This window comes from Bradyrhizobium tropiciagri, assembly GCF_018130505.1.
Lineage (GTDB): Bacteria > Pseudomonadota > Alphaproteobacteria > Rhizobiales > Xanthobacteraceae > Bradyrhizobium > Bradyrhizobium tropiciagri_B.
Map to the genome: position 1 here is coordinate 228,111 of NZ_JAFCKH010000005.1, position 55,404 is coordinate 283,514.

Here is a 55,404-nt window from a genome sequence, read left to right on the forward strand (position 1 = left end):
GGTCGGTGACGTCCTGGATCGCGGCCTTGGCCCACATCTCGTAGGGCCGCCCGTCGTTCGAGAAGCCGGCGAGATGCGGTGATTCCATCGTGATCTTGGTGCCGGACACCACGAGATTGTCCATCTCCAGCGGCACGTTCGGCATCAGGGCGCGGAACGGATTGACGACCGAGACAAACACGATCGCAGCCAGCGACAACACGACCGCCGCCGGCACCGCGATGCGCAGGATCCGGACCATGCGGCTGTGGCGCGCGGCGGCGGCAAAGCGCGCCTCGAGGCCTGCGACATAGGCTGGATTCTGAACCGAACTCACACGTGCTCCAGAGGGGCGAAATAAGCGCCCATTCTACCCGGAGCTGTCCAAATATGCAGCCCGGACCTCGCGTCGCGCCCCAATGCGCTCCCCAAAAGGGAACCTCGGGCGCGACCACGCGTGAACAGTTTGGCCGAAACGGGGCGGAAATGCCCTTCCGCGACCGAAATCGCCCGACGTTATGAATGGGCGAAGATGTCCTCGGCCTCCCAGCCGTCCAGATCCAGCCGGGCGCGGGTCGGCAGGAAGTCGAAGCAGGCCTTCGCCAGCTCGGTGCGGCCCTCGCGCGCCAGCATGGCGTCGAGCCGCTCGCGCAGCGCATGCAGATGCAGCACGTCGGAGGCGGCATAGGCGAGCTGGGCCTCGCTGAGGCCGGAGGAGCCCCAGTCGCTCGACTGCTGCTGCTTGGAGAGCTCGATGTTGAGCACCTCGCGCACCAGGTCCTTCAGGCCGTGGCGGTCGGTATAGGTGCGGCACAGCCGCGAGGCGATCTTGGTGCAGTAGACCTGCGTCGTCATCACACCGAAGGTGTTGTAAAGCACCGCGACGTCGAAGCGCGCGTAATGGAAGATCTTGGTGACCTTGGGGTTGGCCAGCAGCGCCTTCAGGTTCGGCGAATCGGTGTGTCCCTGCGGGATCTGGATCACGTCGGCAGTGCCGTCGCCGTTCGACATCTGCACCACGCAGAGCCGGTCACGATGCGGATTGAGTCCCATGGTCTCGGTGTCGATCGCAACCGATTCGGTGTAGCGGGACAGGTCGGGCAGGTCGCCGCGATGCAGGCGGATGGTCATGAAGTACGGCCTCGGGTCTTCCGGTCGATTCGACGCGGACACTAGCCTCCAAATGCTCCCGATGCGAGCGGATAGGCGGCTTTCGGACCAAGAACTGGGTTTTCGCGGAAGTGTCACTCCACTTCCGGGTAGCCGCAATCGGCACGAATCCGGTCATTTTCAGACGAGTCTCACACATCGGTACATGTTTTTTGCGGCCCGGCGCCGATGACAAGCTGCGCGACCGCCCCTATGTGATGGCGGCAGCCCCACGCCTTCATCCGCGAAACAAGAGTCTCATGTCCGAGCAGACCATCGCCGCGCCGATCGCCGACCAGGAGGAGCGCGGCTTCTCCCGCTACCAGTCAATCCTCGTTGTGCTGCTTTCGCTGACGCAGTTCACGCTGATCATCGACTTCATCATCATGTCGCCGCTCGGCGCCATCCTGATGCCGGCGCTCAACATCACCGCCGGGCAATTCGGCATTGCGGTGTCGGCCTATGCGTTCAGCGCCGGGATCTCGGGCATCCTCGCCGCCGGCTTCGCTGACCGCTTCGACCGCAAGCGGCTGCTGCTGTGCTTCTACGTCGGCTTCACGATCGGCACCGCGCTGTGCGCGCTGGCGCAGAATTTCCATGTGCTGTTGCTTGGGCGGATCGTCACCGGACTGTTCGCCGGCGTGATCGGCTCGGTGGTGCTCGCGATCGTCGCCGACCTGTTTCCGCTGCATCTGCGCGGCCGCGTCATGGGCATGGTGCAGACGGCGTTCGCCGCGAGCCAGGTGCTCGGCGTTCCGGCCGGGCTGTTTCTCGCCAACCACTGGAACTGGCACATCTGCTTCGTCGCCATCGTCGGCCTCTCGATCGCGGTGATGTCGGCCATCGCACTGGTGATGCAGCCGGTCGACGCGCATCTCAAGCTGCAGCACGACAGCAATCCGTTCACTCACCTGATCTCGACCATCAGCCAGCCGCACTACACGCTGGCCTTCATGGTGACGACACTGCTGGCGACCGGCGGCTTCATGCTGATGCCGTTCGGCAGCGCCTTCACGGTGCACAATCTCGGCATCGACATCGTGCATTTGCCGACGATCTATCTGGTCACCGGCCTGTTCAGCATCGCACTCGGCCCGCTGGTCGGGCGCGCCAGCGACGCCTTCGGCAAATATCCGACCTTCGTGTTCGGCAGCACGGTGTCGATCATCATGGTGCTGATCTACACCAACCTCGGGCACGTCTCGCTGGTGACCGCGATCGTGGTCAACGTGCTGATGTTCGTCGGCATCTTTTCGCGCATGATCCCGTCGCAGGCGCTGATGACCGCGATCCCCGATGCCAGCCAGCGCGGCGCGTTCAACTCGGTCTCATCGTCCGTGCAGCAGCTCTCCGGCGGCCTCGGCTCGGTCGCCGCGGCCGCGATCGTCGCCGAGAATGCCGACGGCTCGCTGCTGCACTTCGACCGGATCGGATACGTCGTGATGACGACGTCGATCATGTCGATGATTGCGATGTATTTCGTGCAGAGGCAGGTGGCGCGGCGCAGCGGCCGGCGCATCGTCTGACGACGCGAAAAGAAAGATATCGGGGTTCTGACAGGTCAGCCGTTCAGCAGCGCGGCCATCCGATCGCGACCGACGATGTTGGGGTCCGGCGGCAACGTCTGCCCTTCGAGTTCGGCCATCGCTGCGGCGACGCGCGGCCGGGCAAGGACGTCCTTGGGAAGCGCAAGGCACATTGCGATCTCGATCGCGCCACGCAACACGTCGGCGTCATACGCCGACGCCGCGAAAAACCTGGCCATCGCCGGATTCGGCGCCGGCATCGGCAGCCCCTGCTCCAGCGCATTCATCTCGGCGACGCGCGCGCGGTCGACAGCGATCTGGTTGCGATAGAATGGCGCGACCTGGCGTTCGGTCTCCGCATCATAGTCCTGCGCGAAGGCGAGCGGATCGTTGATGTGCCGGCGCGCGACGTCACGAAGCACCTGGGCCTGCAGCAGGCCGACGCTCAAGCCGCGTCCCGCGGATGGATTGGTGCACGCCCAGGCATCACCCACAACGGCAAAGCCCGTGACGACCGGCCGGCCATCGACCATGAGCCGCCGGTAGCGGTCGAGAACTCCGGCCAACAGCAGGACCGGCGTGATCGGCTCCCCGTCGAGCCAGTGCGCCTGCCGTGGGCATGCCGAGACGACGCGATGGAATGTCTTCGTCTCACGCAACGCCCGCATCGCCTTGCTTTTCGACGAGGTGTACAGCGTGACCGACCATGTGTCGTTGTCACCATCCAGCGTCAGGACCGAGAACAACCCCATCGGCGTCAGCGCGCGCCCCATTCTGCGCGGCCGCTGCGGCCCCGAGAAATAGCGCGTGAAGTAGACGAAGTTGCTGTCCTCGGCTTCCTCGATCGGGCTGCGGCCGCCCGCATTGACGATCCATTCGCAGGCCGGGCTGCGCCGCCCCATCGCATCGATGACCAGGTCGGCACGAATTTCCTCGCCCGACGTCGTGCGTACGCCGGAAACGTGGGGCACCCCGGAGACGGCCGACGCGCCGGTGATCAATTCGCGAACCTTGGTCCCCCGACGGATGGTCACATTGGGCGCGGCTTGCGCCATTGCTGCGACAACCCACTCAACGATCGGCCTCCGGCCGGTGACGAACCGCAGCGCCTCGTCGGTCGGGCGCGGTGCGCGATCCGTCAAGGTGGGAGGCAGGCTCTCGAGAAAGTCCACCCAGACGCAGCCGGCCCGAAGCAGGCTATCGGTCAACCCGGGCAGCTCCTGATCGCTGATCATCCGGAAGCGTGACATGAGATTGTGGGGCTGCCTGAATTGGGCAACGCCGGGGCGCTCCCAGGCGCCCCATCCTTCGACCGAGGTGGCAGGCCGATCAGCGGGGTCGGCCTCCAGCACGGTGACGCTGTGACCGTCGCGACCCAGCATGGCCGCCGCGCACAACCCGATCACGCCGCCACCGCAAATGAGGACCTTGCTCATCGCTTCCCCCTGGTTGTCGAAGCTTGGCAAACGCGGAAATCGTCGTGGAGCCGGAAACGCTCAAGACGTAGGTCGATGCGGTGAGGCGGAGGTTCAGAGCTCGCCGGCGTCACCGGCGGCGACAGACTATCAGCGGGAGCGCGTCGTACCCCGCGGCGCGTGGCGGCATCGCCGCACCCGCCCTACGAAGGCTGAGCGATTTCAATCGCTTGAAAAGGGGGTGGTGCCCAGGAAAGGACTCGAACCTTCACGGCCGTTAAGCCACTGGCACCTGAAGCCAGCGCGTCTACCAATTCCGCCACCTGGGCATGTGGAGCGGCTTAGTAAGGATCGGTGACGCGGTTGTCAAATTCGCGATCGAAAATTCAAATACCCTGTACAGGGTCAGGCCGATGGCGTATCGCCAGCGGGCTAAAACCAGTCAATCGCTCTCGAATCCGGCAGGAATAACCCCATGGCATCGAACCTGGACACGACAGTCACAGTCTTCGGCGGATCGGGTTTTCTGGGACGGAACGTGGTCCGGGCACTGTGCAAGCGCGATTACCGCGTCCGAGTCGCGGTGCGGCGGCCGGAATTGGCCTTCCACCTGCAGCCGCTCGGCCGGGTCGGCCAGATTCACGCCGTCCAGGCCAATGTGCGCTACCCGGCCTCGGTGGAGGCCGCGCTGCGTGATTCTCACGTCGCCATCAATCTTGTGGGTATCCTGGCCTCGAGCGGCGAGCAGACCTTCGATGCCGTGCAGGTGAAGGGCGCCGAGACCATTGCCAAGGCGGCGGCCGCCTCCGGCGCCCGGATGGTCCATGTCTCGGCGATCGGCGCCGACGCGAATTCGGCTTCCAGCTATTTCCGCGCCAAGGCGGCCGGCGAGCAGGCCGTGCTGGCGGCGGCGCCCTCGGCCACCATCATGCGGCCCTCGCTGCTGTTCGGGCACGAGGACCAGTTCACCAACCGCTTTGCCGCCCTGGCGCGGTTCTCGCCGGTGCTGCCGCTGGTCGGCGGCGGGGTCAACACCGTGCAGCCGGCCTATGTCGGCGACGTCGCGCGCGCCGTGGCCGATGCCGTGGACGGCAGGACCAAGGAAGGCGCGGCCTATGAGCTCGGTGGCCCCGAAGTGCTGACCATGCGCGAGGTGATGGAGATCATTCTCAAGATCACCGAGCGCGACCGCATGCTGGCGCCGCTGCCGTTCGGCCTCGCCAGGCTGCAGTCCTATTTGCTGCAATTCGCGCCCGGCGTGTTCAAGCTGACGCCGGACCAGGTCGAGATGCTGCGCACGAACAATGTGGTGTCGGATGCCGCGATCGCGGCCGGGCTCACCTTCGCCGGCCTCAACATCACCCCCGACTCGATGGAAGCCATCGCCCCGCAATATCTCTGGCGTTACCGGGTCGCGGGCCAGTTCCAGAAGAAGAGCGCGTAAGACGCCGCGACGGGACTCCGCTCCCTCGCCCCGTTCTTACGGGGAGAGGGTTGGGGTGAGGGGCTGCCTCCGCAAACTCGAATGCATGTGAATGCGCGGTGAGTCCCCCTCACCCGGATCGCATTCCGCTTCGCTGCATGCGCTCCGGCCTCTCCCCGCAAGCGGGGCGAGGCGAAGAGCCTTACCGCCCCATCGCCAGCGCGATCAGGCCGAGCGTGCCGACGATCACGCGCCACCAGGCAAAGAACGTGAAGCCGCGGCGGGTGACGAAGTTGAGGAAAGCCCGCACCACGATCATCGCGGTGATGAACGAGACCACAAATCCGACCGCGATGACGCTGAGATTGTCGGTCGTGAAGTCGCCGCGGTTCTTGTAGAAATCATAGGCGAAGGCGCCGACCATGGTCGGGATCGCGAGGAAGAACGAGAACTCCGCCGCCGAACGCTTGTCGGCGCCGAGCAGCATCGCAGCGACGATGCTGGCGCCGGAGCGCGACACGCCGGGGATCATCGCGAGGCACTGCGCAACACCGATCCAGAAATACATCAGCAGCGGGAACCGGGTCGCGTCGTCCTCATAGACCTTGAGGTCGAGCTGATCGACCCACAGCAGCACGGCGCCGCCGACGATCAGCGTGAAGCAGACCACCCACGGATTGAACAGGAATTCCTTGATGTATTTGCCGGCGATCAGGCCGATCACGACCGCAGGAAGGAACGCCACCAGCACGCCGATCACGAAGCGGCGGTCATCCGGATTGGTGAACATGCCGAGCGCCACGCGCCACAATTTGACGAAATAGAGCACAAGGATGGCGAGGATCGCGCCGAGCTGAATCAGGATCGCAAAGCTCTTCCAGAAGTCGCCTTCGCCGAGATTGAAGAAGCGCTCCGCAAGCAGCAGGTGGCCCGTCGAAGACACCGGCAGGAACTCGGTGACGCCTTCGACGATGCCGAGAATCACGGCCCGCAGCATATCCGTCATCATGTGGCTTGCCCCTGTGTGTAGACCGCGGCCGTTCTGGCCCATCCAGCCATTTGCTGCAATCGCAAAAAAACGGCAAACAGGTGGTTGCTCGTCGATTTGCTGCGCTATAGCGTTTTTGTGACCCGCGTCCTGCACGTGGGAGGCTACCGGTTCGCGCGCTGACGCGACATAGAGATGATCGGGGCCCACCGGCCAAAGTCACTGGTTCAACGTCACTGGTTCAAGTCACAGGTTCGGACTGCACACGGGTTGATGGTTTCTTAAGCGCGCGAAACTACCAAGGGATTCATGTACACGCTGTATCACCATCCGTTCTGTCCGCATTCGCGATTCATTCGCCTCGTGCTGGGCGAGTATGGTCTCGATCTTCGCCTTGTGGAGGAGCGGGTCTGGGAGCGGCGCGAGGCGTTCCTGGCGCTCAATCCGGCGGCCACCACGCCGGTGCTGATTGCCGAGGGTTTTCCGCCGGTGCCGCAGGCCGCAATCATCGCCGAATATATCGACGAGGCGCACGGCCTCGAGGCCGGCGAGCGGCGGCTGCTGCCGAAATCGACGGCCGAGCGCGTCGAGGTGCGCCGGCTGATGGCGTGGTTCAACGAGAAGTTCTTCGAGGAAGCCTCCAACCCGCTGGTGACCGAGCGGATCTACAAGCGCTTCATGAGCGAGGACAATGGCGGCGGCCCGCCCGCGCCCGACGTGATGCGCGCGGCCAAGGTCAATGTGCGCTATCATCTGAGCTATATCGGCTGGCTGGCGAAGACGCGGAACTATCTCGCCGGCGACCGCCTGACCTATGCGGATCTCGCCGCCGCGGCGCATCTCTCGGCGATCGACTATCTGGGCGACGTGCCATGGGGCGAGGACGACGCGGCAAAGGCGTGGTACGCGCGGGTGAAATCCCGACCGTCGTTCCGCCCGCTGCTCAGCGAATGGCTGGCGGGGGTGCCGGCGTCGCGGACCTATGTGGACCTCGACTTCTGACCGCGGCGGATCGGCTCTCACCCCCTGATCTCAAGACGGCGCTGATCCGCGAGGCGCGAGCGCTCGGCTTCGACAGCATCGGCATCACCTCCCCCGACGCGACGCGCGAGGCCGGAAAATATTTCCGCGCGTTCCTCGAGGGCGGCGGCCATGGCGACATGGACTGGCTGGCGAATAGCCCCGAGCGCCGCGCCGATCCGCGCGTGCTGTGGAGCGGCGTGCGCTCGATCATCATGCTCGGCGTCAATTACGGGCCCGATGAGGACCCGCTCGACGTCCTCGCGCGCCGCACCCGCGCGGCGATCTCGGTCTACGCGCAGGGCGACGACTATCACGACGTCATCAAGAAGCGGCTGAAGATCCTGGCGCGCTGGCTTGCAGCCAGCACCGGCGACGAGGTGAAGGTGTTCGTCGACACCGCCGCGGTGATGGAGAAGCCGCTGGCGCACGCCGCCGGCATCGGCTGGCAGGGCAAGCACACCAACCTCGTCTCCCGCGAATTCGGTTCATGGCTGTTCCTCGGCGCGATCTTTTCCGCCACCGAACTCCCGCCCGATCGAGGCGAGGCCGACCATTGCGGCAGTTGTCGCGCCTGCCAGGACGTCTGCCCAACCGATGCATTTCCGGCGCCGTACAAGCTCGATGCGCGGCGCTGCATCTCGTATCTGACGATCGAGAACAAGGGACCGATCCCGCACGAATTCCGTAAAAGCATCGGCAACCGCATCTATGGCTGCGACGACTGCCTTGCCATCTGCCCGTGGAACAAATTCGCACAGCAAGGTCGCGAGCAGAAGCTCGCCGCGCGCGACGCCCTGCGCGCGCCCGCACTCGCCGATCTCGCCCGGCTCGACGACGCGGCGTTCCGCACACTGTTCACGAAATCGCCGGTCAAGCGCATCGGCCGCGACCGCTTCATCCGCAACGTCCTGATCGCGATCGGCAACTCCGGCGATGCCAGCCTTGCAGCCGAAGCGCGGCGCCTGCTCGACGACGCGAGCCCGCTGGTGCGCGGCGCCGCGGTGTGGGCGCTCTCGCAACTCATGGCGCCCGATGACTTCGCGGCGCTGGCGGCTCGGGCCGGCGGCGAGGATGACGTCAGCGTACAGCAGGAATGGCGCGCCGCCGCCGCCTCTTGATTTCAGTGCGCCGTTCCCCTCATGGTCGCAGGCCATGACAAACCAGCCCTTCTTCACCAGGCACGGCGACGGCTTCATGCCGACACCGGTTGCCAACGGACCGTGGAGTCCGGAATCCCTGCACGGCCGCGTCGTGATCGGCCTGCTGGCCTTCGTCATCGAGGAGCGCCACGGCGCCGACGAGTTCGTCCCGGCGCGGCTGACGGTCGACATGTTCCGCCTGCCCAACATCACGACGCCGATCGAGGTGATGACGAACCTGGTGCGCGACGGCATGCGCATCAAGCTGATCGAGGCGGAGTTCTTTTCGGGCGGCACCAGCATGGCGCGCGCCTCGTGCCAGCTATTGCGCCGGACGGAAAATGCGCCGGGCAATGTTTGGTCGCCGCCGAACTGGGAGGTGCCGGCACCGGCGGAGATTCCGAAGCCGACCGATCCCCGGCTCGGCATGAACGGCAAATGGGAGACCCGGCCGATCGTCGGCCACATGGGCTCGCTGGGCCCGCGCCGGCTCTGGATGAGCGAGGTGCGCGAGCTGGTCGAGGGCACGCCGATGACGCCGTTCGTCCATGTCGCGACCGGCGCAGACTTCGCCAGCCCGTTCGCCAATGCCGGCGACCAGGGGCTCGGCTACATCAACAGCGACGTCACGATCTATCTGCATCGCCTGCCGGTGACGCGCTGGATCGGCTTCGACGTCGTGAACCATCACGCGTCGGACGGCATCGCGATCGGCGAATGCTGGCTTTATGACGAGCAGGGCCCGATCGGCACCTCCACGGTCGCAGCATTGGCCCAGCGCAAGCCGATGACCAATCCGCCGCCGCCGTAGCTCGCTCGGCCGTCATTGCGAGCAAAGCGAAGCAATCCATGCTTCCGCATATGCGGGCCGATGGATTGCTTCGTCGCTTCAGCGCAAAATTGCTTCGCTATTTTGTCGCGAGCTCCTCGCAATGACGCCGCGCTAAACGAGATGCCGCTTCATCTCCGGCCGCGCCTTCAACTCCGCACCCTGCTTGCCGACGATCTTGGCGATCCGCTCGGGCGCAAAATTCAGGTCGACGAACGCCGGCGCGGTGTTAGCGACCTCATGGTACTCCGTGATCCTGCCGTCGCGCAGCCGCATGATCGCGACGCCCTCGAACATCGCGCGAGCGCCCTTCGCCTCCGGCAGGGTCGAGCGATAGCTGAACGTGTAGCGCGCGTAGAGCGTCGTGCCGTCGCTGACGGGATCGTGCATCACCCAGCGGAAATCGGTCGCGGTGCGGTAGAACCAGTCGTCGATCATCTCGGCGATCTTGTCGTGGCCCTTGAACGCACCGTAGAACACGTCGTGATAAACGCCGTCCTCGGTGAAGAGTTCTGCAAAGCCCTTGCCGTCGCGCTGTTCGACCGCGTCGCAGAACGCGCGCAGCATGTTTGTCGTATCCATCGGCACTTCTCCCATCGAGCATGCGGCTCATCCTTCGAGACGCGCTACGCGCTCCTCAGGATGACGTTCTTTTACGTGGCCGTCACCCTGAGGAGGCCGCGAAGCGGCGTCTCGAAGGGCGCCGGCGTGGCTAAATCTCCGCCACCGCGGCGATGATGCGCGCGATGTCCTGCGGGCGCGACAGGCGGTGGTCGCCGTCCTGGATCATGGTCAGCACCACATCCTCGGCCGGCAGGCGATGCACAAGCGCGAACGCATGCTTCCACGGCACGTCGGGGTCCTGCGCGCCCTGCAGGATGCGCACGGGGCAGCCGACATCGATCTTGCTGCCGAGCAGCAGGTGGTTGCGGCCCTCCTCGATCAGCGCGCGGGTGATCGGATAGGGCGAGCCGTCGCCATACTCCGACGGCCGCATCCAGACGCCCTTGGTCTCGATCTCGGCGCGGATCTCCGGCGAGAAGTTCTTCCACATCAGTTCCTCGGTGAAGTCGGGGGCAGGCGCGATCAGCACGAGGCCCGCGAGCGACGCCCGGCCGCTCCCGCCGGCCTTGGCTGACCTGGCGATCTCGCGCGCCAGCAGCAGCGCCATCCAGCCGCCCATCGAGGAACCGATCAGCACCTGCTGCCCGCTGCAGAACTGCGAGAACACCGCAACGCTCTCCTCGAGCCAGCGGCCGATCGTGCCGTCGGCAAAATCACCCGAGGATTCGCCATGGCCGGAATAGTCGAACCGGACCGAGGCGCGGCCGTGCTCGGCGGCCCAGGCATCGAGTGCGACCGCCTTGGTGCCCTGCATGTCGGACTTGAACCCGCCGAGCCACAGCAGTCCCGGGCCCTTGCCGGCACGGGCGCGCACCGCGATCCGGCGCCGATGATCGCCCTCGCCGACCTCGATGAAAGCGGGCGCGATGGCGGGTTCCTGGGCAGATGCGGCGGTTTGGCTCATGGTTCGGTCACTCGCGTGTCAGAGATCCGTTTTCGATCGTCCGGTGGCGTCGGTCAACGGCTGGTAGCCTCGCGCCTTGCAGAGCGCGCGCATCGGCTATATGTGCCGGGCGTGGCGAAAATGCCTCGCATTTGACGGTTTTGCCGCGTAATCAGCGAGTTCGCTTGCCCGTTGCAGCGTCTTGCTACAAAGTATCCGCCTTCCCTTTCACAACTTTGGAGAGCTACCCATTCGCCGTCCCAACAGAGCCCCGCCCACAGTCGCCAAGGATGGGCCGCGCACCAATGATGAGATACGCAACGCGCAGATCCAGCTGATCGATGCAGATGGTGTCAACAAGGGCACCGTCGAAACGATGGTGGCCATCAAGATGGCCATGGAAGCCGGCATGGACCTCGTCGAAATTTCGCCGAATGTCAGTCCGCCGGTCTGCAAGATCATGGACTACGGCAAGTACAAATATTCCGCGCAGAAGAAGGCCGCCGAAGCCCGCAAGAAGCAGAAGGTCGTCGAGATCAAGGAGATCAAGCTCCGTCCGATGATCGACGATCACGACTATGACGTGAAGATGCGCGCCATGCAGCGCTTCTTCGAGGAAGGCGACAAGGTCAAGATCACCCTGCGCTACCGCGGTCGTGAGATGGCGCACCAGGAGATCGGCACCAAGCTTTTGGACAAGGTGAAGGCCGACGTCGCCGAGTTCGCCAAGGTCGAGCAGGACGCGAAGTTCGAGGGCCGCCAGGTCGTGATGGTGCTGGCGCCACGCTAGGTTCGAATTTGTCGGTTTTGAATGAAGCAGCCCGCCAGATCGGCGGGCTGTTTCGTTGGGGTCCCGTAGCCCGCTGCAAAACGTTGCAAAAAGCCCGATCCTCTGTCATAAGCCGGGCCTTCGCCGCCCGGCTGATCAAGGGCTGCCGTGGCGACGTCCAGTGCAGGTTTCTCCAATTCGGGAAAAACTTTAGCACTATCAACGCTCTAACGAGCATTTTAGCCGGCCGAACGCCTCTCGGGGCGATATTCGTGCTGTGCGACAGGAGAGCCAAATGCCCAAGTTGAAGACCAAGTCGGGCGCTAAAAAGCGCTTCAAGGTGACGGCCACCGGCAAAGTGATGCACGCCCAGCGCGGCAAGCGCCACGGCATGATCAAGCGGACCAAGAAGCAGATCCGTCAGCTGCGCGGCACCCGCGTGCTGTTCAAGACCGACGGCGACAACGTCAAGAAGTACTTCTTGCCGAACGCCTGATCGCTATCTGCTTGAACCGGCCCGCATCCGCGCGAGGCCCCGTCTCCACTTCATAGATCAAGGATTTCCGTCATGTCTCGCGTCAAACGCGGTGTGACCGCTCACGCCAAGCACAAGAAAGTCTACAAGGCCGCCAAGGGCTATTACGGCCGCCGCAAGAACACGATCCGCGTCGCCAAGCAGGCGGTCGAAAAGGCCGGCCAGTACGCCTTCCGCGACCGCAAGCGCAAGAAGCGCACCTTCCGCGCGCTCTGGATCCAGCGTCTCAACGCCGCCGTCCGCCCGTTCGGCATGACCTACAGCGTGTTCATCAACGGCCTGTCCAAGTCGGGCATCACCGTCGACCGCAAGGTGCTGTCGGATCTCGCGATCCACGAGCCCGCGGCGTTCCAGGCGATCGCCGAGAAGGCCAAGGCCGCGCTGGCTGCCTAAGCGCTAGCGGGCCTTTGCGCCCGCTTTCAGCGCTTTCTGCGAATAGCGCTGCGACACCTCTGCCCGGCAGAATGCCGTGAATGAGCGGTACATGGTGCCGCTCTCGTTGCGGTATTTACGGTCGCAGCGGCCGAGCTGGCTCGCATAGGCCTTCTTCTGTGCGCCCTTGAGGCCGGACAGGAAGTCCGCCTCGCACTTCTTCTCGACCGCCTCGCCGAGCTGAACGTCGCCGCTGGCGCCGAACGCGCAATCCGTGAACAGCTTCATCGCCGGCGCGCATCCCTTGGTGGCGTCGATGGCCGCGACGATCTCGTCCAGCATCATCGACTTCGCCATGCAGACGGCCGACAGCGCCGGGGACGTTGCGGCCGACATGACGACGAAAAGGCCGGCCAGGCAGGATCGCAGCAGCATCGCGCACATCTCCTTTTCCCCTTGGTCCCACGGCTCCGCGCGGGGTTCAAGGAGGCTGCTCATCGGCCCGAAATGACCGGCTTTTTGCTTGACGTTACGGCCTTCGGGCGGCGACAACCCAGCGGCCTTTCAGAGCATGATCCGGAAAAGTGGGTACCGGTTTCCGAACGGATCATGCGCCGCAGAAGAGCAGGGAATTGACCGTGTCCGACCTCGCAACGCTCGAAAAATCCATCCTCGACCAGATCGCCGCCGCGTCTGACGAAGCCACCCTCGAAGCGGTGCGCGTCGCCGCCCTCGGCAAGAAGGGCTCGATCTCGGCGCTCCTTGCGACCCTCGGAAAAATGTCGCCGGACGAGCGCAAGACCGAGGGCGCCAAGATCAACCTCGCCAAGGATGCGGTGACGCAGGCGCTCGCCGCCCGGCGCGATGTGCTGAAATCCGCCGCGCTCGATGCGCGGCTCGCCGCCGAGACCATCGACGTCACGCTGCCGCTGCGCGATGCGGCGGCCGAGACCGGCCGCATCCACCCGCTCAGCCAGGTGTTCGAGGAAGTCAGCACCATCTTCGCCGACATGGGCTTTGCGATCGCCGAAGGTCCCGACATCGAGACCGACGACTACAACTTCACCAAGCTGAACTTCCCGGTCGGCCATCCCGCCCGCGAGATGCACGACACCTTCTTCTTCAATCCGAAGGAAGACGGCTCGCGCATGCTGCTGCGGACCCACACCTCGCCGGTGCAGGTGCGCACCATGCTCAGCCAAAAGCCGCCGATCCGCATCATCTGCCCCGGTCGCACCTACCGCATCGATTCGGACGCGACGCACACGCCGCAATTCCACCAGGTCGAGGGACTGGTGATCGACAAGCACTCGCATCTCGGCCACCTCAAATGGATCCTGCACGAGTTCTGCAAGGCGTTCTTCGAGGTCGACCACATCAACATGCGCTTCCGTCCGTCCTTCTTCCCGTTCACCGAACCGTCGCTCGAAGTCGATCTGCAGTGCCGCCGCGACAAGAACGAGATTCGCTTCGGCGAGGGCGAGGATTGGATGGAGATTCTCGGCTGCGGCATGGTGCACCCCAACGTGCTGCGCGCCTGCGGCATCGATCCCGACGTCTACCAGGGCTTTGCCTGGGGCATGGGCATGGACCGCATCGCGATGCTCAAATACGGCATCGCCGATTTGCGCCAGCTGTTCGAGAACGACGTCCGCTGGCTCGACCACTACGGCTTCAAGCCGCTGGAGCTCCCGACCATCGCCGGGGGATTGAGCGCGTGAGTCTCACTCTTCTATCCGGACTCTCGAGAATTTCCTCCGTAGTGAACGCCAACCGAATTCGAGGCATGCAGCCATGAAGTTCACCCTCTCCTGGCTGAAGGACCATCTCGACACCGACGAGCCGCTGGAGAAGCTTGCCGACAAGCTCACCATGATCGGGCTCGAGGTCGAGAACATCGAGGACAAGGCCAAGCAGCTTGCGCCGTTCACCATCGCGCGGGTGATCTCGGCCGAGCAGCATCCGAACGCTGATCGCCTCCGCGTCTGCATGGTCGACACCGGCGACGGCGGTGCGCCGGTGCAGGTGGTGTGCGGTGCGCCGAATGCGCGCGCCGGGCTGATCAGCGTGTTCTCAGCCCCCGGCACCTACATCCCCGGCAAGAACATCACGCTCGGCGTCGGCACTATCAGAGGCGTCGAGAGCCGCGGCATGCTGTGCTCGGCGGCCGAACTGCAGATCTCCGAAGATCATGACGGCATCATGGAGCTGCCGGCGGATGCGCCGCTCGGCAAAGGCTATGCCGAGTGGGCGGCGCTCGGCGATCCCGTCATCGAGATCAACCTGACGCCGAACCGGCAGGACTGCGCCGGCGTGCACGGCATCGCGCGCGACCTCTCCGCCGCCGACATGGGCAAGCTGAAGGATCCTGCGATCAGGCCGATCAAGGGCGAATTCCCCTGCCCGGTGCAGGTCAAGGTGGAAGACCCGACGCTCTGCCCGGGCTTCGCGCTGCGCCTGGTGCGCGGGGTGAAGAACGGCCCGTCGCCGGAATGGCTGCAGAAGCGGCTGACCGCGATCGGCCTGCGCCCGATCAACGCGCTGGTCGACATCACCAACTTCATGACCTACGACCGTTCGCGCCCGCTGCACGTGTTTGACGCGAGGAAGGTGACGGGCAACCTCACCGTCCGCCGCGCCAAGGACGGCGAGAGCCTGCTCGCGCTCGACGGCCGCACCTACACGCTGGACGGCAATGTCTGCGTGATCGCGGACGAGCACGGCGTCGAATCGCTCGCCGGCATCATGGGCGGCGAGGCCTCGGGCTGTGACGAGAACACCACCGACGTCTTGATCGAATCGGCGCTGTGGAACGAGATCAACATCGCCCAGACGGGCCGCAAGCTCGGCATCAATTCGGATGCGCGCTATCGCTTCGAGCGCGGCGTCGATCCGGCCTTCATGGTGCCCGGGCTCGAGCTCGCCACCAAGATGGTGCTGGAGCTGTGCGGCGGCACGCCGTCCGAGAATGTCGTGGTCGGCAGGCAGTTCGGCGAGGATCGCGTCATCGACTTCCCGCTCAGCGAGGTGAAACGGCTCGCCGGCATCGAGGTGCCGCTGGTCGAGGTCAAGCTGATCCTCACCCGGCTCGGCTTCATGCTGGCCGGCACTGGCCCGGTGGTGAAGATCGCGATCCCGTCCTGGCGCACCGACGTGCTGGGCAAGGCCGACATCGTCGAGGAGATCGTGCGCATCGTCGGCGTCGACAAGGTGCCGATGACGCCGTTCGAGCGTGGCGAGGAGCCGCGCAAGCCGGTGCTGACGCTGCTGCAGCTGCGCACCCGCCGCGCCAAGCGCGCGCTCGGCGCCCGCGGCATGGTGGAAGCCGTGACCTGGTCGTTCATCACCAATGACGCGGCCAAGCTGTTCGGCGGCGGGCAAGCGGAGCTCGTGCTCGCCAACCCGATCGCGGCCGATCTCTCCGACATGCGGCCGAGCCTGCTGCCCGGCCTCGTCGCGGCTGCTCAGGCCAACATCAACCGCGGCTATTCCGACGTGGCGCTGTTCGAGGTCGGCCAGGTGTTCCGCGGCGATCGTCCGCAGGACCAGCTCGTTGCGGCCTCGGGCGTGCGTCACGGCTATGCCTCCGCGAAGGGGCTCGGCCGGCACTGGACCGGCGCTTCGCTGGCCGACGCGATGGATGCCAAGGCCGACGCCTTCGCCGTGGTGGCCGCCGCCGGCGCGCCGATGCAGGCGCTGCAGATCGTTCCCGGCGGCCCCGCCTGGCTGCATCCGGGCCGATCCGGCACCATCCAGATCGGACCGCAGAACGTGCTCGGTTATTTCGGCGAGTTGCATCCGCGCGCGGCCGAGGCGCTCGGCGCCGACGGCCCGATGATCGTCTTCGAGGTGATCCTCGAACGCATCCCGGAAGGCAAGCAGAAGGCGACCCGCGCCAAGCCCGTGATCGACCTCTCCGCGTTCCAGCCGGTGTCGCGCGACTTCGCCTTCATCGTCGACCGCAACGTCAAGGCGGGCGACATCGTCCGCGCCGCGCAGGGCGTCGACAAGAAGCTGATTTCTGGCGTGACCGTGTTCGACGTCTATGAAGGCAAGGGCATCGATCCCGACAAGAAGTCGATCGCGATCGCGGTGACGATCCAGCCGCGCGAGAAGACGATGACCGACCAGGAAATCGACGCCGTGGCGGCCAAGGTCGTCGCCGAGGTGACAAAGAAGACCGGCGGCACGCTGCGGGGGTGACGTGGGCGCGGATGCGGACCCATCACCGTCACAAGCTTATCACCGTCACCCCCGCGCAAAGGCTTCGCCTTTGTCGCTGGAGGTGGCCGCTTCTTCGGCGGCCCTCGAAGGGTCGGCCCGGCTGGTGGCCGATTCATCCTTCGAGGCTCGCTCCGCTCGCACCTCAGGATGACGGGTCTGATAAGGTTGCGGTCTGAACCACCGTACGAGGACGCGCTGAACAGCAGACCGGGCCCCATCCCACTCTTCCCATGACCTCCCTCACCCTCATCCCCTCCGGCATCTCGACCAGCATCGCGCTCGCGATCTGCGCCATTGCCTTCGTCTCCGGCACCGCGCGCGGCTTTTCCGGGTTCGGCTCGGCGCTGATCTTCATGCCGCTGGCGAGCAGCGTCGCGGCGCCGCGGCTGGTGGCGGCGCTGCTCTTGATCATCGACTTTGTCGCGGCGACGCCGCTGCTGCCGAATGCCTGGAAGCATGCCGACCGCAAGGCGACCGCGGTGATGGTGGCGGGGGCGTTGGTCGGCGTTCCCATCGGCACCTATTTCCTCACGGTGCTCGAGCCCGTCACCACGCGCTGGATCATCTCCTGCTTCGTCGCGGCGCTGCTCGCGCTGCTGCTGTCTGGCTGGCGCTACCACGGCAAGGGCCATGCGGCACTATCGGTCGGCGTCGGCGGCCTCTCCGGCTTCTGCAGCGGCCTCGCGCAGACCGGCGGCCCGCCGATCGTCGCCTACTGGCTGGGACGTCCGATCTCCTCGGTGGTCTCGCGCGCCAACATCGTGCTGTTCTTCGGCGCCTCCGACTTCTTCTCGCTGGTCAGCTATTTCTTCACCGGGCTGATCACGGCGGAGTCGGTCAAGTTCTCGCTGGTCGTCGGTCCGGTCTACGGTATCGGCGTCTGGTTCGGCGCCGCGCTGTTCGGCAAGGCCAGCGAAAAGGTGTTCCGCGCGATCTGCTACGCGCTGATCGCGGCTGCCGTCATCGTCGGGCTGCCGGCGCTTGATGGCATCCTGCGCGGCGGCTAGGGTCACGCTTCAATCGAAGAAATTGCCGGAGGAGCCCATGATCGATCGCCGCAACGCGTTGAAACTGGCGCTCGGCAGCGCCGCCATCCTCGCGGCACCGGGCGTGCGGGCGCAGGACGCCAAGCCGCGCACGCGCGTCGTATTCCTCGGCACCAAGGGTGGCCCGCGGGTCGGCATCGGCGCTTCCAATCCCGCCAATCTCGTCGTCGTCGGCGATACCCCGTTCGTGATCGATTGCGGCATGGGCGTCAGCCGGCAGCTGGTGCGGGCGGGCGTGCCGATCCCCTCCGTGAAGTACATCTTCATCAGCCACCACCATTCCGATCACAATCTCGAATACGGCAATCTGTTCTACAACGCCTGGGCCGCCGGCCTGAAAACGCCGATCCATTCGTTCGGCCCGAAGGGCATCGAGGCGATGACCAAGGCGTATTGGGAGCTCAACAAGTTCGACGTCGAGACCCGGATCGAGGACGAAGGCCGCCCCGACCCGCGTCCGCTGCTGGTCGCGAAGGACATTACTGACGACGGCGTCGTACTGAAGACATCCGATGTCACCGTCACCGCGTTCCGCACCCCGCATCCGCCGATCGTCGACAACTTCGCCTACAAGTTCGAGACGCCGGACGGCGTCATCGTGTTCTCCAGCGACACCGCCTACAATCCGAAGCTCGCCGAATTCGCCAAGGGCGCCGACGTGCTGGTCCACGAGTGCCTCTACGTTCCGGCCGTCGACCGCCTGGTGGCAACCACCAAGAACGGCGCCACGCTGAAGAAGCATCTGCTCGACAGCCACACCTCCACCGAAGACGTCGGCCGCATCGCCGCCGCGGCCGGCGTGAAGATGCTGGTGATGAGCCACTTCGTCCCCGGCGATGATCCGTCGGTCACCGACGACGACTGGACCAGGGATGTGAAGAAGAACTTTTCGGGGAAGATCGTGGTGGCGAAGGATCTGATGGAGCTGCGGCTGCCGGTGTGAGTGGCAGCCGCCTCGCGCGCTCACTGGTCCACGGCCGAAATACCGAAGAACAACCCCATGCAAAGTAGCCGGCGGCTGCCGTGCGTCTTCGCTGCTGGGGCCCACCGGTGGAATGGTACCCGGCCTTTCCTGCCGCCCCACCCGCTGCGTCATCGCCCGGCTCGACCGAGCGATCCAGTACGCCGTGGCCTCTCGGCTCAAGCACCACTGCCTCTGGAATACTGGATCACTCGGTCAAGCCGGGTGATGACACCGGTTGTGTGGCCGGCGATCGTGCAACACATCAATGCGTCGTCTTCCGGCGGCGCGGCTTCGCGGCGGGGGCAGCCGGTTCCGGCGTCGCATCCTTGATCCCGCCGATCCGACGTAGCGCGGCGTCGGCGGCGCGTTCGCCGCTTTCCCAGGCGCCGTCGATGGTGCCCCATAGCGTCTCGTGCGTGGCTTCGCCGGCGAGATACATGCAGCCGATCGGTTCGGTCAGAACCCTGCGCGAAAACTGTCCGCCGGGGGCGGCGGCCGACATCGCGCCGAGCACGAAAGGCGAAGCGTTCCAGCGGGTGGCGCTGGTCTTCTTCACGGCGGCGCCGACCTCGCTGCCGTAGAGCTTGGTCAGCCACTCCACCGCGAACGCTGCCATCGCCTTCTCGCCCTGCGCCGACAGATCGCGCCCGAAAGAGCCCGCGACGTCGATCGTGCACAGCGACGAGCCGCCGATACTGCCGTAGAGCAGCGCAGTTTTCGTCGAATTGCTCTGCTCGACGATGACGTCGTCGCGCGACAACCCGAGCGGATTGCCGGCGAGCTGCAGCGCGATCCGATCGTAGCTGCCGAGGCTGAGCTTCGCGGCGGCATCGAGCGCGCGCTTCGGCAGTTCGGGCGCGAAGCGGATGTTGCCACTCGCCAGCACGTTGCTCGACACGGTGATGATGGCGGCGCGCGCGGTGATCTTGCCGGCCTGGGTCTCGACCATCACGTCGCGATTGCTCCACAGCATCCGCTGCGCCGGCGTCGACAGCGCCAGTGGAAGCTGCTCGCCGAGCTTTGCGATCAGCGTGCCGAGCCCCTGCCGGCAGGCGATCGCAGTGTTGCGGTCCTGCGCGCGCGCCTTGTCGACGGCGGAGACATCCTTGAGATCCTTGCCGCAAAAGGCGGGGCCAAGCAGGAATTCCACGGTGCCGGTCCAATCGCCGAGATCCTTCGGCAACGCCGCGGCGCAGGCGATATCGGCCTTGCGCGAAGCTTCGTCGATGGCGCGGTTGGAACGCACCAGCGCCGCCAGAAACTCCTCGGTCTCGCCGGGACGGGCATAGCGCCGGCCGATGCGGATCTTCTGGCCGGCGGGCGCGGTGACGATGTCGAGCCCGGCCGCGCGGGCCAGCCGGATCATCGGATTGGTCTCGGGATTGTGCATCCAGCGCGCGCCGCGATCGAACGGCGCATCGAAACTCGACGCGTCGGTCTGGCAGCGGCCGCCGATCTGCCCGCTCGCCTCCAGCACGATCACCTTGCGATTCGCGGCGGCGATCCGTCGCGCCGCGGCGATGCCTGCGGCCCCCGCGCCGATCACCACGACATCGGCCTCGCGCGGCAACGGCGCGGCAAGCGCCCGGCCACCCAGCGCGGGCACCAGCGCGAAACCTGCGGACGCCGTCAGGAAATCGCGGCGGGTGATTGTCATGACATGGTTTCCGGAGGCTTGCAGGGAATGAGAACGCTTCGCGAACTGTGCCGCATCTCACGGATCGCAGCAACCATCAGGGTAAATCAATCATGATTGATCGATGGCATGCATGAACTAAATTGCAACGGCTTGCGACGACCATTAGGTGACAACAAGCGGTCGTAGAGCCGCTGGGGGGAATCGATGGGCGTAGTGCTCGATACCGTCGGCCAATGGATCGCGGGCTACCTTCAGAAGGAGGTCCCGGGTTACGAACCGTTCACGCCGAGTGATCCGGAACATCTGCGCGGCATCATCCAGCCGGGCGATGTCCTGCTGGTCGAGGGCAACAACCGGATTTCCGGCATCATCAAGTACCTCACGCAGTCGACCTGGTCGCATGCGGCGCTCTATGTCGGACCGATCGATGGCGCGTTCGAGCCCGACGGCGAACAGCACATGCTGATCGAGGCCAATATCGGCGAGGGCGTGACCTCCGCGCCGCTGTCGAAATACTTCGCTTATCACACCCGGATGTGCCGTCCGGTCGGGCTGTCCTATGAGGACCGCACCACGGTGTGCCGCTATGCGATCAACCGCATCGGCTTCGGCTACGACACCAAGAACATCGTCGATCTTGCGCGCTATCTGTTTCCGCTGCCGATCCCGCAGCGCTTTCGCCGCCGCATGATTGCGTTCGGCTCCGGCGATCCGACCAAGATCATCTGCTCGGCGCTGATCGCGCAGGCGTTCGACGCCGTGCGCTATCCGATCCTGCCCAAGATCACGCGCGCGGCCAGCCGCAAGGCGCGGCGCGAGATCCTGCATATCCGGGATTCCTCGCTGTATATGCCGCGCGATTTCGACATCTCGCCCTATTTCGAAATCGTCAAACCCACCATCGTGCAGGGATTCGACTACACAGCGCTGCACTGGGCCGACAAGCAGAAGCCGCTCCAGGAGGTGGCGGGCGAATTCAGTGTGTTTCCAGAGCGCAAATCGCCGCCGCTTGTTCCTGAAACGGCTGACGAAGAGGCGCCGGTGGCGATTGCAGAAGTAACTGACGCCGGCGGGGAGTCGGCGCTGGCTTGATCGCTAGAATGTCGCCGCCAGCGTCAGGCGCACGGCGAGCGGCTCGGCGGGATGCACATGGCGGTCGGCGACGCCGTCGATCGGTTCGCCCGGCAGCCGCGACAGATAGTAATATTCGATCTGGTTGGTCTGCGCGTTGAACAGATTGAACACGTCCAGCTGCAGCCGCGTCCCGTTTTCGAATCTGTAGCCGGCGCGTGCGTTGACGATGAACGACGATTGCGAGCGGACGCTGTCGTCCTCGATCAGCGGGCGCGGACCGAAATAGCGGGCGCGCAAGCTCCCGAACCAGCCATTCTCGCGGCCGAGGGTGATGCCACCGCTGGCGATCCAGCTGGGTGCGCCCGGAATGAAATTTCCCACCGGATCGACATCCGTGAAGCGAGCCCGGGTATAGGCGAGATCGAAATCAAGCCGCATCCAGGGCAGCAGCTTGTACTGGTTGGTCCACTCGACGCCGACGCGCCGGCTCGGCCGGCTCGGCTCGGTGGTGCCGGCATCGCCGACGAACAGCAGCTCGGAATCGAAATCGAGCACGAACACGGCGAGCGACGAGGTGAGCCCGTCGATCGCGCGGGTGCGGATGCCGAGTTCGGCGCCCTTCGAGCGCACCAGCAGCGGCACGCGCTCGAGCGGCGTCACCTTGTCGTTGGGATCGACCGTGATGGTCGCGCCGCGGATGTCGTTGGAGTGCAGGCCGTAGCCGGTATTGCCGTAGAATTCGGTCTTGAACCAAGGGCCGAGCACGATGCCGGCCTTCGGGCTCGTCATCGCCGCCTCTGCGTTGCCGGAATTCTGCGGCGTGTCGCTCAGCACGTGGCCGGCGAAGTAATCCTCGCGGATGCCGACCGTGGTGCGCAGCCAGTCGGTCCAGCGCGCCGTGGTATCGGCCCACAGCGCGACGCTCCCCTCCTGCACCTGGTCGCTACGCACGGTGGACAGGATCTGCCGCTGCACCGTCTTGAACAGCCCGACATTGATATCGTCGTAGCGGGTCTGCACGCCGACCCGGGTCTGCGTGTCGATCCCGGCCACGCGCCCATCGAAGGCATGGCTGGCGTCGAAGCCGTAGACGGTGCGTCTGTCGGTCTGGCTGAACTGGTCGCCGTTGACGGGATCGTCGAGGAAGTAGGTGAAGTCGTTGTAGAGCTGCAGCGACGAGCGGATCACATAGGCGTTGGCCTTGGTCTGTCCGTAGTCGCTCGACTGCGCCCAGCTGCCGGACAGGCTGAAGCGGCTCGCGGTGCCGCCATCGGTCGGATTGAGCGTACCATAGCGGTCGATCAAGCCCTGATCGATCGCGCGCTGCGCGACCTGGTCGGTTGAATTCCAGCCGTTGGCATAGGCCATCGCGGTCAACGAGAAGCCGTCGGTCGCGGTGCCCTGGCTGTAGCGCAGCACGCCGTTGAGCTTGCGGACGTCGTCCGGCACGTCCCAGGGGCCGTTGTATCTGTTGGCTTCGTAAGCTGCGAGCAGCGTGCCCTCGCCGACCTTGGTCGAGCCCGCGGCGAGCGCGCGCCGATAGCCGAAGCTGCCGGCGGTCAGCTCCACGATGTTCTTCGGCAGGCCGTTGAGATAATTGATGTCGACCGCGCCAGCGGAGGCGAAATCGCCCTTGTCCGCGTAGTAAGGACCCTTGCGGACATCGACCGAGCGGATCAGCTCCGGGATCAGGAAGTTGATGTCGGCATACCCCTGGCCGTGACCGTGGGTCGGCATGTTGACCGGCATGCCGTCGACGGTGATGGCGAGATCGGTGCCGTGATCGAGATTGAAGCCGCGCAGAAAATACTGGTTGGCTTTGCCCTCACCGGAATGCTGGGTGACGATCAGGCCCGGCACCACCTCCAATGCCTCGCCGGGGCGCGAGAACGGGCGTGCATTGACCTCCTCGCCGCTGATCTGTGTCGCGCTGGCCGCGGTCGGCAGCAGGCCGGCCGCCTGCGAGGCTGCGGAGCCGGCGCTGATGCCGCCTGCCACCGCGGCGGCAGGCGATTGATTCACCTGCGGCGCCGCCGGTTTCCATCTGCCAGCCGCATGGCGTGAACGCTGCGAGGGCTTGGCGCGCTTGGGTGGGACGTGATCGGGCGACGTCACTGTCACCGGCGGCAACTGGCCGGCCGGACCGGAGACAGTCTCAGCCTCGGCCACCGGCACGAACATCGCTGCGGCTGCCGCCGCGGGAAATATCCGCCATCCAGTACGACGCACGACCACTCCCGCACGATACTGCTACAGTCGCGCGACGACCGCACAGTCCCACCAACCCCGGCAAGCCACGCCAGCCCGCCGTAGTATGATGTTACAATACAAATGTCATACTGCAACCCGGGCCCACGGATAGGTCCATGCAACGCATCACCATCACCATCGAGGACGATCTGCTCGCGGAGATCGACGCGGCCGCGGAGGCGCGCGGTTATCAGAACCGCTCCGAGATCATCCGCGACCTCGCCCGCGCCGGGCTGCAGCAGAGCGCGGAGGAGGCACCGTCAGGGCAGTGCGTCGCGGCGCTGGTCTATGTCTATGATCATGCCGCGCGCGATCTGTCGAAGCGGCTGGTGCAGAATTTCCACGGCCATCACGATCTGTCGCTGGCGACGCTGCACGTCCATCTCGACGACGACAGCTGCATGGAGGTGACGGCGCTGCAGGGTGACAGCGGCGAGGTGCGGCATCTCGCCGACCACATCATCGCCGAGCGGGGCGTCCGCTACGGCCGCGTCGTGATGATCCCGACGGCGGGGGAGAAGAAGCCGCGCAAGCGCGGGCATCGCCACGATTGAGGAACCGTAGCCCGGATGCAGCGAAGCGAAATCCGGGACCCCGCATCCGCGGATAGACTGCCCCGGATTACGCTTCGCTGCATCCGGGCTACGGATTCGGCTACGCCGCCTTCGCGTTGGTGCCGCGCGGCAGGCCGGCGCGCGCGAGGCCGCCATAGAGCGCTTCGTTCGGCATCTCGGCCTTGAGGATCGCGCGCACCTCGACGAGACGGTCGAGATCGATGCCGGTCGGAAATCCCTTGCTCTCGCAGAGGAACACGAGGTCCTCGAACACCACATTGCCTGTCGCGCCCGGCGCGAACGGGCAGCCGCCGAGGCCGCCGAGCGAGCCGTCGAGCACGCGGGCGCCTTCGTCGAGCGCAGCGGAGGCATTGGCGATGCCCATGCCGCGGGTGTCATGCAGGTGGACACAGACCGGCTTGGCGCCGGCGATCTTCACCGCGCCGCGCGTCAGCTCGCCGACCTGCTTCGGCCCGGCATAGCCGACGGTATCGGCGATCGCGACCATGTCGACGCCGGCCTCGTAGAGCTTCTCGGTGAGGCGCAGCACCTCGGCCGGATCGACGGCGCCGACGATCGAACAGCCCAGCGCCATCGAGATCGCGGCATTGACCACCGGCTTGTGCGCGCTGGCATCGCGCAATTCGCAGAGCCGCCTGACGTTCTCGATCGCGGACTCCCGCGAGCGGTTGGCGTTGGCCTGGCTGTGCTCCTCGGTCGCCGACACCACCGTGGCAACCTCGCCGACGCCGGATGCCAGCGCCTCGTTGACGCCGCGCTCGTTCAGCACCAGCGCGATGCCGTGCGCGCCGGGCAGTGCGGCGATCGTGGCGACGACGTCGCGCACGTCGACGAATTGCGGAAAGGTCTTGGCCGGCAGGAACGAGCCGACCTCGAAATGCCTTACCCCGGCAGCGTATTCATCGCGCACCCAGCGCTGCTTGGCCGATGTCGACGGGAAGGTCTTCACCAATTGCAGGCCGTCGCGCAGGCCGACTTCGCGCAGGGTCACTCTGTCGTTGGGATAGATATCGTGGACGCGGGTCATGGCAGCCTCACGCAGCGTTTCCGGTTGATGAGCGTTTTTGTTGTTCGAGCTCGGCGCGGACATCGTCGGTATCTTCGCCAAGCACCGGCACCTTCAGGCCTTCGCCAATATTTTTTCCGTTCAATTCGACCGGCAGCGCCGGCACGCGGAACGGCTTGCCGTCGGCGTTGACGTTGTTGACGAGGCCGCCGGGGCGCAGCACATGCGGATCCTGCAGCAGATCCTCCGGCCGGTTGATCGGCGAGAAGCAGATGTTGAGCGCGTCGAGCCTGGCCGAGAGGTCCGCCACGTTCCAGCCTTTGATCACCTCGGCGATGCGCGGAATGATCCGGTCGCGCGCCATGATGCGGTCGGTGGTGGTGCGCAAGGTCGGATCGTCGGCGAATTCCTGCAGTCCGAACTCACGGCAGAAACTCTGCCAATGGCCTTCGGTGACGACGCCGATGAAGATGCGGTCGCCGCCGGCGGCATCGAAGATGTCGTAGACCGGCCAGGCGTGCTCACGCTCCGGCATTGAGCGCGGCTTGCGGCCGGTCATCTCGTACTCGACCATGTGCTGGGCGACCAGGAACAGGCAGTTCTCGAACAGGCCGATGCGGATGTCGGCGCCATCGGTCTTGCCGCCGCGCTTCTGGTAGAGCGCGGAGACGATCGCGATCACGCCGAACATGCCGCCCATGATGTCGTTGGCGGAGGAGCCGACGCGCTGCGGCTTGTCGCGGGTGCCGGTCATCGTTGCGAGGCCCGACATCATCTGCACGACCTCGTCCAGCGCCGGGCGATGGTCGTAGGGGCCGGACAGGAAGCCCTTGTGTCCGGCGATGATCAGGTGCGGATATTTTTTGCGCAGCTCCTCGGCGCCGAGGCCCTGCTTGTCGAGCTGGCCGTCGCGAAAATTCTCCAGGAACACGTCGGCGCCGGCGAGCAGCTGGTGCATGGTCTCGCGGTCTTCGGCCTTGGCGAAGTCGAGCACGACGCTGCGCTTGCCGCGGTTGAACAGCGGGAAGAACGAGACGCCCATGCCGCCGAGCGAGCGGGTCTTGTCGCCTGCGGGAGGTTCGACCTTGATCACCTCGGCGCCGAGTTGCGCCAGGATCATGCCGCAGGTCGGCCCCATTACCATGTGGGTCATCTCGATGACCCTGACGCCTTCCAGTGGCAGTCCGCTTCCCGACATCGGTTGCTCCGTGCTCGTTGCGCTCTTGTTTCTGACGCGTTTTCTTCCCGAGAACCGGGTCCGGCCTGGCGCGAAAACGCTTTGGTATCCGCGCAGGCTAGGCTTCCGTACGCTATCTGAAAAATATAATCTGTCGAATAGTGTATTCGTGGTTCTAGAACGCTGGATTTTGATGGATTCGCGCCAGCTTCGCTATTTCATCGCGGTTTACGAGCAGCGCAACCTGTCGCGGGCGGCCGACCAGGCCAATGTCGCGCAGTCCGCGCTGAGCCACCACATCGCCAATCTCGAGGCCGAATTCGCAACGCCGCTGTTCGAGCGCAAGCCGCGCGGCATGGAACCGACCGCGGCGGGCGAGCGGCTCTACGAGCACGCCCGCATCATCCTGCGCGCAATGGCGGCGGCCGAACGCGAGATCAAGGAAGGCGGCAGCGTCATCGCCGGCGACATCTCGATCGGCATGGCCAATTCCGGGATGAAGGCGATCGGCGTGCCGCTGATGCGGACCGTGCTGACGAAGTATCCCAACGTGAAACTGTCGCTGACCGAGAGCCTGTCCGGCGCGACGCTGCTGCATCTGATGCGGTCAGAGATCGACCTCGCGCTGGTCTACAATCCGCCGGCGGAAAAGGACCTGATCGCCGAGCCGGTGCTGGAGGAACAGATGTTCTGCGTCGGCACCGAGAAGCTGGTCGGCAAGTCCAGGGCGCCGATCAGCTTCGAGGAGGTGACGCGGCTGCCGCTGATCCTCTTGCTCTACGGATTGTCGTCGCGCGCGCTGCTCGACGATCCGGTGCTGCTGAAGCGGCTGGAGGCGAACGCGATCATGCGGCTCAACTCGATCACCGGGATGATCGGCGCGCTCACCGACGGGCTCGGCTGCACGATCGCGACCGATCTGTTCGTGAAGGAGCAGTTGAAGGCGAAGACGCTGGTCGCGCGCGAGGTGATAGAACCGAAACTGACCCGCACGCTCTATCTCTGCCGGCTGCGCAACCGCCCGATGACCTATGTGATGGAGGAGATGTGCCGGCTGATCCGCGCCCTCGTCGCCGAGCAGGTCGGCCGCGGCGCCTGGCAGGCCAGCCTTTTGATGTGAGCCGGGATAGCGCCATCGAAAATCTCGAACGATCCCATCGATATGTTCGTCTGGATTTCTGGCTTCCCAGCGCCAAACATTGCGCGACCCGCACGCCTTCCCAAGAAAGGCGGCCCACCATCCGGGGAGGACCAACATGAGCGCCGTCGAACTCGGCTCGGCCGCCGACCTTGCCAGCACGACCAGCGGACCCGACGACATCTCGCGGCGGCTCGAGACGCTGCCGGCCTCCGCGCATATCTGGCGCCTCGTGATCCTGCTCTCGCTCGGCGGCTGCTTCGAGATCTACGATCTGTTCTTCACCGGCTACATCGCGCCGGGCCTCGCCCGCAGCGGGCTGATGACCACGACGACGCAGGCGTTCTTCGGTTTCTCCGGCATCGGCGCCTTCGTCGCTGCCACCTTCGCCGGTCTGTTCGTCGGAACCTTCTTCCTCGGTTTCCTTGCCGACCGCTTCGGGCGCAAGGCGATCTTCACCTGGTCGCTGCTGTTCTACACCGCGGCATCCGTGATCATGGCGTGCCAGACGACGCCGGGCGGCCTCCTGCTGTGGCGCTTCATCGCCGGGATCGGGATCGGCATCGAGGTCGTCACCATCGATGCCTACATCACCGAATTGGTGCCGAGCCGGATCCGCGGCCGCGCCTTTGCGATCAACCAGGCGGTGATGCTGTCGGCGGTGCCGATCGTAGCTGCCTTGTCGTGGTGGCTGGTGCCGCTATCGCCTTACGGCATCGACGGCTGGCGCTGGGTGGTGCTGATCGGCGCCGCCGCCAGCATGGTGATCTGGGTGCTGCGGCTCTACGTGCCGGAGAGCCCGCTCTGGCTGGCCCGCCACGGCCGTGCCCACGAAGCCGACCAGATCATGCGGACGCTCGAGGCCGCCGCCGGCACGGCTGCGACGCGGCCGGCGGCCCCGGTGATGATCGCGACTGCGCGGACACCGGTCACCGTGTCCGGTTATGCCGATCTGTTCCGGCCGCCTTATGCCTCCCTCGTCGTGCTGTTCATGATCTTCAATCTCTGCCAGGCGTTCGGCGTCTACGGTTTCGCCAACTGGGTTCCGGCGCTGCTGGTCGAGAAGGGCATCAACGTCACCAAGAGCCTGCAATATTCCTTCATCATCGCGTTCGCCTATCCGCTGGCGCCGTTGCTCGCATCGACCTTCGCCGATCGCTTCGAGCGCAAATGGATCATCTGCGGCGCCGCTGCGGCGATCGCGCTGTTCGGCATGGGGTTCGCGCAATTCTCGACGCCGGCGCTCTTGATCGCCAGCGGCGTGCTGGTGACCGGCGCCAACATGACGCTGTCCTACGCCTACCACGCCTACCAGACCGAGGTGTTCCCGACCGCGATCCGCGCCCGCGCGGCGGGGCTGGTCTATTCGATGAGCCGGCTCAGCGCGACCTTCTCCGGCTTCATCGTCGCCTTCATGCTGAAGGAGGCCGGCGTCGGCGGCGTGTTCGGCCTGATCACCGCGGCAATGATCATCGTGATCGTCGCCATCGGCGTCTGGGGACCCGCGGTCCGCGGCAAGCCGCTCGACGCCTAGCGCATTCGGTTCGGATCGGGCCGCGACGAAAGCGGCCCTTGCCGAAGCCGTATTGGGTGTCTACCTCTCGCGAGAACTTTTTACAGAGGTAACCCGGTCATGTTGGACGCCGCCGTCAAGGCGCTTTCGCAAATGTTGTCGCCGCCGATGCGCTCGATCCTGTGGCGCTCGATCGGGCTTGCGCTGGTGTTGATCACCGTGCTGGCGATCGGGCTGCAGCGGCTCTTGAGCTGGTTTGCCGACACTGGCGAGGTCTGGGCCGAGGGCATGCTCGGCCCCAACTTCCATTCCACGCTGCATGTGCTGTCCTGGATTATTTCGATCGCAGCCGGCCTCGGCGTCGTGCTCGGCGGCATCTTCCTGATGCCCGCGGTCACCTCGCTGATCGCGAGCCTGTTCGTCGACGACGTCGCCGATCATGTCGAGCGCGAGCACTATCCGGCCGAGCAGCCCGGCGTGGCGCTGCCGGTCACGGTCGCCACCATCGAGGGCGTCAAGACGGCGCTGCTCACTGTTCTGGTCTACCTGGTCGCCCTGCCCTTCGTGCTGTTCGCGGGCGCCGGCTTCATCATCTTCTTCCTCGCCACCGCATGGCTGTTGGGGCGCGAATATTTCGAGCTGGCGGCGATGCGGTTCCGCTCGCCGGCGGAAGCCAAGGCGATGCGCAAGGAGCATGCGGCGACCGTATTCACGGCCGGCCTGTTCATCGCGGCGTTCGTCTCGATCCCGGTCGTCAATCTCGCGACGCCGGTGTTCGGCATGGCCTTCATGGTCCACATGCACAAGCGGCTGTCCGGCCCGCGGCCGGAGCTGATCGAACCGGCGCGGCGTCAGGAAGTCTCGATGCGGTAGCCTGCGCCGTCAGGCAGGGACATCGCGCTTCCTGAACAAGCGCTTCGGCAAATTGAACGGCACCGGCGACAACGGGCCTTGCGGCGCGCGCTTGATCAACGCCACCAGGAACAGCGCCAGCATCGCGATCCAGAAGCACAGCCAGAAGCCGTCGATATAGGCGAGCGTGTTGGCCTCGCGCTGCACGAGCGCCGCGAGCGTTCCGACCGCGCGCGCCATCGCGGTGCCGGCACCGTGGGCGGCGAAGCTCTCCTCCATCCGCCGCAACAGGCGCAGCACGTCGGAAGCGCCATGCTGCACATACTGGCCGAGATAGTTGGAATGGATCTGCTCGCGGACCCGCAGCCAGGTCCCCATCAGCGAGATCCCGATCTCGGCGCCGCCTAGCCGGCTGATCTGGATGTAGGCCGCGAATGCCGTCGATCGCGCCGGGTCGGCATTGGACAGCGCCATGATGATGATCGGCAGCAAGGTGAGCGCCTGACCGACCGACATCAGCAACACGATGCCGACAAAATCCTCGCGGGCCCAGACATGGCTCAGCTGCGTGCCCCAGAGATTGGCCGCGGCGAACGCCGAGAAGCCGAGCACGACGACAATGCGCGGATCGAGATGACGGAGCAGGAAGATCGAGACCGGCACCAGCACGACCATCGGCAGTGCGCCATAGGTGAACAGCAGCACGCCGGACTGTTCCGGCCGCAGCGCCGTGATGGTGCCGAGGAAGTTCGGGACCAGCGACGAGTTCGACAGGCTGGTCAGCGTGTAGAGCAGGATGACGATCAGCGCGAGCCCGACATTGCGCGAGAACAGCACGTTGAAATGCGCCCAGGGCCGGCGCACCAGCGTCTCGTTGATCATGAAGCCGACGAACAGCACCGCGCCCCCGATCAGGAGCGCCATCACGGTGCCCGATTCCAGCCAGTCCAGCCGATTGCCCTGGTCGAGCCCGGCATAGATCATCGACACGCCGGCGCCGAGCAGCAGCATGCCGCCCCAATCGGCGTGGCGCAGCAGGTCGCGATTGACCGGCTCGTTCGGCGTGCCGAGATAGACCATCAGCCCCATCAGCGGCGCGATCAGCGCGCCCTGCCAGTACAGCCAGGGCCAGCCGAGATGTTCGACATAGAAGCCGACCAGCGAGCTCGAGGAGTCCAGCGAGAAGCCGACGCGGATCGAGTAGATCGAGATCGCCGGCAGCCACCAGTGGGTCGGCAGGTTGCGCAGGATGATCATCAGCGTCGCCGGCACGAAGGTGCCGAGCAGCATGCCGTGGGCGATGCTGAGCGCGATCAGCGTGGTGTAGTCGCGCACGAACGGGATAGTCAGCGAGACCAAGGCGTAAACGAGGCTCGGAATCCCCAGCACTCGGCGCAGGCCGAACACGGTGGCGAGCCAGGCGACCGCAGGCGCGATGAAGATCTGCGAGCCGATCGCGGCCGTCGAGAGCCAGGCGCCCTCGTCGAAGCCGAGCCCGAAGGCGCCGCGCAGGTCGGGCAGGCCGACCGTGGTCAGGCGGCTGTCGAAATTCGCCAGGAAGGCGCCGAGCAGCACGGCGCCGACCGCGAACAGCGGATATTGCGCGACGCCGCCCTGCGAGATCGGGCTGCTGTTGCGGTCGTCACTTTCCGCCATTGGCGACCGCCTCGCCGGTGTTGATGCGCGTCACGACCGACATGCCCGGCAGCAGGCGTTCGAGCAAGGGCTGGTCCTTGTCGAACCGGATGCGGACCGGGATGCGCTGCACCACCTTGGTGAAATTGCCGGTGGCGTTGTCGGGCGGCAGCAGCGCGAATTGCGAGCCGCTCGCCGGCGCGATGCGCTCGACCACGCCGCGCAGCTTCTGGCCGGAGAACGTATCCACGGTGACCTCGACCGGCTGGCCCGGCTTGACGTTGGTCAGCTGGGTCTCCTTGTAGTTGGCGATCACATAGACGTTCGGCAGCGGCACGACGTTGACCAGATTGGTGCCGATATTGACGTAGTCGCCCGGCTGCACCTGGCGCTCGCCGGTGACGCCGTCGAACGGCGCGACGATCCTGGTATAGCCGAGCTTGAGCTTGGCCTGCGCGAGCTGTGCCTTGGCGCCGTCGAGATCGGCCGCGCGCTGCTTCTTGGTGCCCTGCAGGACATCGAGCTGGTGGCGTTGCGCGGCGACCACCGCGCGGCTGGCGCGCACGTCGGCCTGTGCCTTGGCATAGGCCGCGGTCGCCTGTTCGAGGCGCTGGCGCGTGCCGGCGTCGGTTTGCGACAGCGATTGCTGGCGCTCGTCCTCCTGCCGCGCCAGCGTCTCCTGCGCCTCGGCGGACAGCCGCGAGGCTTCGCCCTGCGCGATCGTCGCGTATTGCAGCTCGACCTGATTATTGAGGTTGTCGAGCACCGCCTGCGCGCCGACCACACCGGCCTCGGCCTGCGCGACCTGCGCCTGGTAGTCGGCGGGATCGATCTGCACCAGCAGATCGCCGGCCTTGACGCGCTGGAAATCGGAGATGGCAACGGTGAGCACTTCGCCGGACACGCGGCTCGCGAGCTGGGTCAGCTCGGCCCGCACATAGGCATCATCGGTGGTCTGGATCGTCGCGCTGCCGACCCACGCGTTCCAATGCGTGGTCGCGACCGCGATGAACACCAGCGCAACAAGAACCGCGAACAGCGGAATCGCGAAACGGCCCCAGAAGCCGCCTGCCGCCGGTTGCGGCTGAGCCGGCACCGCGGCCGGAGCAGGCGCCGGACTGGCGGCTGGCGGACTGCTTTGAACCTGTTCTGTCACGACAAACTCCCTCGACCACACTCCGGATTGCCGGGCGAGGCTAACGACACATGTTGCGGACCATGCCTTAGACGGTCTTCTCCGGCCACCGGCAAAGATCGTTGATCAGGCATACCTCGCAACGCGGTCCGCGCGCGAGGCAGGTGTAGCGGCCATGCAGGATCAGCCAGTGATGCGCATGCAGCATGAATTCGGTCGGGATCACCTTCTCCAGCCCGAGCTCGACCTCGAGCGGCGTCTTGCCCGGCGCAAGCCCGGTGCGATTGCCGACGCGAAAGACATGGGTATCGACCGCCATGGTGTGCTCGCCGAACGCCATGTTGAGCACGACGTTCGCGGTCTTGCGCCCCGCACCGGGCAATGACTCGATCTCGGCGCGCGTGCGCGGCACCTCACCGCCGAACTCGGCGATCAGCTTCTCGGAGAGCGCGATGACGTTCCTGGCCTTGTTGCGATAGAGCCCGATCGTCTTGATGTAGTCGCGTACGCTGTCCTCGCCGAGCGCGATCATCTTCTCCGGCGTATCGGCGACCGCGAACAGCGACCGCGTCGCCTTGTTGACGCCGGCGTCGGTCGCCTGCGCCGACAGCACCACCGCGACCAGCAGCGTGTAGGGATTGAGATGCTCGAGCTCGCCCTTGGGCTCCGGGTTGGCCTTGCGGAACCGGCTGAAGGCTTCAAAGACCTCCTCCGCGGTCCAGGGCTTCGGCTTGACCACTTTCTTTGCCGATTCCTTGGCGACTTTCTTTGCCGCAACTTTGGGCAGCGACTTTGCCGTTTTCGCGGGCTTCTTCTTAGGCGCTGACCGAACGCTGGACGTTTTGGCGCGTTGGGATTTGGCGCGTTGAGCGCGGATGATTTTGGCCATGAACGGGATATACTGACACGTCATGACCGCAGGCAACGACTTTCCAGAGCAGGATGTTGAAGCGAATGCCGCCGCGGCCGAGCCGGCGCTGTTCTCGGCGTTGCTGACGCCGCATCGTTCGCTCAACCGCACCGGCTTCATCGTCCTGATGTCGTTCGTCACCGTCGTCAGCTTCGTCGCCGGCGCGGTGTTCTGGTGGCTGGGCGCCTGGCCGATCTTCGGTTTCTTCGGCCTCGACGTGCTGGTGATCTACTGGGCGTTCAAGGTCAATTTCCGCACCGCCAAAGCGAGCGAGGAGATCACCGTGACCGCCTCCGAGTTGCGGGTGCGCCGGGTCAGCCACCGCGGCCACGTCGCGGAATGGGTGCTCAATCCGCTCTGGGTGCGGTTCGAGCAGATCGAGCATGAGGAGTTCGGCATCGAGCGGCTTTACCTGGTCTCCCGGGGCCGCCGGGTCAGCATCGGCAGTTTCCTCGGCCCCGAGGAAAAGGCCAGCTTTTCCAAAGCCTTGACTGCTGCCTTGAATACCGCGAAACGCGGCCCGACCTACAATCCAATTGCTTGAACGAGCTTGTCAGAAATCGGGTGGTTCCGGCGCGCCATGGCTCCTAAATCAGACACCATGATGACCCTCGCCATACATGATCAGCGCCTGGCCAAGCCGGGCCCCCAGAACGCCGCGTTGCGCGACTACGACTCGGTGCGGCGCGCGATCGCTTTCATCTCCGAGCACTGGCGCACGCAGCCGACCATCGAGGCGATGGCCGATGCGGCCGCCGTCACGCCGGATGAATTGCACCATCTGTTCCGCCGCTGGGCCGGGCTGACGCCGAAGGCCTTCATGCAGGCGCTGACGCTGGACCACGCCAAGAACCTGCTGCGCGATTCCGCCAGCGTGCTCGACGCGGCGCTCGACTCCGGCCTGTCGGGCCCGGGCCGGCTGCATGACCTGTTCGTCACCCATGAGGCGATGTCGCCGGGCGAATGGAAGAACGGCGGCGCCGGCATGACGCTGCGCTACGGCTTCCATGCCTCGCCGTTCGGCACCGCGATCGTGATCGCGAGCGGCCGCGGACTCGCCGGCCTCGCCTTCGCCGATCACGGCGACGAGCAGGCCGCGTTCGCCGACATGAAGCGGCGCTGGCCGAACGCGACCTATGTCGAGGACACCAACGGCACCGTGGGACTGGCGCAGCGCATCTTCGACACCAGGCTGTGGCGCGCCGACCAGCCGCTGCGCGTCGTGCTGATCGGCACCGACTTCGAGGTGCGGGTGTGGGAGACCCTGCTCAAGATTCCGATGGGCCGCGCGGTCAGCTATTCCGACATCGCCTGCAAGATCGATAATCCAAAGGCCTCGCGCGCCGTCGGCGCCGCGGTCGGCCGCAACCCGGTGTCATTCGTGGTGCCCTGCCATCGCGCCCTCGGCAAGAGCGGCGCGCTGACCGGCTACCACTGGGGCGTCACCCGCAAGCAGGCGATGCTGGGCTGGGAAGCCGGGCAGGTCGGGCTGCATTAGACTGGATCAAGTAACGCAAACGCGTCACCAAACATTCGGTGTCGTCCCGGCTTTCGCCGGGACGACACGTGGAGAGAACTACCCGGCCAGATCCACCTTCGACGCCACCGTCGAATCGGCATTGAGCCGGTAGACCACCGGCACGCCGGTGCCGAGTTCGCGCTTGAGGATCTGCTCGGGCGTCAGCTTCTCCAGCACCATGATCAGCGCGCGCAGCGAATTGCCGTGGGCGGCGATCAGCGTGCGCTGGCCGCGCAGCACGCCGGGCAGGATCTCCTGCACGTAATAGGGCAGCGTGCGCGCCAGCGTGTCCTTCAGGCTTTCGCCGCCGGGCGGCGGCACGTCGTAGGAACGGCGCCAGATCAGCACCTGGTCCTCGCCCCATTTCTTGCGGGCGTCATCCTTGTTGAGGCCGGAGAGATCGCCGTAGTCGCGTTCGTTGAGCGCAAGGTTCTTCGTGGTCGGCAGTCCGGTCTGGCCAATCTCGGCCAGCATCAGCTTCAGCGTGTGCTGGGCGCGCGTGAGGTCGGAGGTGAAGGCGACGTCAAACGACAAGTCTCGCGCCTTCAGCTTGCGGCCGGCATCCTTCGCCTCGGCAATGCCCTGCTCGGTGAGATCGGGGTCTTTCCACCCGGTGAACAGGTTCTTCAGATTCCATTCGCTCTGACCGTGACGAACGAGCACAAGAAGACGATCACTCATTTCAGGATTCCGTTTCGCTTAGGCTGGATTTGATCTGGTCGCGCGCTTGCTTTTCGTTCAAGCATGATTGTCTCGGAAAACCGCTTCGCACATTTCCGGATCATGCTCAGTCGCCGAGCCCCAGCACGTCGGCCATCGAGTACATGCCGGGCTTCTGGCCGTGCGCCCACAGCGCCGCCTTCAGCGCGCCCTGCGCGAACAGCGTGCGGTCCTCGGCATGATGCGACAACGTCAGACGCTCATACGGGCCGGCAAAGATCACGCTGTGATCGCCCGCCGCAGTGCCGCCGCGCAGCGAGGCAAAACCGATATCGCCGGGACGCCGCGCGCCGGTGAGACCGTCGCGGCCGCGCGCCGAATGCTGCGCCAGTGCGATCTTGCGGCCGGACGCGGCGGCTTCGCCGAGCATCAGCGCGGTGCCCGACGGCGCGTCGATCTTGGACTTGTGGTGCATCTCGAGGATCTCGATGTCGAAGCTCTGGTCGAGCGACTGTGCGACGCGCTTGACCAGCGCGGCGAGCAGGTTGACGCCGAGGCTCATATTGCCCGACTTCACCACGATGGCGCGGTTGGTGACGCTGCGGATCACCGCATCGTCCGACGGCGACATGCCGGTGGTGCCGATGACGTGGACGAGGCCGCGCTCAGCCGCGATCGCGACATTGGCGATGGTGGCGGCCGGCACGGTGAAATCCAGGATGCCGTCGGCATTGGCTGTCATCGACCACAGGTCGGCCGACAGCGCGACGCCGTTGGCCGGCAGGCCCGCGAGCACGCCGGCGTCCTTGCCGAGCAGCTCGGAACCGGGCGCCTCCAGCGCGCCGACCAGCTCCGCTCCCGCCGTTTCAGAAATCACCCGCGTCAGCGTGCGGCCCATCCGGCCGCCGGCTCCCGCAACAATCAGACGCATGTCAGCCATGGCTCACCTCTCCATGCGGTATAGCGAGCCATGGCTGTTCCGGCAACCAAACGGAGCCTGCCGCAGCGCTCAGGGCTGCGGGCCGTCATAGCCCTCGATGACGATCAGATCGGCGATCGAATGGGGTTGCCGCACCTTGATGTTGTCCTGGTATTCCGGCGAGTTGTAGCAGGCCATCGCCGCCGCATAGTCGGGGAATTCGATCACGACATTGCGCGCGCGGCTCTGGCCCTCGACGCCGGTGAACTGGCCGCCACGCACCACGTAGCGCCCGCCGAACTTCTTGAAGATCGCAAGATTGGCCGCCGCGTAGGGCTTGTAGCCCTCGTCATTGTGCACGTCGACGCGCCCGATCCAGTATCCCTTCGCCATCTCTGTTCTCCCTTGTTGTTGTTCATAGAGGCTTTTGTTTCGAGCATGACCTTTTCGGGAAGCCGCTTCGCAGTTTTCCGGATCATGCTCCGAGTGCTTGAGAAATCTCGGCGTGAATGGCTTCAGCCGCAGCCTTCGGATCGGCTGCCTCCACGACGGGACGTCCGACCACCAGATAATCGGCGCCGGCGGCGATTGCGCGCGCCGGCGTCATGATGCGCTTCTGGTCGCCGGTGGCGGATCCCGCGGGGCGGATACCCGGCGTCACCAGATGGATCTGATCGCCGACGATCCTGCGCAGCGCCGCGGCCTCCTCGGGTGAGCTGACGATGCCGTCGATGCCGAGCGCCTGCGCCTGCCGGGCGCGCGCTTCGACGAGATCGGAGACGTTGAGGCGATAGCCCGCCGCGTGAAGGTCGCTGTCGTCGTACGACGTCAGCACGGTGACCGCGAGGATCTTGAGCGAGGTGCCGGCGCGCGCCTCGACCGCGGCCTTCATGGTCTGCGGATAGGCATGCACGGTGAGGAAGGTTGCGCCGAGCGCCGCGACGCTCTCGACGCCGCGCGCGACCGTGTTGCCGATGTCGTGCATCTTGAGATCGAGGAAGATCTTCTTGCCGCGGCTTGCCAGTTGCTTCGCCAGCGGCAGGCCGCCGGCATAACCGAGCTGATAGCCGATCTTGTAGAAGCTCACGCTGTCGCCGAGCGTCTCGATCATCGCCTCGGCGGCCGCCACGGAGGGCAGATCGAGCGCCACAATCAACCGGTCTCTCGGAGCGATCTTCGCAGGCTGCATGTCACCTCACATCATGCGTTGGGAATGGTCGATCAGCTGTCCCACCAGTGCGCGCATCGCATCGATGTCGGCCTGATGCTTCAGACGATCCATGTCGTCATAGGCCTGCTCGGCAAAGGACAGCGCGAGCTGGTTCGGGATCACGGTGGCGCGGCACGCCGACAGGATCAGCCGCAAGGCGGCCAGCGCGCGGGTGCCGCCGAGCCGGTTGCCCGAGGCCGCCGCGATCGCGAACACGCGGTCGTGGAACACCTGGCCGCGAACCTCGTGCGTATCCTGCACGCGGCTGATCCAGTCGATGGTGTTCTTCACCAGCGCCGGCACCGAGGAATTGTATTCCGGCGTCACGATCAACACGCCGTGGTGCGCGCCGATCATCCGCTTGAGATTGACGGCATGCTGCGGCACGCCGGATCTGGCCTGCAGATCGCCGTCATAGATCGGCAGCGGAAAATCGCCGAGCGAGATGCGGGTGACGTCGGCGCCGAGCTTGGCCAGTTCCTGCGCCAGCACGACCGCCAGCTTCGCATTGAGCGAGCCGGATCGAAGCGATCCCGGGATGACGAGGATTTTCAGCGCTGACATTCAGGACATCGCGGTTGGGACCGGCCCAGCGCGATGGCGCAAGGCGCGTTTCAGCCCTTGCGATACACCCAGACCCGGGCCGGCGGAAGGTTCATCCAGATCCGCTCCGAGGCCTCTGTGGACACGCCGGGCAGCGACTTCGGAATCGGCGGCACCACCGAATAGGTGAACTGGACGAAGGGCGCGCCGGGGGCGAGCGCCAGGAAGGAATCGCGGACCAGCCGCAGGCGGGTCAGCATCGGCTTGGTGACCAGCGGCAGGCCGGAGACCACGGCCGAGGCCGGAGACTTCAGGACCTCCCACAGCGTATCGCGAAGCCGGTAGGCGTCACCCTGGACCACCCTGGCATGCGGGTAGCGCTCGCGCAGCAGCGCGCAGAAGCCGGGATTGTATTCCACCAGGACGAGCCGCTTCTGATCGACGCCGTGCTCGATCAGGGCGTTGGTGATCGCCCCGGTCCCGGGTCCAAGTTCGATGACCGGCCCTTCCGCGTTCGCGTCGACATATTGCGCCATGGTGCGCGCGAGCAGCCGTCCGGACGGCATTACCGCGCCCATATGCAGCGGCTTTTCAATCCATGAACGGAGAAAGCGAACCTCATCGTCGAGACGGAGAGGCTTCTTCGACGCACGCACGGACGATTGCAAGGGCATGTCGCTACCAGGCGGGACCGCACAACCGAGCGGTTGTCAGAAAACAGTCACAAAGACGTATAGATCGAAACCGCCATGGTCAAGCATGACGACAACTACTGGGGAGTGCGGTTGCCGAAGAAGTCCTTGACCTTAGAGAAGAAACCCGCGGCCTCCGGCTGGGTTGCGCCGGACGACAGCTTTTCGAACTCACGCAGCAATTCCTGTTGTTTCTTGGTCAGATTCTGCGGCGTTTCGACCATGACCTGGACATACATGTCACCGGTCTGGCGCGAGCGGAGCACCGGCATACCCTTTGATGCGATGCGGAATCGCCGGCCGGACTGGGTGCCGGACGGCACTTTCACCTTGGTGTGGCCCTTGTCGATGGTCGGCACTTCGAATTCGCCGCCGAGCGCAGCGGTCACCATCGAGATCGGCACGCGGCAATGCAGGTCGGCGCCATCGCGCTGGAACAGCTGGTGCGTGGTCAGCGACAGGAAGATGTAGAGGTCGCCGGGCGGACCGCCGCGGACACCGGCCTCGCCTTCGCCGGCAAGACGAATCCGGGTGCCGTCCTCGACACCGGGCGGAATGTTGACCGACAGCGTGCGATCGCGCGTCACCCGGCCGGAGCCGGCGCAGGAGGTGCAGGCGTCCTCGATCATCTGGCCGCGGCCCTGACAGCCATGGCAGGTGCGCTCCAGCGTGAAGAAGCCTTGGGCCTGGCGGATGCGGCCGGCGCCGCCGCACAGCGAGCAGGTCTTCGGCTTGGTGCCGGCCTTGGCGCCGGTGCCTGAGCAGGATTCGCAGGTGACGGAGACCGGAATCTCGATCTGCGCGGTCTTGCCCAGGAACGCGTCCTCGAGCGTGATTTCCATGTTGTAGCGCAAATCGGCGCCGCGCTCGCGGCCGCCGCTGCGGCGCTGCCCGGCCATGCCGAACAGGTCCTCGAAAATGTCGGAGAAGGACGAGGCGAAGCCGGCGCCGAAACCGGGACCACCGCCGCCCATGCCCTGCTCGAAAGCGGCGTGGCCGAAGCGGTCATAGGCGGCGCGCTTGTCGCCGTCCTTCAGCACCTCATAGGCTTCGTTGATTTCCTTGAAGCGGACCTCGCTGCTGGCGTCGCCCGGATTCTTGTCCGGATGCCACTTCATCGCGAGCTTGCGGAAGGCCGCCTTCAGCTTGGTCTCGTCCGCGTTTCGCTCGACTTCGAGGGTCTCGTAGTAGCAGCGCTTGGTGGACATCCGTCAATTCCGTCCGAAGTTCGTGGCGATCGCGGAGGATGGCGCCTGTCTAAAAGATGTAGCGATCGCTTTAACGAAAAATGACCCCCACTCCATCGAGACGCTTGGCGTGCTCTTTGGTGTGAGGGCCATGTTCCAATCCGCGTTTAAGCAGACTTCTTGTTGTTCTTGTCGTCGTCGACCTCGGTGAACTCCGCGTCGACGACGTCATCCTTTGCAGCGTCCTTGGCCGCATCGGCCTCGGCCTGCTGCTTGTACATGGCCTCGCCGAGCTTCATCGAGGCCTGCGCCAGCGTGTTGGTCTTGGCCTTGATCGCCTCGGCGTCGTCGCCCTTCAGCGCTTCCTTGAGGTCGCTGACGGCGTCCTCGATGGCACGACGCTCGGTGTCGGCGATCTTCGAACCGTGTTCGGCCAGCGCCTTCTCGGTCGAATGAACCAGGCCGTCGGCATGGTTCTTGGCGTCCACCGCCTCGCGGCGCTTCTTGTCCTCGGCCGCATTGGCCTCGGCGTCCTTGACCATCTTCTCGATGTCGGCTTCGGACAGACCGCCGGATGCCTGGATCCGGATCTGCTGTTCCTTGCCGGTCGCCTTGTCCTTGGCCGAGACGTTGACGATGCCGTTGGCGTCGATGTCGAAGGTAACCTCGATCTGCGGCATGCCGCGCGGAGCCGGCGGAATGCCCATCAGGTCGAACTGGCCGAGCATCTTGTTGTCGGCCGCCATTTCACGCTCGCCCTGGAAGACGCGGATGGTGACGGCGCCCTGATTGTCTTCGGCCGTCGAGAACACCTGGCTCTTCTTGGTCGGGATCGTGGTGTTGCGGTCGATGATGCGGGTGAACACGCCGCCCAGCGTCTCGATGCCCAGCGAAAGCGGGGTCACGTCGAGCAGCAGCACGTCCTTGACGTCGCCCTGCAGCACGCCGGCCTGGATCGCCGCACCGATCGCGACAACCTCATCCGGGTTGACGCCCTTGTGCGGCTCCTTGCCGAAGAACTGCTTCACGACTTCCTGGATCTTCGGCATGCGGGTCATGCCGCCGACCAGCACCACTTCGCCGATCTCGCCGGCGGTAAGGCCGGCATCCTTCAGCGCCTTGCGGCACGGCTCGATGGTCTTCTCGACGAGGTCGGCCACCAGCGCCTCGAACTTGGCGCGGGTCAGCTTCATCGTCAGATGCTTCGGACCGGTCTGGTCGGCCGTGATGAACGGCAGGTTGATCTCGGTCTGCGTGGTCGACGACAGCTCGATCTTGGCCTTCTCCGCGGCTTCCTTCAGGCGCTGCAGCGCCAGCTTGTCGTTGCGCAGGTTGATGCCCTGCTCCTTCTGGAACTCGTCGGCGAGATAGCCGACCAGCCGCATGTCGAAGTCTTCACCGCCGAGGAAGGTGTCGCCGTTGGTCGACTTCACCTCGAACACGCCATCGCCGATCTCGAGGATCGAGATGTCGAAGGTGCCGCCGCCGAGGTCGTACACCGCGATCGTGCCGGTCTTGGTCTTGTCGAGACCGTAGGCGAGCGCAGCCGCAGTCGGCTCGTTGATGATGCGCAGCACTTCGAGACCGGCGATCTTGCCGGCGTCCTTGGTGGCCTGACGCTGCGCGTCGTTGAAATAAGCGGGAACGGTGATGACGGCCTGATCGACCTTCTGGCCGAGATGCGCCTCAGCGGTCTCCTTCATCTTCTGCAGGATGAAGGCCGAGACCTGCGAGGGCGAGTAGGTCTTGCCATCGGCTTCGACCCAGGCGTCGCCGTTCGATGCCTTGACGATCTTGTAGGGAACGAGCTTCTTGTCCTTCTCGACCATCGGGTCGTCGTAGCGGCGGCCGATCAGGCGCTTCACCGCAAAGAACGTACGCTCGGGATTGGTCACCGCCTGGCGCTTCGCCGGCTGGCCGACGAGGCGCTCGCCATCGTCGGTGAAGGCAACGATCGACGGCGTCGTCCGCATGCCCTCGGCATTCTCGATCACCCTGGCGTTCTTGCCATCCATAACGGCGACGCACGAATTCGTGGTGCCGAGGTCGATCCCAATGACCTTACCCATGGTTTTCATATCCTCTTTGCTACGGCAGGTTGGTTGGGCCCTGACGGCGCTCCGTACCGAACCCCCAGACGTTCACATACTCGCGATATTGCGACGGTGAGCCTGATATAGGAGAGAGGGTCGTGCCCGCAAGGACTGGACGTTACGTTGAGGCCTGAAAAGACTGACGTTTGAAAGATTGTGTCAGTCCCGGCCCGGCGCCAGTTCAACCTCTAAACATGTTAACAAATGGCAATGACGGAGCGCCGGATCAACCCGGTCTTGCGCCACGAAATCGGGCCGCGCTGTTGAGTGAACACTCACAATCCAACCGCGCGCCCGCGATGTGCCAGAGCCGCCGGGCGCGCTGTTTGGCCGCTGGCTATCGCCGCGCTCCCGGCTTCGCTCTCCCCCGGAAATCCCGGGAAACATCCGGAAAGGGCGGCGCCACCTGCTCTTAACGCCGGGGAATCCGGGCGGCCGGCAGGAACGGTGGCCCGGTCGACCCTGTTGCCGGGCCATCAAAACCGCTAAAAGCGGGCCGACTGATGAGGCCCGCCCAGCCCCCCGCACCGGCCCCGTCTAGCAGGGCCTCCAAGCAAACCCGGTAGATTCCTCCATGACGCCAATTCGAGTTCTCGCTGCGGTTGCCTTGCTGATTGCTGCGACCTGTTCTGCCCTAGCGGCCGACGCGGTGTTTCCGCCGGGCGCGCATGTCGGCATGAAGCCGCTGGTCGGGCTGGTCCGCGCCAAGAACTTCATCGGCTTCGAGACCGAGGACCAGGGCGTGAAGGTCTTGATCGCCGATCTGCCGGCGGACGCCTACAACGAGGTCGTAAACGCCTTCAAGGCCAACCCCGGCGGCACCGGCGGCATCAAGCCGGAGAGCCTCGAGACGGCGGCCGGCCTTGCCTATTACACCGTGGAGAGCGCGCGCGACGGCACCACCAATGTGCGGCGCTACTCCATGATCCTGCCGGGCCCGACCTTCTCCGCCTATGTCGCGGTGCAAGTCCCCGAGAACGCCTCCAGGATCTACACCGACGACGCCATCCGGCAGATGTTCGCCACCGCCGTGATCCGCAACGAAGTCCCGGTCGACGAGCAGCTCGGTATGATGCCGTTCAAGGTCACGCAGCTCAGCGACTTCAGGAATGTCCGCATGCTGGCGCCGGGCGCGGCGCTGCTGATGGCGGACGGCGACGAGAAGGCCGGGCTTGAGACCAAGCCGTTCATGCTGCTCGGCATCATCGCCTCGGCGCCGGCCACCCCCGACGATCGCGGCCGCTTCGCCCAGCAGATCGCCACCACGATCCCCGGCGTGCGCGACGGGCGCATCACGATGTCCGAGCCGATTCGGATCGACGGCCAGCCCGGCTTCGAGACGCGGATCGACGCCACCAGCGGCAAGGACAATACGCCGGTGACCATCGTGCAGTGGCTGCGGTTCGGCGCGCAAACCTCGATGCGCATCATCGGCAGCTCGCCGCGCACCGAGTGGGAGAAGGCCTTCCCGCGCTTCCGCGCTGTGCGCGACGGCATCCAGCCGCGCGGCTGACCGGCGGCCGAAAAATCGGGCTTTCGCGCTCTCTCGAACGGAACTAGCCTCCTCGCGCGGTTTCACGCGAACAGCGAGGAGGGGCGCGATGTTGGATCGACGACAGATCGTTGCGGGTCTTGGTGCGGCGGCGCTGGCGGGCCTGCTTCCGGACGAGCTTTTGGCGGCCGCGATCAAGCCCGACGATGCCTCGGCGCTGTTGGTGATCGATGTCCAGAACTGCTTCCTGCCCGGCGGCAGCCTCGCCGTGAAGGACGGCGAGCAGGTGGTGCCGGTCATCAACAAGATCGCCAAGAGTTTTGCCAATGTGGTGATGACGCAGGACTGGCACACGCCCGGCCACGTCTCCTTCGCCTCGGTCCATTCCGGCAAGAAGCCGTTCGAGACGATCGACCTCGCCTATGGCAAGCAGGTGCTGTGGCCCGACCACTGCGTGCAGGGCACTGATGGCGCCTCGCTGTCGAAGGATCTCGCGATCCCGCAGGCCGAGCTGATCATCCGCAAGGGCTTCCACAAGGACGTCGACAGCTATTCCGCCTTCACCGAGGCCGACGGCAAGACCACCACGGGCCTCGCCGCCTATCTCAAGGCGCGCAAGGTCAAGCGCGTGTTCGTGGCGGGGCTCGCGACCGACTTCTGCGTCGCCTGGACCGCGCTCGACGCCCGCAAGGCCGGCTTCGAAACCTATGTGGTTGAAGACGCCTGCCGCGGCATCGACACCCAGGGTTCGCTCGCCAAGGCCTGGACGGACATGGCCAAGGCTGGCGTCAAGCGCATCCAGTCGTCGGATATTGCCTAGCCGACGCGCCGATCCATATGTCCGAATTCGCGGCTCCCTTGGCCTTCGACTTCGTGCAGCGCGCGCCGTCGCCGCGCATGGCGGGGCTGATCGTCGCCATGACGGGCTATCACGAGACGGCCAGCGGCCGGTACGCGCAGCGGCAGACCGCGCCGCTGATCGTCCCGTTGATCATCAGCTTCGGCACACCATTTCTGATCGCGCTCGGGCGCGAGCCGGATGCGTCCGATCGCCAGCTCAGCTTCGCCGCCGGCCTGTTCGCGGGACCGGTCTACGTCGAGTCCGATGGCCGGGCCGCCTGCGTGCAGGTCGATTTCACGCCACTCGGCGCCTACAGCTTCTTCGGCGGCACCGTCACCGAGCTCGCCGGGCGCATGGTCGAGATCGACGACGTGCTCGGCCATGACGGCCACCGGCTGCGCGAGCGGCTCGGCGCCGCGGCGTGTTGGCAGCACCGCTTCGATCTGATCGAGGCATTCATCCTCGGTCGCCTCGGGCGCGCGCCGTCACCGGAGATCGTGTTCGCCTATCGCAAGCTGGCGCGGTCCGCCGGCGCCGCACGGATCACGGCGCTGGCCGGAGAGATCGGCTGGAGCCGCAAGCATCTGGTCGACCGGTTTCGATCCGAACTCGGGCTCGCTCCGAAATCGCTGGCGCGCATGATGCGCTTTCACCGTGCCAGCCGGCTCGCGCAAAGCGGAACGACCCGCGGCTGGGCGGCAATCGCAGCCGAGAGCGGCCACGCCGACCAGGCCCATCTCGCCCGCGAATTCGTCGAGTTCGCCGGGGAACCGCCGACCGCCTGGGCGCGCCGCCTGGCGCTGACCGATGGCCGGCTGGTTCGCGTCGACGCGGACCGGTAACAAACCTTCAAGCCAGTGCCGCGTTGCCTCACGCATAGTGCCGCCATCATCAGGCGAACAGCCAAAGGAGGCCGTGTGACATGACTCAAACTATCGAAGCGCCGCGCATCTATCCGACCCTGCGCTGCAAGGATGCCGAGGCGATGATCGAGTGGTTCAAGAAGGTGTTCGGCTTCACCGAGCGCGTCGTCTACCGCGACGGCGGCGTGATCCACCACGCCGAGCTCGCCTTCGGTTCCTCGTTGCTGATGCTCGGCCAGGTCCGTGACGATGCGTACGGCAAGCTCGTCGGCAACAGCGATGGCCGCCGCACCGATTCCATCTATGTCGCGGTCGACGATCCCGACGCGCTGTACGCACGGGCAAAGGCGGCGGGAGCGACGATCGAGAGGGAACTGTACAATACCGACTACGGCAGCCGCGATTTCGCCTGCCGCGATCCGGAGGGCAATCTCTGGAGCTTCGGCACTTACTGGCCGAAGGTCCATGAGAAGCCGCTATGAGGGAAGCCGCTGCGACCTATGCGATCAGGCCGTGAAGTCGGTCGCCGGGGCGGCCTTGGCGCCGCCCTTGGAAACGCCGACCAGCGCCGGACGCAGGATGCGTTCACCGATCATGTAGCCGGCCTGCACCACCTGCACCACGGTGCCCGACGGCACCGACGCATCGGGCACCTCGAACATCGCCTGCTGGAAGTTCGGATCGAACTTCTCGCCGATCGGATCGAACTTCTTGACGCCGTTCTTCTCCAGCGTGTTGAGCAGCGAGCGCTCGGTCAGTTCGACGCCTTCAAGCAGCGCCTTCAGGCCGGGATCGGCAGCTTCCTTGGTTTCGGCCGGGACCGCGTCCAGCGCGCGCTGCAGATTGTCGGCGATGTCGAGCACGTCGCGGGCGAAGCCGGTGATGCCGTAGGTCTTGGCGTCGGCGACCTCGCGGCGGGTGCGCTGACGGAGGTTTTCCATCTCGGCCAGCGTGCGCAGCATCTTGTCGCGCGTCTCGCCGAGTTCCTTGTTCAGCGCCTCGGCCGAGCCCACCTCGGGATCGTCGGGCATGATGTAGGGCTTGGAGACCACCGGCTCGCCGGTCTGCGCCGAGTTCTCGGTGTTGTCGTTGGCCCGGTTCGGATCGGTCATGGCATGCCTTCTCGAAAACTCGCGTCGGTTCACATCTTGGGGATTGCTGGCCGGGATATCGTGCTTTGGGCGGCGAAAATCAAGCGTTACCTGACATTTCCGGGTCGGGCGGCGCGCGGTTCACATGACGAAATTGCGTCATATGAGAGTTAATTCCGTGCCGGTCAGCCGCCCAATATCCTGCTGACGATGCGGGCGGCGTAATCGACGGTCGGGATCACCCTTGCGTAGTTCAGCCGCGTCGGCCCGATCACGCCGAGGACGCCGACGATCCGGCCCTGGGCATCGCTGTAGGGCGCGACGATGGTCGAGGAACCCGACAGCGAGAACAGCTTGTTCTCCGAGCCGATGAAGATCCGCACACCCTCGCCCTGTTCGGCACGGCCGAGCAGGTCGATCACGCCGCGCTTGGTCTCGAGATCGTCGAACAGCGACTTGATGCGCTCGAGATCGTCGAGCGCGTGCAGGTCCTCCAGCAGATTGGCGTGGCCGCGCACGATCAGCTGCCGGGCCTCGCTCTCGCCGCCGGACCAGCTGGCGATGCCGGCCGATATGACCTTTTGCGTGAGCTGATCGAGCTCGGCGCGGCTTTGCGTCAGCGCCGTCTCGAGCTCGAGCCGCGCTTCCGCCAGTGTCCGGCCGCGGATCCGCGCATTGAGGAAGTTGGTCGCCTCGGTCAGCACCGAGGAGGGAACGCCCGGGGGCAGCGTCAGCACGCGGTTTTCGACCTGGCCGTCTTCGCCGACCAGCACGACCAGCGCCCGCTCCGGCTCCAGCCGCACGAACTCGATGTGCTTCAGCCGCGCGTTCGATTTCGGCGTCAGCACCACCGCGGCAGCCCGCGTCAGGCCCGACAGCCGGGTCAGCGCCTCGCCGAGCGCCGCCTCGACGGTCTGGGCGCGCCCGACCGCGGCGAGCTGGGTCTGGATCGACTGCCGCTCGGCTTCAGTGAGATCGCCGAGCTGCATCAGGGCGTCGACGAAGAAGCGCAGGCCGAGCTCGGTCGGCAGCCGGCCCGCCGAGGTATGCGGCGCGTAGATCAGCCCGAGCTGCTCGAGGTCCGACATCACATTGCGGACCGAGGCCGGCGACAGCGGTAACGCGATCAGGCGCGAGATGTTGCGCGAGCCGACCGGTTCGCCGGTCGCAAGGTAGCTTTCGACGATTTGACGAAAAATGTCGCGCGAGCGCTCGTTGAGCTGGGCCAGCCCCGCATAGGGCGTGATCAGGCTAATCGGATCGTGCTGAGCCAACACTCCTCTCCACTGCAATTGCCCCTAATGTGTCGATCCGGCAGGCCGGTGACAAGCATGCATTCGGTGCCCGGATAGCGGGCCGAAAACCCTTGCCGCTGCCCGTTCCCCCTCCTACAAGCACGGCCAGCCATCTCGCTGATTTTTGGAGGATTCCCATGCGGCCAAGCCGCCGTGCACCCGATGAACTGCGTCCCGTCACACTGGAACGCGGCGTCGTCAAATATGCCGAGGGTTCCTGCATGGTGAGATTCGGCGACACCCATGTGCTGGTGACCGCGACGCTGGAGGAACGGCTGCCGCCGTGGCTGAAGGGCCAAGGCCGCGGCTGGGTCACCGCCGAATACGGCATGCTGCCGCGCGCCACCCTGGAACGCACCCGCCGCGAGGCCTCGGCCGGCAAGCAGGGCGGACGTACCGTCGAGATCCAGCGGCTGATCGGCCGTTCGCTGCGCGCGGCGATCGATCTGGAAGCGCTCGGCGAGCGCCAGATCACCATCGATTGCGACGTGATCCAGGCCGATGGCGGCACCCGCACGGCCTCGATCACCGGCGCCTGGGTCGCGCTCGCCGACTGCATCACCTGGATGAAGACCCGCAACATGCTGAAGACCAACGTATTGCGCGACAATGTGGCGGCGATCTCCTGCGGCATCTACCAGGGCACGCCGGTGCTCGATCTCGATTATGCCGAGGACTCCGAGGCCGACACCGACGCCAATTTCGTGATGACCGGCGACGGCCGCATCATCGAGGTGCAGGGCACCGCCGAGAAGACGCCGTTCACGCAGGACCAATTCCTGGAGCTGATGGCGCTGGCGCGCAAAGGTGTCGCGCGTCTGGTCGACTTGCAAAAGATCGCGGTGGCGTAGACACATTGGACATGCATCGCCGAATCACCGGAAGGCTGATCATCGCCACCCATAATCCCGGCAAGCTCGCCGAGATGCGGGAACTGCTGGCGCCGCACGGCGTGGAGGCGGTGTCGGCCGGCGAGCTCGATCTTCCCGAGCCCGAGGAGACCGGCGAGACCTTTCGCGCCAACGCCGCGATCAAGGCGATCGCGGCCGCCAAGGCCGCGGGATTGCCGGCCTTTGCCGACGATTCCGGCCTCGTGGTCGATGCGCTCGACGGCGCGCCCGGCATCTATTCGGCGCGCTGGGCCGGCGACAGCAAGGACTTCCTGGCGGCGATGACGCGGATCGAGCGCCTGCTGCAGGAGCGCGGCGCCACCACCCCCGACAAGCGCAAGGCGCATTTCGTCTCCGCGCTGTGCGTGGCATGGCCGGACGGTCACCTCGAAGAGGTCGAAGCCAAGGTCGATGGAACCCTGGTGTGGCCGCCGCGCGGCACCGCCGGCTTCGGTTACGATCCAGCCTTCCTGCCCGACGGACACACGCGGACCTTCGGCGAGATGACAAGCATCGAGAAGCACGGCCTGCCGCCGCTCGGGCTCGGCCTGTCGCATCGCGCCCGCGCCTTCGTGAAGCTCGCGGAGATCTGCCTTGAGCCGCGCTGAACGAGAAGCCTTCGGCGTCTACGTGCACTGGCCGTTCTGCCTGTCGAAATGCCCGTATTGCGACTTCAACAGCCATGTGCGGCATGCGCCGATCGACGAGGCGCGGTTCGTGCGCGCCTTCACCCGCGAGATCGAGACCACCGCGGCGCGCGTGCCGGGGCGCGAGGTCTCCTCGATCTTCCTCGGCGGCGGCACGCCCTCGCTGATGCAGCCGCAGACCGTCGGCGCGGTGCTGGATGCGATCGGCAAGTATTGGTCGGTCGCGCCTGACGTCGAGGTCACGCTCGAGGCCAATCCGACCAGCGTCGAGGCGACACGGTTCCGCGGCTATCGCACTGCCGGCGTCAACCGCGTCTCGCTCGGCGTGCAGGCGCTGGACGATGCCTCGCTGAAGGCGCTCGGGCGGCTGCACACGGCGCGCGAGGCGATGGAGGCGGTTGCGATCGCGCGCGGCGCATTCGACCGCTACTCGTTCGACCTGATCTATGCGCGCCCCGACCAGACGCCGCAGATGTGGGCCGCTGAGTTGAAGCAGGCGATCTCGGAAGCAGCCGAGCATCTGTCGCTCTATCAGCTCACGATCGAGGAAGGCACGCCGTTCTTCGGGCTGCACGCCGCCGGCAAGCTGCAGACGCCGGATGAAGCGACCGCGCGCGCACTCTACGACGTGACGCAGGAAGTCTGCGCCCGCGAAGGCTTGCCCGCGTACGAGATCTCCAACCACGCCCGCGCCGGCGCCGAGTGCCGGCACAATCTGGTCTACTGGCGCGGCCAAGAATATGCCGGCATCGGCCCGGGCGCGCATGGCCGGCTCGACATCGACGGCGTCAGGCATGCGACCGCGACCGAGCGGCGGCCAGAGGCGTGGCTGCTGAACGTCGAGGAGCGCGGTCACGGTGTCGTCACCGATGACAACCTCAACAGCGAGGAGCGCGCCGACGAATTCCTGCTGATGGGGCTGCGGCTCGCCGAGGGCATCGATCCCGCCCGCTATGCGAAGCTTGCCGGACGCAAGCTTGATCCGCACCGCATCGCCACGCTGCGCGAGGAAGGCGCGATCACGGTCGACGTCGACGGGAGGCTGCGCGTGACCAAGTCGGGCTTCCCGGTGCTCGACGCCGTGGTGGCGGACCTCGCCGCGTAAATCGATTGGTAAGCCAACCGGCGGTGAGTTCGCTCTCTGCGTACGGTTCTATGGTATCGGTTCTCGTTCGCTTGCGTCCCGCATGCACCGAGTGACGATCATGAACGACCGGCCCGTCATCCCACCGATCCATGATCCCGCGCTTGACCGCCGCGTCAAGGACGCCGGCGCAAGCAAGACCGTCTATGCGCTGGTCACGCCCGAGACCGAAGCGGCCAAGCACGCCATTCTCGGCAACGCGATCAACGGGCCGGACGCCGCGCGCCGCCATCATCTCGAGCAATTCCGCGACGCCTGGACCGGCAAGCAGTTCGCCTCGCATGAGGCGTTCATCGAACGCTGGACCGCGTGGGCCGCACCTGTCATCGCGATCGACACGGTCGGCTATCGATGGCGCTACCCGACTGCCGGCGGCAGCGAAGCGCTGTTTCACGTCATCGCCGCCTACGGCAATCGCGCGCGCAGCGAGACATTCGAACCTGAAGTCCATGTCTTCGCCGGCGAGTATGAAGGCTACAAGGCCTATGCCGAAGCCTGCGGCATCGCCGTGATCGAGCACGCGCGCGCCGACTGGCAGGCGGTTGGCCGCGCGCTGCCTGCGAACGCGCTGTTCTGCCTGAGCCAGCCGTCGGCGATCGACGGTAATGTCTGGCCGCACGCTAACGATTTCCTCGCCCTGCTCGCGGCAGCAAGCGAGCGGCCGCGCATGCTGCTCGACGTCACCTATGTCGGCTCCATCGCCGAGCCCCCGCCCGCGCGCATCGCGGCCAACAGTCCGGCCGTGCTGGCGCTCGCCTTCAGCCTGTCAAAACCGTTCGGCGTCTATTACGACCGCATCGGCGGGCTGTTGTGCCGCAAGGCGATGCCGACGCTGTTCGGCAATCAATGGTTCAAGAACCTGACCTCGCTGCAGCTCGGCACGGCGCTGCTCGAACGCCACGACGTGTTCGATCTGCCGCGGCGCTACAGGCCTATCCAACGCGAGGCCGCGATGCAGATCGGCCGCCGCCTCGGTCTCGCACTGGTGCCGAGCGACGTCAGCGTGCTGGCACTGGCGAAGCAAGATGCGACGACCGATCGTGACCTCGCCGACTTCCTGCGCCGGCCGGCCGGCGACACCGATGCCCCGCTGCGGCTGTGCCTGACGCCGGCGATGGCCGAAATGATCGGGACCGCCGGACCGATCGCGGCAACGGGAGACGCTTGATTGAAGAACCCGGTTATCCTGACCAGCGCGCAGGACGTTCATCGCCACGTGCTCGGCCTCTGGCGCAGCGCCCCGATCCGCGCCTCGCATGCCGATGGCGGCTTCATTCACGACATCGTCGAGCAGTTCGCCGGCCTGCCGCGGCTGTTTTGCGACAGCACCGACGACCGGCTCGAACGCGCGCATTTCTGCTCGTGGTGGGGCGTCACGATGAACCGGACCTATGACAATCCGGCGATCGAGGACCTCTACCGCCTGCACGAGATGTTCCACGCGGCCTTCATGCCGTATTTCCCGGGCATTGGCTTCGACGCCTTCCATCGCAAGATGGAGGACAACGAGCTGAAGGCCAGCGTGTGCTCGGAGATCCGCGTCTATTTCGAGCTGCCGCATCTGCGCGAGATCGCCTTCCCGCATCCGATCTACGCCGACCGTTACCTTGATGATCCCGCGATGCAGACACTGTGGCGCAAGAACAAGCCGGTTGCGATCGAGACGCTGCAGGAAGCCCGGCGCGACGTGATGTTCTCGAAGCCCGAGCACGAGATGGACCTGACCGAGCGCTGGATTCGGCGCTTCGCCCTGCAGAACCGGCAATGGTCGACCTGCTGGTACGATCGCTATCCCGAGATCGAGCGCCACATGTTCGATTTCCAGATTCGCGCGCTGCAAGGCGATCGCTCCGACGCCATCAAGGAACACGCCGAATGGATCGAGGCGCAGGCCCTGCAGGATGGCGACGACCACATCCCGTGGCGTCAGGAAGCCGCGCTGTTCGCCAACATTTACTGGAGCAACCGGCGCCGCTACGAGGCCGAGTTCGCCTCGGCAACGAAGGCTGAATAGCTACGCGCCAAAGCTCTTCGGCGAGCCGGCCACCGCGGTGGCGCCGCCGGTCGCTACCTTCATCACCGCGAGCCCGCGCTCGTTGGTGCCGTCGGCGCGGAAGCGGAACAGGCCGTCGATGCCGGCAAAGCCGGATGGATTGGTCAGCGTCTCCGCCGTGAAGCGTTGCGCGCCTTGCGTGCGCGCCAGCGCCGCCATCAGCGCGACCGCATCATAGGCGAGCGTTGCGGTACGCACCGGCTCGCCGCCGAACTTGGTGCGGTAGCGGCCGGCGAAAGCGCGGAAGCCGGCCGGATCGGGCGCCGCATAGAGGCCGCCCTGCAGAACCGGGCTCGCGAGCACGCGCGGATTGTCCCACAGCCCGGTGCCGAGCAGCTGGATGTTGCGCAAATTGGAGCCGGCGGCGGTCAGCGCATCCGCGGTCGCCACCACCGAATCGCCGTCATCGGCCAACAGCAGCGCGTCGGCCTGGCCGAGCGCCTGCGCCACCGTGCGCGCGGGCGTCGCGCGATCGGCGCCGTATTTCTCGAACGCGACGATGCGGCCGTTCTTGCGGCCGACTGCCTGCTTGAACGCGGCCTCGACCACGTTGCCATAGGCATTGTCAGGCACCAGCGCCGCGAACGAGCGCTTTCCGATGCTCGACGAGTAATCGACGATCCGGTTGATGTCGGATTCCGGCAGGAAGCTCAGCAGATAGACCCCGCGTCCGGCGACGCTGGAATCGGTGGAGAACGCGATCACCGAGGTTCCGCGCGGCCGCGTCAGTTGCGCGGCAGCCGGCACCGAGCCGGCGAACAACGGCCCGAGGATGATTTCCGCGCCTTCGGCCAGCGCCTGCTGGGTTCCCTGCCCGGCACCCTGCGCGCTGCCGCTGTCGTCCTTGATCAGGAGCTGGATGTTCGGGTTCTGGAACTCGGCCAGCGCCATTTCGGCGGCGTTGCGCATCGACTGCGCGGCGAGGCCGGCGTTGCCGGCCGCCGACAGCGGCAGGATCAGCCCGACCTTGACCTGTCCGGTGCCGACCGATTGCGGCTGCTGCTGCGGACCGGCGGGTCCCGCCTCCTTTTCACCGAACGGGCTGGAAAACTGGCTCAGGCTCTGCTGGACGCCGGAGCACGCCGACAGCAGCGGCGCGCCCACGATCAAGCCGAGCGCGGTCCGCCGGGTGGTGCCCGACGTTAGGGGCTTGCGATGATGCGGGCCTTCCATCGTCTCTCTTCTCGTGACCGACCGTGATCGGCCAGGATTCCATTCCGGCCTGATCAGGCGGGTGGATTTGGGCATATTGTCGGCGAATAGTTAACCAAAACAAAAGGATTATGGCCACGCGGCGCCCGTCGCCGGGCTGACATTTCCACTGCCGGCAATCCCGTACCGACCCATTTGCCGGTGTGGCGCTGGCACTGCCGTCCCTCTAGATTGGCATCATGCGCCCAAAAGCTAGCTCCCTGCCATCGGCCGAAGCCACCGCGGATTCTTCCAGCCGAACCTTTTCGATCGGCGGCCAGGTACTGGCGGCGCCAAAGGCGTCACGGGGACTGCATCTGGTGGCGACCCCGATCGGCAATCTCGGCGACATCACGCTGCGCGCGCTGGAGACATTGGCCGGGGTCGATGTGATCGCCTGCGAGGACACCAGGATCACGCGCCGGCTGACCGAGCGTTACGCCATCGCCGCCGAGCTGGTGCCCTATCATGAGCACAACGCTGCGCAGGCCCGGCCGAAGCTGCTGGAGCGGCTGGCGCATGGCGCGTCGATCGCGCTGGTGTCGGACGCCGGCACGCCGCTGATCTCGGATCCCGGCTTCAAGCTGGTGCGCGAGGTCTGTGCCGCCGGCCACCGGGTGATCGCGGTGCCCGGGGCGTCATCGGTGCTGACCGCGCTGTCGGTCGCGGCGCTGCCGACCGACCGGTTCTTCTTCGAAGGGTTTTTGCCGGCCAAGGAGCACGCGCGCCGCGCGCGGCTCGGCGAACTCGCCAGGAACGATGCGACGCTGGTGATGTTCGAATCCGGCAATCGCGTGCAGGAGAGCTTGCGCGATCTCGCCGCGACCATGGGCGGACGCCATGCCGCGATCTGCCGCGAGCTGACCAAGCTGCACGAGGACATCAAGCGCGCGCCGCTCGCCGAGCTGGCCGCCGCCGCCGATTCGCTCGAAACGCGCGGCGAGTTCGTGCTCGTCGTCGGACCGCCGCCGGACGATGCCGGCGTGATGGATCAGGACACGCTGGACGATCTGTTGCGCGCTCAGCTGGCGCGCGGCAGCGTCAAGGACGCCGTGGCGCATGCGGTCGAGCTGTCGGGCCGGCCGCGCCGCGAGGTCTATGCCCGCGCGCTCGAACTCGCCAAAGGCATTGGGGACGGCGATGGCGAAGACTGACAGCGCCTCTCCGGAACGGGTCGCCGCCTTCCGCACCGGCATCTCGGCCGAGAGCCGCGCCGCAGCGCTCTTGATCGCCAAGGGCTATCGCATCCTCGCCAAGCGCTTCCGCACGCCCTATGGCGAGA

The 55,404-nt window shown here is 65.8% G+C and carries 55 protein-coding genes and 1 tRNA gene (2 of these 56 running past the window's edge); 30 read left to right on the forward strand and 26 right to left on the reverse strand.

Annotated elements, in window-relative coordinates; genetic code table 11:
• Window positions 1–316 carry the beginning of an LPS export ABC transporter periplasmic protein LptC gene (gene lptC / locus JQ633_RS14700; RefSeq protein WP_211985754.1) on the reverse strand. 416 nt of this gene lie to the left of the window's left edge, so 316 of the gene's 732 nt are visible here — the first part of the coding sequence; it begins with the start codon at window positions 314–316; its stop codon lies off the left edge, out of view.
• Window positions 317–495: 179 nt separating this feature from the next.
• Window positions 496–1,110 carry a ribonuclease H-like domain-containing protein gene (locus JQ633_RS14705; protein ID WP_211985755.1) on the reverse strand — a complete coding sequence of 205 codons (615 nt, stop codon included), beginning with the start codon at window positions 1,108–1,110 and terminating at the stop codon, window positions 496–498.
• Window positions 1,111–1,388: 278 nt separating this feature from the next.
• On the opposite strand from JQ633_RS14705, the gene JQ633_RS14710 reads away from it, so the two are divergent.
• Complete coding sequence (locus JQ633_RS14710; protein ID WP_211985756.1) at window positions 1,389–2,654, forward strand: MFS transporter; 1,266 nt, start codon at window positions 1,389–1,391, stop codon at window positions 2,652–2,654.
• A 35-nt stretch (window positions 2,655–2,689) separates the two neighbouring features.
• On the opposite strand, the gene JQ633_RS14715 is transcribed toward JQ633_RS14710, so the two are convergent.
• Together JQ633_RS14715 and JQ633_RS14720 are read right to left on the reverse strand one after the other, a co-directional pair.
• Complete coding sequence (locus tag JQ633_RS14715) at window positions 2,690–4,090, reverse strand: FAD-dependent oxidoreductase (protein ID WP_211985757.1); 1,401 nt, start codon at window positions 4,088–4,090, stop codon at window positions 2,690–2,692.
• A 221-nt stretch (window positions 4,091–4,311) separates the two neighbouring features.
• Window positions 4,312–4,398, reverse strand: a tRNA-Leu gene (locus JQ633_RS14720).
• 146 nt (window positions 4,399–4,544) lie between these two features.
• On the opposite strand from JQ633_RS14720, the gene JQ633_RS14725 reads away from it, so the two are divergent.
• The gene (locus JQ633_RS14725; RefSeq protein WP_211985758.1) at window positions 4,545–5,513 is read left to right on the forward strand and encodes a complex I NDUFA9 subunit family protein; all 969 of its coding nucleotides are present in this window, start codon (window positions 4,545–4,547) and stop codon (window positions 5,511–5,513) included.
• 181 nt (window positions 5,514–5,694) lie between these two features.
• Here JQ633_RS14725 and JQ633_RS14730 read toward each other — a convergent pair whose 3' ends face one another.
• Window positions 5,695–6,501: an undecaprenyl-diphosphate phosphatase gene (locus JQ633_RS14730; protein WP_211985759.1), complete on the reverse strand. Its 807-nt coding sequence runs from the start codon at window positions 6,499–6,501 to the stop codon at window positions 5,695–5,697.
• A 288-nt stretch (window positions 6,502–6,789) separates the two neighbouring features.
• On the opposite strand from JQ633_RS14730, the gene JQ633_RS14735 reads away from it, so the two are divergent.
• The 3 genes from JQ633_RS14735 to JQ633_RS14745 are packed head-to-tail and all read left to right on the forward strand — an operon-like array spanning window position 6,790 to window position 9,453.
• Window positions 6,790–7,482, forward strand: coding sequence for a glutathione S-transferase family protein (locus tag JQ633_RS14735; protein WP_211985760.1), 693 nt, complete (start codon window positions 6,790–6,792; stop codon window positions 7,480–7,482).
• Entirely contained in the window at window positions 7,431–8,621 is a 1,191-nt protein-coding gene (queG, locus tag JQ633_RS14740; protein ID WP_211985761.1) for a tRNA epoxyqueuosine(34) reductase QueG, read from the forward strand. Before JQ633_RS14735 ends, queG begins: the two co-directional genes overlap by 52 nt.
• Before the next feature lie 34 nt (window positions 8,622–8,655).
• On the forward strand, window positions 8,656–9,453 hold the full coding sequence (locus JQ633_RS14745) for an acyl-CoA thioesterase domain-containing protein (protein ID WP_211985762.1): 798 nt from the start codon (window positions 8,656–8,658) through the stop codon (window positions 9,451–9,453).
• Window positions 9,454–9,585: 132 nt separating this feature from the next.
• On the opposite strand, the gene JQ633_RS14750 is transcribed toward JQ633_RS14745, so the two are convergent.
• Window positions 9,586–10,053 (reverse strand): nuclear transport factor 2 family protein, encoded by a 468-nt coding sequence (locus JQ633_RS14750; protein WP_211985763.1) that lies wholly within the window; start codon window positions 10,051–10,053, stop codon window positions 9,586–9,588.
• A gap of 130 nt (window positions 10,054–10,183) precedes the next feature.
• The gene (locus JQ633_RS14755) at window positions 10,184–10,999 is read right to left on the reverse strand and encodes an alpha/beta hydrolase (protein WP_211985764.1); all 816 of its coding nucleotides are present in this window, start codon (window positions 10,997–10,999) and stop codon (window positions 10,184–10,186) included.
• Window positions 11,000–11,228: 229 nt separating this feature from the next.
• Here JQ633_RS14755 and infC point away from each other — a divergent pair, with 229 nt between their 5' ends.
• The 3 genes from infC to rplT all read left to right on the forward strand — a co-directional run bounded on the left by infC (window position 11,229) and on the right by rplT (window position 12,675).
• On the forward strand, window positions 11,229–11,768 hold the full coding sequence (gene infC / locus JQ633_RS14760) for a translation initiation factor IF-3 (RefSeq protein WP_024584293.1): 540 nt from the start codon (window positions 11,229–11,231) through the stop codon (window positions 11,766–11,768).
• 274 nt (window positions 11,769–12,042) lie between these two features.
• Entirely contained in the window at window positions 12,043–12,243 is a 201-nt protein-coding gene (gene rpmI / locus JQ633_RS14765; RefSeq protein ID WP_008539890.1) for a 50S ribosomal protein L35, read from the forward strand.
• Between the two features lie 72 nt (window positions 12,244–12,315).
• The gene (rplT, locus tag JQ633_RS14770; protein WP_139479640.1) at window positions 12,316–12,675 is read left to right on the forward strand and encodes a 50S ribosomal protein L20; all 360 of its coding nucleotides are present in this window, start codon (window positions 12,316–12,318) and stop codon (window positions 12,673–12,675) included.
• A gap of 3 nt (window positions 12,676–12,678) precedes the next feature.
• Here the strand turns inward: rplT and JQ633_RS14775 are convergent, their stop codons facing one another.
• The gene (locus JQ633_RS14775) at window positions 12,679–13,089 is read right to left on the reverse strand and encodes a hypothetical protein (protein WP_211985765.1); all 411 of its coding nucleotides are present in this window, start codon (window positions 13,087–13,089) and stop codon (window positions 12,679–12,681) included.
• Between the two features lie 203 nt (window positions 13,090–13,292).
• Here JQ633_RS14775 and pheS point away from each other — a divergent pair, with 203 nt between their 5' ends.
• The 4 genes from pheS (at window position 13,293) to JQ633_RS14795 (ending at window position 18,867) form a co-directional block, all read left to right on the forward strand.
• Window positions 13,293–14,375, forward strand: a complete 1,083-nt coding sequence (pheS, locus tag JQ633_RS14780) for a phenylalanine--tRNA ligase subunit alpha (protein ID WP_211985766.1) — start codon at window positions 13,293–13,295, stop codon at window positions 14,373–14,375.
• Window positions 14,376–14,448: 73 nt separating this feature from the next.
• On the forward strand, window positions 14,449–16,857 hold the full coding sequence (gene pheT, locus JQ633_RS14785) for a phenylalanine--tRNA ligase subunit beta (RefSeq protein ID WP_211985767.1): 2,409 nt from the start codon (window positions 14,449–14,451) through the stop codon (window positions 16,855–16,857).
• 251 nt (window positions 16,858–17,108) lie between these two features.
• A complete protein-coding gene (locus tag JQ633_RS14790; RefSeq protein WP_211985768.1) occupies window positions 17,109–17,885 on the forward strand; it encodes a sulfite exporter TauE/SafE family protein in 777 nt (258 codons plus the stop codon).
• A 37-nt stretch (window positions 17,886–17,922) separates the two neighbouring features.
• Window positions 17,923–18,867, forward strand: coding sequence for an MBL fold metallo-hydrolase (locus JQ633_RS14795; protein WP_211985769.1), 945 nt, complete (start codon window positions 17,923–17,925; stop codon window positions 18,865–18,867).
• A gap of 283 nt (window positions 18,868–19,150) precedes the next feature.
• Here the strand turns inward: JQ633_RS14795 and JQ633_RS14800 are convergent, their stop codons facing one another.
• Window positions 19,151–20,545, reverse strand: a complete 1,395-nt coding sequence (locus JQ633_RS14800) for a flavin monoamine oxidase family protein (RefSeq protein WP_211985770.1) — start codon at window positions 20,543–20,545, stop codon at window positions 19,151–19,153.
• Between the two features lie 186 nt (window positions 20,546–20,731).
• On the opposite strand from JQ633_RS14800, the gene JQ633_RS14805 reads away from it, so the two are divergent.
• Complete coding sequence (locus JQ633_RS14805; RefSeq protein WP_249159330.1) at window positions 20,732–21,619, forward strand: YiiX/YebB-like N1pC/P60 family cysteine hydrolase; 888 nt, start codon at window positions 20,732–20,734, stop codon at window positions 21,617–21,619.
• Between the two features lie 3 nt (window positions 21,620–21,622).
• Here JQ633_RS14805 and JQ633_RS14810 read toward each other — a convergent pair whose 3' ends face one another.
• Window positions 21,623–23,782, reverse strand: a complete 2,160-nt coding sequence (locus JQ633_RS14810; RefSeq protein ID WP_249159371.1) for a TonB-dependent receptor — start codon at window positions 23,780–23,782, stop codon at window positions 21,623–21,625.
• Between the two features lie 185 nt (window positions 23,783–23,967).
• Between JQ633_RS14810 and nikR the strand changes: the two genes are divergently transcribed.
• Window positions 23,968–24,405 (forward strand): nickel-responsive transcriptional regulator NikR, encoded by a 438-nt coding sequence (gene nikR, locus JQ633_RS14815; RefSeq protein WP_211985771.1) that lies wholly within the window; start codon window positions 23,968–23,970, stop codon window positions 24,403–24,405.
• 100 nt (window positions 24,406–24,505) lie between these two features.
• Here the strand turns inward: nikR and JQ633_RS14820 are convergent, their stop codons facing one another.
• Window positions 24,506–25,453 carry a hydroxymethylglutaryl-CoA lyase gene (locus tag JQ633_RS14820; protein ID WP_211985772.1) on the reverse strand — a complete coding sequence of 316 codons (948 nt, stop codon included), beginning with the start codon at window positions 25,451–25,453 and terminating at the stop codon, window positions 24,506–24,508.
• A gap of 7 nt (window positions 25,454–25,460) precedes the next feature.
• Window positions 25,461–26,630: a CaiB/BaiF CoA transferase family protein gene (locus JQ633_RS14825; protein WP_211985773.1), complete on the reverse strand. Its 1,170-nt coding sequence runs from the start codon at window positions 26,628–26,630 to the stop codon at window positions 25,461–25,463.
• 172 nt (window positions 26,631–26,802) lie between these two features.
• Here JQ633_RS14825 and JQ633_RS14830 point away from each other — a divergent pair, with 172 nt between their 5' ends.
• From JQ633_RS14830 to JQ633_RS14840, 3 genes are all read left to right on the forward strand, one after another.
• Entirely contained in the window at window positions 26,803–27,729 is a 927-nt protein-coding gene (locus tag JQ633_RS14830; RefSeq protein ID WP_211985774.1) for a LysR family transcriptional regulator, read from the forward strand.
• A gap of 136 nt (window positions 27,730–27,865) precedes the next feature.
• On the forward strand, window positions 27,866–29,281 hold the full coding sequence (locus JQ633_RS14835) for an MFS transporter (RefSeq protein ID WP_211985775.1): 1,416 nt from the start codon (window positions 27,866–27,868) through the stop codon (window positions 29,279–29,281).
• A 99-nt stretch (window positions 29,282–29,380) separates the two neighbouring features.
• A complete protein-coding gene (locus JQ633_RS14840) occupies window positions 29,381–30,133 on the forward strand; it encodes a sulfate transporter family protein (protein ID WP_211985776.1) in 753 nt (250 codons plus the stop codon).
• A gap of 9 nt (window positions 30,134–30,142) precedes the next feature.
• On the opposite strand, the gene JQ633_RS14845 is transcribed toward JQ633_RS14840, so the two are convergent.
• The 3 genes from JQ633_RS14845 to nth all read right to left on the reverse strand — a co-directional run bounded on the left by JQ633_RS14845 (window position 30,143) and on the right by nth (window position 33,771).
• Entirely contained in the window at window positions 30,143–31,768 is a 1,626-nt protein-coding gene (locus tag JQ633_RS14845) for an MFS transporter (protein ID WP_211985777.1), read from the reverse strand.
• Window positions 31,755–32,843: an HlyD family secretion protein gene (locus JQ633_RS14850; RefSeq protein ID WP_349631566.1), complete on the reverse strand. Its 1,089-nt coding sequence runs from the start codon at window positions 32,841–32,843 to the stop codon at window positions 31,755–31,757. Before JQ633_RS14850 ends, JQ633_RS14845 begins: the two co-directional genes overlap by 14 nt.
• Before the next feature lie 127 nt (window positions 32,844–32,970).
• Window positions 32,971–33,771, reverse strand: a complete 801-nt coding sequence (gene nth / locus JQ633_RS14855) for an endonuclease III (protein WP_211985779.1) — start codon at window positions 33,769–33,771, stop codon at window positions 32,971–32,973.
• Between the two features lie 22 nt (window positions 33,772–33,793).
• Here nth and JQ633_RS14860 point away from each other — a divergent pair, with 22 nt between their 5' ends.
• Window positions 33,794–34,336, forward strand: coding sequence for a DUF2244 domain-containing protein (locus JQ633_RS14860; protein WP_211985780.1), 543 nt, complete (start codon window positions 33,794–33,796; stop codon window positions 34,334–34,336).
• A gap of 57 nt (window positions 34,337–34,393) precedes the next feature.
• Window positions 34,394–35,290, forward strand: a complete 897-nt coding sequence (locus tag JQ633_RS14865) for a methylated-DNA--[protein]-cysteine S-methyltransferase (protein WP_211985781.1) — start codon at window positions 34,394–34,396, stop codon at window positions 35,288–35,290.
• Between the two features lie 78 nt (window positions 35,291–35,368).
• On the opposite strand, the gene JQ633_RS14870 is transcribed toward JQ633_RS14865, so the two are convergent.
• The 8 genes from JQ633_RS14870 to dnaK all read right to left on the reverse strand — a co-directional run bounded on the left by JQ633_RS14870 (window position 35,369) and on the right by dnaK (window position 42,591).
• Entirely contained in the window at window positions 35,369–35,992 is a 624-nt protein-coding gene (locus JQ633_RS14870) for a 2,3-bisphosphoglycerate-dependent phosphoglycerate mutase (protein ID WP_211985782.1), read from the reverse strand.
• Between the two features lie 106 nt (window positions 35,993–36,098).
• Window positions 36,099–36,911 carry a 4-hydroxy-tetrahydrodipicolinate reductase gene (gene dapB / locus JQ633_RS14875; protein WP_211985783.1) on the reverse strand — a complete coding sequence of 271 codons (813 nt, stop codon included), beginning with the start codon at window positions 36,909–36,911 and terminating at the stop codon, window positions 36,099–36,101.
• A 69-nt stretch (window positions 36,912–36,980) separates the two neighbouring features.
• Window positions 36,981–37,283 carry a DUF1330 domain-containing protein gene (locus JQ633_RS14880; protein ID WP_211985784.1) on the reverse strand — a complete coding sequence of 101 codons (303 nt, stop codon included), beginning with the start codon at window positions 37,281–37,283 and terminating at the stop codon, window positions 36,981–36,983.
• An 82-nt stretch (window positions 37,284–37,365) separates the two neighbouring features.
• Entirely contained in the window at window positions 37,366–38,079 is a 714-nt protein-coding gene (pyrF, locus tag JQ633_RS14885) for an orotidine-5'-phosphate decarboxylase (protein WP_211985785.1), read from the reverse strand.
• A gap of 6 nt (window positions 38,080–38,085) precedes the next feature.
• Window positions 38,086–38,664, reverse strand: coding sequence for an NADPH-dependent FMN reductase (locus JQ633_RS14890; RefSeq protein WP_211985786.1), 579 nt, complete (start codon window positions 38,662–38,664; stop codon window positions 38,086–38,088).
• Window positions 38,665–38,714: 50 nt separating this feature from the next.
• Window positions 38,715–39,317 (reverse strand): class I SAM-dependent methyltransferase, encoded by a 603-nt coding sequence (locus JQ633_RS14895; RefSeq protein WP_211985787.1) that lies wholly within the window; start codon window positions 39,315–39,317, stop codon window positions 38,715–38,717.
• Window positions 39,318–39,412: 95 nt separating this feature from the next.
• Window positions 39,413–40,543, reverse strand: a complete 1,131-nt coding sequence (gene dnaJ, locus JQ633_RS14900) for a molecular chaperone DnaJ (protein WP_211985788.1) — start codon at window positions 40,541–40,543, stop codon at window positions 39,413–39,415.
• Between the two features lie 146 nt (window positions 40,544–40,689).
• Window positions 40,690–42,591 carry a molecular chaperone DnaK gene (gene dnaK, locus JQ633_RS14905; protein WP_211985789.1) on the reverse strand — a complete coding sequence of 634 codons (1,902 nt, stop codon included), beginning with the start codon at window positions 42,589–42,591 and terminating at the stop codon, window positions 40,690–40,692.
• A gap of 598 nt (window positions 42,592–43,189) precedes the next feature.
• Here dnaK and JQ633_RS14910 point away from each other — a divergent pair.
• From JQ633_RS14910 to JQ633_RS14925, 4 genes are all read left to right on the forward strand, one after another.
• Window positions 43,190–44,128: a hypothetical protein gene (locus JQ633_RS14910; RefSeq protein WP_211985790.1), complete on the forward strand. Its 939-nt coding sequence runs from the start codon at window positions 43,190–43,192 to the stop codon at window positions 44,126–44,128.
• 88 nt (window positions 44,129–44,216) lie between these two features.
• The gene (gene pncA / locus JQ633_RS14915) at window positions 44,217–44,927 is read left to right on the forward strand and encodes a bifunctional nicotinamidase/pyrazinamidase (RefSeq protein WP_211985791.1); all 711 of its coding nucleotides are present in this window, start codon (window positions 44,217–44,219) and stop codon (window positions 44,925–44,927) included.
• A gap of 17 nt (window positions 44,928–44,944) precedes the next feature.
• On the forward strand, window positions 44,945–45,790 hold the full coding sequence (locus JQ633_RS14920) for an AraC family transcriptional regulator (RefSeq protein ID WP_211985792.1): 846 nt from the start codon (window positions 44,945–44,947) through the stop codon (window positions 45,788–45,790).
• A gap of 80 nt (window positions 45,791–45,870) precedes the next feature.
• The gene (locus JQ633_RS14925; protein WP_211985793.1) at window positions 45,871–46,293 is read left to right on the forward strand and encodes a VOC family protein; all 423 of its coding nucleotides are present in this window, start codon (window positions 45,871–45,873) and stop codon (window positions 46,291–46,293) included.
• 24 nt (window positions 46,294–46,317) lie between these two features.
• Here JQ633_RS14925 and grpE read toward each other — a convergent pair whose 3' ends face one another.
• Window positions 46,318–46,923, reverse strand: coding sequence for a nucleotide exchange factor GrpE (grpE, locus tag JQ633_RS14930; protein ID WP_211985794.1), 606 nt, complete (start codon window positions 46,921–46,923; stop codon window positions 46,318–46,320).
• A gap of 164 nt (window positions 46,924–47,087) precedes the next feature.
• The gene (hrcA, locus tag JQ633_RS14935) at window positions 47,088–48,176 is read right to left on the reverse strand and encodes a heat-inducible transcriptional repressor HrcA (protein WP_211985795.1); all 1,089 of its coding nucleotides are present in this window, start codon (window positions 48,174–48,176) and stop codon (window positions 47,088–47,090) included.
• Between the two features lie 158 nt (window positions 48,177–48,334).
• Between hrcA and rph the strand changes: the two genes are divergently transcribed.
• The 5 genes from rph (at window position 48,335) to JQ633_RS14960 (ending at window position 52,892) form a co-directional block, all read left to right on the forward strand.
• Window positions 48,335–49,048 carry a ribonuclease PH gene (gene rph, locus JQ633_RS14940; RefSeq protein WP_211985796.1) on the forward strand — a complete coding sequence of 238 codons (714 nt, stop codon included), beginning with the start codon at window positions 48,335–48,337 and terminating at the stop codon, window positions 49,046–49,048.
• A gap of 11 nt (window positions 49,049–49,059) precedes the next feature.
• Complete coding sequence (rdgB, locus tag JQ633_RS14945) at window positions 49,060–49,695, forward strand: RdgB/HAM1 family non-canonical purine NTP pyrophosphatase (protein ID WP_211985797.1); 636 nt, start codon at window positions 49,060–49,062, stop codon at window positions 49,693–49,695.
• A complete protein-coding gene (gene hemW / locus JQ633_RS14950; protein WP_211985798.1) occupies window positions 49,682–50,839 on the forward strand; it encodes a radical SAM family heme chaperone HemW in 1,158 nt (385 codons plus the stop codon). The genes rdgB and hemW overlap by 14 nt, the downstream gene beginning before the upstream one ends.
• 100 nt (window positions 50,840–50,939) lie before the next feature.
• Entirely contained in the window at window positions 50,940–52,046 is a 1,107-nt protein-coding gene (locus JQ633_RS14955) for an aminotransferase class I/II-fold pyridoxal phosphate-dependent enzyme (protein ID WP_211985799.1), read from the forward strand.
• The gene (locus JQ633_RS14960) at window positions 52,047–52,892 is read left to right on the forward strand and encodes a hypothetical protein (protein ID WP_211985800.1); all 846 of its coding nucleotides are present in this window, start codon (window positions 52,047–52,049) and stop codon (window positions 52,890–52,892) included.
• On the opposite strand, the gene JQ633_RS14965 is transcribed toward JQ633_RS14960, so the two are convergent.
• Window positions 52,893–54,104 carry a penicillin-binding protein activator gene (locus tag JQ633_RS14965; RefSeq protein ID WP_211985801.1) on the reverse strand — a complete coding sequence of 404 codons (1,212 nt, stop codon included), beginning with the start codon at window positions 54,102–54,104 and terminating at the stop codon, window positions 52,893–52,895. It abuts the gene before it with no gap.
• 218 nt (window positions 54,105–54,322) lie between these two features.
• Between JQ633_RS14965 and rsmI the strand changes: the two genes are divergently transcribed.
• Window positions 54,323–55,276, forward strand: coding sequence for a 16S rRNA (cytidine(1402)-2'-O)-methyltransferase (gene rsmI / locus JQ633_RS14970; protein ID WP_211985802.1), 954 nt, complete (start codon window positions 54,323–54,325; stop codon window positions 55,274–55,276).
• Window positions 55,221–55,404 carry the 5' portion of a YraN family protein gene (locus tag JQ633_RS14975; protein ID WP_433995653.1) on the forward strand. Its footprint extends 242 nt past the window's final position, so 184 of the gene's 426 nt are visible here — the first part of the coding sequence; its start codon is at window positions 55,221–55,223; its stop codon lies off the right edge, out of view. The genes rsmI and JQ633_RS14975 overlap by 56 nt, the downstream gene beginning before the upstream one ends.

What these genes read in the sequence shown, in the direction of transcription:
- JQ633_RS14705 (WP_211985755.1), bottom strand. Translation starts at nt 1,110, where the DNA reads ATGACCATCCGCCTGCATCGCGGCGACCTGCCCGACCTGTCCCGCTAC.
- JQ633_RS14710 (WP_211985756.1), top strand. Translation starts at nt 1,389, where the DNA reads ATGTCCGAGCAGACCATCGCCGCGCCGATCGCCGACCAGGAGGAGCGC.
- JQ633_RS14715 (WP_211985757.1), bottom strand. Translation starts at nt 4,090, where the DNA reads ATGAGCAAGGTCCTCATTTGCGGTGGCGGCGTGATCGGGTTGTGCGCG.
- JQ633_RS14725 (WP_211985758.1), top strand. Translation starts at nt 4,545, where the DNA reads ATGGCATCGAACCTGGACACGACAGTCACAGTCTTCGGCGGATCGGGT.
- JQ633_RS14730 (WP_211985759.1), bottom strand. Translation starts at nt 6,501, where the DNA reads ATGATGACGGATATGCTGCGGGCCGTGATTCTCGGCATCGTCGAAGGC.
- JQ633_RS14735 (WP_211985760.1), top strand. Translation starts at nt 6,790, where the DNA reads ATGTACACGCTGTATCACCATCCGTTCTGTCCGCATTCGCGATTCATT.
- queG (WP_211985761.1), top strand. Translation starts at nt 7,431, where the DNA reads ATGGCTGGCGGGGGTGCCGGCGTCGCGGACCTATGTGGACCTCGACTT.
- JQ633_RS14745 (WP_211985762.1), top strand. Translation starts at nt 8,656, where the DNA reads ATGACAAACCAGCCCTTCTTCACCAGGCACGGCGACGGCTTCATGCCG.
- JQ633_RS14750 (WP_211985763.1), bottom strand. Translation starts at nt 10,053, where the DNA reads ATGGATACGACAAACATGCTGCGCGCGTTCTGCGACGCGGTCGAACAG.
- JQ633_RS14755 (WP_211985764.1), bottom strand. Translation starts at nt 10,999, where the DNA reads ATGAGCCAAACCGCCGCATCTGCCCAGGAACCCGCCATCGCGCCCGCT.
- rpmI (WP_008539890.1), top strand. Translation starts at nt 12,043, where the DNA reads ATGCCCAAGTTGAAGACCAAGTCGGGCGCTAAAAAGCGCTTCAAGGTG.
- rplT (WP_139479640.1), top strand. Translation starts at nt 12,316, where the DNA reads ATGTCTCGCGTCAAACGCGGTGTGACCGCTCACGCCAAGCACAAGAAA.
- JQ633_RS14775 (WP_211985765.1), bottom strand. Translation starts at nt 13,089, where the DNA reads ATGCTGCTGCGATCCTGCCTGGCCGGCCTTTTCGTCGTCATGTCGGCC.
- pheT (WP_211985767.1), top strand. Translation starts at nt 14,449, where the DNA reads ATGAAGTTCACCCTCTCCTGGCTGAAGGACCATCTCGACACCGACGAG.
- JQ633_RS14790 (WP_211985768.1), top strand. Translation starts at nt 17,109, where the DNA reads ATGACCTCCCTCACCCTCATCCCCTCCGGCATCTCGACCAGCATCGCG.
- JQ633_RS14795 (WP_211985769.1), top strand. Translation starts at nt 17,923, where the DNA reads ATGATCGATCGCCGCAACGCGTTGAAACTGGCGCTCGGCAGCGCCGCC.
- JQ633_RS14800 (WP_211985770.1), bottom strand. Translation starts at nt 20,545, where the DNA reads ATGACAATCACCCGCCGCGATTTCCTGACGGCGTCCGCAGGTTTCGCG.
- JQ633_RS14805 (WP_249159330.1), top strand. Translation starts at nt 20,732, where the DNA reads ATGGGCGTAGTGCTCGATACCGTCGGCCAATGGATCGCGGGCTACCTT.
- JQ633_RS14810 (WP_249159371.1), bottom strand. Translation starts at nt 23,782, where the DNA reads ATGTTCGTGCCGGTGGCCGAGGCTGAGACTGTCTCCGGTCCGGCCGGC.
- nikR (WP_211985771.1), top strand. Translation starts at nt 23,968, where the DNA reads ATGCAACGCATCACCATCACCATCGAGGACGATCTGCTCGCGGAGATC.
- JQ633_RS14820 (WP_211985772.1), bottom strand. Translation starts at nt 25,453, where the DNA reads ATGACCCGCGTCCACGATATCTATCCCAACGACAGAGTGACCCTGCGC.
- JQ633_RS14825 (WP_211985773.1), bottom strand. Translation starts at nt 26,630, where the DNA reads ATGTCGGGAAGCGGACTGCCACTGGAAGGCGTCAGGGTCATCGAGATG.
- JQ633_RS14830 (WP_211985774.1), top strand. Translation starts at nt 26,803, where the DNA reads ATGGATTCGCGCCAGCTTCGCTATTTCATCGCGGTTTACGAGCAGCGC.
- JQ633_RS14835 (WP_211985775.1), top strand. Translation starts at nt 27,866, where the DNA reads ATGAGCGCCGTCGAACTCGGCTCGGCCGCCGACCTTGCCAGCACGACC.
- JQ633_RS14840 (WP_211985776.1), top strand. Translation starts at nt 29,381, where the DNA reads ATGTTGGACGCCGCCGTCAAGGCGCTTTCGCAAATGTTGTCGCCGCCG.
- JQ633_RS14845 (WP_211985777.1), bottom strand. Translation starts at nt 31,768, where the DNA reads ATGGCGGAAAGTGACGACCGCAACAGCAGCCCGATCTCGCAGGGCGGC.
- nth (WP_211985779.1), bottom strand. Translation starts at nt 33,771, where the DNA reads ATGGCCAAAATCATCCGCGCTCAACGCGCCAAATCCCAACGCGCCAAA.
- JQ633_RS14860 (WP_211985780.1), top strand. Translation starts at nt 33,794, where the DNA reads ATGACCGCAGGCAACGACTTTCCAGAGCAGGATGTTGAAGCGAATGCC.
- JQ633_RS14865 (WP_211985781.1), top strand. Translation starts at nt 34,394, where the DNA reads ATGATGACCCTCGCCATACATGATCAGCGCCTGGCCAAGCCGGGCCCC.
- JQ633_RS14870 (WP_211985782.1), bottom strand. Translation starts at nt 35,992, where the DNA reads ATGAGTGATCGTCTTCTTGTGCTCGTTCGTCACGGTCAGAGCGAATGG.
- dapB (WP_211985783.1), bottom strand. Translation starts at nt 36,911, where the DNA reads ATGGCTGACATGCGTCTGATTGTTGCGGGAGCCGGCGGCCGGATGGGC.
- JQ633_RS14880 (WP_211985784.1), bottom strand. Translation starts at nt 37,283, where the DNA reads ATGGCGAAGGGATACTGGATCGGGCGCGTCGACGTGCACAATGACGAG.
- pyrF (WP_211985785.1), bottom strand. Translation starts at nt 38,079, where the DNA reads ATGCAGCCTGCGAAGATCGCTCCGAGAGACCGGTTGATTGTGGCGCTC.
- JQ633_RS14890 (WP_211985786.1), bottom strand. Translation starts at nt 38,664, where the DNA reads ATGTCAGCGCTGAAAATCCTCGTCATCCCGGGATCGCTTCGATCCGGC.
- JQ633_RS14895 (WP_211985787.1), bottom strand. Translation starts at nt 39,317, where the DNA reads ATGCCCTTGCAATCGTCCGTGCGTGCGTCGAAGAAGCCTCTCCGTCTC.
- dnaJ (WP_211985788.1), bottom strand. Translation starts at nt 40,543, where the DNA reads ATGTCCACCAAGCGCTGCTACTACGAGACCCTCGAAGTCGAGCGAAAC.
- dnaK (WP_211985789.1), bottom strand. Translation starts at nt 42,591, where the DNA reads ATGGGTAAGGTCATTGGGATCGACCTCGGCACCACGAATTCGTGCGTC.
- JQ633_RS14910 (WP_211985790.1), top strand. Translation starts at nt 43,190, where the DNA reads ATGACGCCAATTCGAGTTCTCGCTGCGGTTGCCTTGCTGATTGCTGCG.
- pncA (WP_211985791.1), top strand. Translation starts at nt 44,217, where the DNA reads ATGTTGGATCGACGACAGATCGTTGCGGGTCTTGGTGCGGCGGCGCTG.
- JQ633_RS14920 (WP_211985792.1), top strand. Translation starts at nt 44,945, where the DNA reads ATGTCCGAATTCGCGGCTCCCTTGGCCTTCGACTTCGTGCAGCGCGCG.
- JQ633_RS14925 (WP_211985793.1), top strand. Translation starts at nt 45,871, where the DNA reads ATGACTCAAACTATCGAAGCGCCGCGCATCTATCCGACCCTGCGCTGC.
- grpE (WP_211985794.1), bottom strand. Translation starts at nt 46,923, where the DNA reads ATGACCGATCCGAACCGGGCCAACGACAACACCGAGAACTCGGCGCAG.
- rph (WP_211985796.1), top strand. Translation starts at nt 48,335, where the DNA reads ATGCGGCCAAGCCGCCGTGCACCCGATGAACTGCGTCCCGTCACACTG.
- rdgB (WP_211985797.1), top strand. Translation starts at nt 49,060, where the DNA reads ATGCATCGCCGAATCACCGGAAGGCTGATCATCGCCACCCATAATCCC.
- JQ633_RS14955 (WP_211985799.1), top strand. Translation starts at nt 50,940, where the DNA reads ATGAACGACCGGCCCGTCATCCCACCGATCCATGATCCCGCGCTTGAC.
- JQ633_RS14965 (WP_211985801.1), bottom strand. Translation starts at nt 54,104, where the DNA reads ATGGAAGGCCCGCATCATCGCAAGCCCCTAACGTCGGGCACCACCCGG.
- rsmI (WP_211985802.1), top strand. Translation starts at nt 54,323, where the DNA reads ATGCGCCCAAAAGCTAGCTCCCTGCCATCGGCCGAAGCCACCGCGGAT.